Here is a 57,671-nt window from a genome sequence, read left to right as displayed (position 1 = left end):
TGGCGGCTGTCAGGGAGCAGCGGCCGAAAGAACACATATCGTGGATTGCGAGGACGCGTTTAGTTGCCATAGAAAAAACCTCCTAAAAGTAAACTGTACTATCATTTTATCCCATGATATGGGGCGTGTAAATAAGACAGATTGCGGCGATTCTGTCCTGCCTGCCGATTCTCGCAGGAACATAAATGCAGGGACATAAATATGGTATAATAAAATTTAACCTGATTCTGTAAGAAGTCTCCCGTCTCTTTAGACAGTGAGATGAATTGCAGGTTTTTCTGAGGGGCCGATGCCATCAGAAAAACAATGGCTTCACAAGTTGATTTACAGTATAATCAGTAGTAAGAGTGAAAGGATTTGGAAAGTCAAGGCAGGTGATGATAGTGAATAAGGCATACCGATACAGAATCTATCCGACAACGGAACAGAAAATGATATTTGCCAAGACCTTTGGCTGTGTCCGATTCATCTACAACAAGATGCTGAGTGACCGCATTGACTATTATAAGGAAACCGGCCAAAAACTGAATAACACGCCTGCGCAGTACAAGGAAGAATTCCCTTGGCTGAAAGAAGTAGATAGCTTAGCCCTTGCCAACGCTCAGATGAACCTGAACAAGGCTTATAATAACTTTTGGAAGGACAGCCAGCATTTCGGCAAGCCGCGCTTCAAGTCAAAGAAAAATTGTCGTGCTTCGTATTCTACGAACAACCAGAAGGGCTCTGTCCGAATCGAGGGCCATAAGGTGAAACTGCCGAAAGTCGGCTGGGTGAAACTATGCCAGCATCGTCCCTTGCCGGAGAACAGTATCATAAAGACCGTTACCATCAGCAAGACGCCATCAGGAAAGTACTATATCAGTATGCTAGTGGAGTATGAAAACCAAATACTCCCTGTCATACCGAAGACCTTCCTTGGCCTGGATTTTGCGATGCACGGTTTGTATGTGGCTTCCGATGAGGAGGATGCTAAGTATCCCAGTTTCCTGCGAAAGGCAGAGAAAAGATTGGCTAAGGCACAGCGAAAGCTATCCAACAAGCAAAAAGGAAGTCACAACAGAGAAAAACAAAGGCTGCGCGTAGCTATTCTCCATGAGAAAGTGGCTAATCAACGGCGGGATTTCCTGCATAAGAAGGCTCGCTATCTCGCAGACCGCTATGATGTCATTGGCATTGAGGATATTAGTGTCAAAGCGATGGCCAAGCGGAAAAAGGGTGGCAAGTTCAGCTTTGGCAAATCCGTAGCCGACAATGGCTGGAATATGTTCACGAACATGCTGGAGTATAAACTGGCTTGGCAAGGCAAACAGCTTATCAAGATAGACAAGTGGTATCCAAGCAGCCAGCTGTGCCATGTTTGCGGATATCAGAATCACGAAACCAGGGACTTATCTGTAAGGGAATGGGATTGCCCTAAATGTGGAAGTCACCATAATCGCGATAAAAACGCGGCCATAAATATTCGAGAAGAAGCCAGGCGGATATCTGCCTGACGTAATCCATAACATACCGTGGGGCGCACGGGAATCTACGCCTGTGGAGAGAGTGTAAGCCGCCGCAGCTCTTCGGAGTCCGTGGTGCTGTTCTCGTTGAAGCAGGAAGCTCCCGCCTCTATAGGCGGGAGTACGTTCACTATGTTTATTGCAATGAATTTGTATAGATAGGAGATTGGGGTTATGGCGCAAGAAGCAAATGTATTGATGGGGTTGAGTGTCAAAGCGATGATTTTTCATGAAGGGAAGCTGCTGCTGTTGCAGAAGAACGATGCCGAAGGGCTGCATCATTGGGAATTCCCTGGCGGCGGCCTGCGCTTTACAGAAGATTTTGAAGCCGGCCTGCGCCGGGAAGTCAGCGAAGAAACGGGCCTTTCCATCACCTTAGAGGCTCCGGCAGGTATCTGGAGTTACCAGAAGAAAGACGGCCAATTCCTGAATGGTGTCATCTTTACGGCCATAACCACGTCCGATAACGTTACATTATCAGAAGAACATCTGGCCTACCGCTGGGTCACGCCGGCCGAACTGCCGTCGTACCGCCTGCACGGCTCTCTGCAGCGCTCGCTGAAGCAGATGAAACAGTTCTCTTATGAAAAGAGCCACGCCTTGCTGCGCGGCTTCCTTTCGGCTATATGAGGTGGCCCATGGATAGAGAAAAGCAGCAAAAGGCGCCTTTCGTCGAAGCCCTGGAAGGGTATTGCCAGCAGCACATGAAGGCCTACCATACACCGGGTCATAAACTGGGACAGGGCATTTCTGCATACCAGGCCAATCTCTTTGGCGACGCCCTGCGGCGGGACCTGGGCGTCATGTATGCTTTGGATGACTTATTCCAGCCCGAAGGGGCGCTGAAGGAAGCCATGGAACTGGCCGCCGACCTCTATGGCGCCGGGAGGACTTTCTTTTCCATCAACGGCACGACGGCCTGCATCGAAGCCATGATCCTGGCTGTCTGCGGCGATGGCGATGAGCTCATCATCCCCCGCGAAGCCCACAAGAGCGTCATCAACGGCCTGGTCCTGAGCGGCGCCGTTCCGGTCTATATGGAAAGCCGCTTCGATGCGGCCCGTCAGGTATCATTGGGACCGGACCTGGACAGTCTGAAGCGGGCTGTCGCCGCCCATCCCCGGGCCAAGGCCGTCGTCTTCACCTATCCGACTTACGACGGCATTGCCGGTAACTTGAAGGCCCTCACGGCCTATGCCCATGAAAAAGGCCTCTATGTCCTCGTCGATGAAGCCCATGGGGCCCATCTGGGCTTCCATCGGGACCTGCCTGCCGAAGCCCTGGCCTGCGGTGCCGACTGTGTGGCCCAGAGTACCCATAAGATGGCCGGCTCCCTGACGCAGACGTCGATGCTGCACTGCCGCAAGGGCTTTCACCTGACGGACCGCGTCGCCGCCTCCATGGCCGTCGTCCAGTCGACGAGTCCTCATTACTGGTTCCTGGCCTCCTTGGACAGCGCCCGCCAGCAGCTGGCCCTGGAAGGACCGGAACTCATCGGCCGGGCCCTGGACCTGGCCCGGTCGGTGCGGGACGCCATCAACGCCATTCCCGGCTTGACCGTCTTTGGCCGGGACATCATCGACGGACAGGTCGTCAGCGGCTTTGATGAAACGAAAATCACTATCGACTTTTCCGGCGTCGGCCTCGACGGTGTGACGGCCGAACGGCTCCTGCGTCAGCAGGGCATCGAAGTCGAGCTCGTCGCCGGCAATCACGTCCTGGCCCTGATCACCTTAGGCGATACGGAAGAAACAGCCCAGGCTCTGGTACAGGCCTGCCGGACTATCGCCGAAGGGCGCAGCCTCTGCCAGGCCGGCCCGGTGGCCGAACAGGCCCTGCCCGTGCCCCGCGTCGTCATGGTGCCGCGTCAGGCCTGGAACTGCCCGGTAGAGACGGTGCCCTTTGAAAAGGCCTGTGGCCGCATTGCCGCAGAGAACGTGACTTTCTACCCGCCAGGCATTCCGGTCCTGACCTTGGGTGAAGGAATTACGGCGGCCTGCCAGGCCTATATCCGACGCAAGATGGCTGGCGGCTATAAGCCGAACGGCCCGGCTGACGGGACCTTGGCGACGATACGCGTCTTGAAGGAGGATTTCCATGAAAGGTAAATTATTCATCATCGAAGGCGGTGACGGCAGCGGCAAAGCGACGCAGACCCGCCTGCTGACGGAACACTTGCAGCGCGACGGCTATGACGTGAAGTCCGTCAGCTACCCCGACTATGACAGCGACTCCAGCGCCCTGGTCAAGATGTACCTGCGCGGCGACTTCGGCAGCGATGCCGATGCCGTCAATCCCTATGCGGCGTCGGCCTTCTTTGCCGTCGACCGCTTCGCGTCGTATCAGATGAAGTGGAAAGCCTTCTACGAACAGGGCGGCATCGTCATTGCCGACCGCTATACGACGAGCAACATGCTCTATCAGATGATCAAGATCGACGACCCGGCCCAGCGCCGGGCTTATCTGGCCTGGCTCGAGGACTTTGAATTCCGCAAGATGGGCCTGCCGGCACCGGACAAGGTCTTCCTCCTCGACGTCCCCCTGGCCGTCACGGAGCGGCTCATGGCGGACCGGACGGGCAAGACCGGCGGCCAGACTGGCGATATCCACGAAAAGAATGAAGGCTTCCTGGCCAAATGCCACGCCGCTTATGATGAGCTGGCCCAACGCTATCACTGGCAGCGCATTGCCTGCACGGAAGGCGGGGCCATGCGCACGCCTGAAGCCATCCATCAAGACTTATATGTCTGCCTATTTACTTTGTAGGGGATTTTTTCTATAATTAATTGTTAAGGTATTTTATTGGCGTAAGGGGGCGACATGATGGACAGGACACTGTTTGATTCGATTATCGGCCACAGCCGCCTGAAAGAACAGTTCGCCCGCCTCATCGACGAGGACCGCATCCCTCATGCCATGATTTTTGCCGGCCCGGCTGGTATCGGCAAGACCCTGATGGCCATCGCCGTCGCCTCGGCCCTGGTCGGACGCCGTGTCTTTCCCGACCTGGCCAGCCGCGAAGGCGAAGCCGTAGCCGGCGATAAAGACGATGCCTTCTATCTGGCGCCGATGGGGGCCATGCTGAAAGTGGACCAGTTCCGCCAGCTCCAGGGCGAACTGGCCCTGCAGGGCGAAGCCGGTCACCGCCGGGTCTGTATCATCGACCATGTGGAGACGATGAATACAGAATTTGCCAACCGCATGCTGAAGATTTTAGAAGAACCGCCGTCGGGCGTCTGCTTCATCTTGATTACGGACCAGCCCGATTTGCTGCTGCCGACCATCATTTCCCGATGTGCCCGCTTTACCTTCGACCCTGTCGGCGACGACGAGATGCGCCAGGGACTGCGGCGCCTGCGGGGCGACGGCGGGAATTGGGACGAAGCCATCCTCTGGGGTGGCGGCATCGTCCGGACCGTATTGTCCTATCTCGACGGCCAGGGGACGGATAAGGCCCATTTCGCCCTGGATTTTTTGACGACTACGGCGAAACATGCCTGTCCCTATGCCAAATGGCTGGCCCTGTCCGCGGCGCTGACGGATAAGGAAACGACGGAGATACTCGGCTGGATCAGCCTTTTTCTCCGCGACATGGCCGTCCTGCGCAGCGGTGCCGGCCGGGACTATATACGTTTAAAAGGATATATCCATGAAATGACAGAATTACTGCCGTATTGGACGGATGACGCCGTCTTCGGCCTTTCCCGGGTGCTCGATGAAGGGCTGGAAGCCGTCTCGCGTCACGTCAACGTCCGCCTGGTCTGGGACTATGTATGCCTCCAGGCCATACGGCTTAGAGGAGGAATTCAATGATCGTTGTAGGTGTACGCTTTAAACCTGCCGGAAAGATATATTATTTCGATCCCGCCACTATCGAACTCAAGCTGGATGACGGCGTCATCGTCGAAACGGCGCGGGGCATGGAATTCGGCCATGTCGTCATTGCGCCGCGCAGTGTCGATTCGTCGGAAGTCGTCCAGCCGCTGAAGCCGATCATCCGCAAGGCGACGGCCAAGGACATTCGCCAGGTGGAAAAGAACAAGGAACGGGAAAAGAAAGCTTTCGGCATCTGCCTGGCGAAGATCGCCAAGCACAAACTGCCCATGAAACTCATCGACGTCGACTATACCTTCGACATGGGCAAGATTATCTTCTTCTTTACGGCTGACGGCCGCATCGACTTCCGCGAACTCGTCCGCGACCTGGCGTCGGTCTTCCGCACGCGCATCGAACTGCGCCAGATCGGCCTGCGCGACGAAGCCAAGATGATCGGCGGCATCGGCTGCTGCGGCCGGCCCCTGTGCTGCTCTACGTTCCTGGGCGATTTCAAGCCCGTTTCCATCCGCATGGCCAAGGGCCAGGGCATGTCCCTCAATCCGACCAAGATTTCCGGGATCTGCGGCCGCCTCATGTGCTGCCTGCGCTATGAAAACCAGCTCTATACGTCGGGCGAGCTGAAGTGCTGCAACTGCCAGCAGAAGGGCTGTGAACAGCAGAAGCCGCCGGCTGTGGGCAAACGGGTCATGACCGACGAAGGCGTCGGCACGGTCCTGCGCGTCCACATGAAGGACCATACGGTCAAAGTCCAGCTCGAATCGGGACACAACATCAACGTGCCCTGGTCGGACGTAGGGGAAACGGAACATGAACATTGAGTTAGGCCCGCACGAACGGCTGGACGACCTGGTCCTGGACGGTATGAAAGTCATCCAGCGCGATGACCAGTTCTGCTTTTCCCTGGATACGGTCCTTCTGGCCCACTTCGGTGCCGTGCCTCACGGACCGGCTTTGGACCTGGGGACGGGGACGGCGGCTATCCCTCTCATCCTGACGGCCCGCGGTGCCAAGGCGCTGACGGCAGTGGAATTCAATCCCGTCATGGCCGACATTGCCCGCCGTAACGTCGCCCTCAATGGCCGGGACGACCGCATTACCATCGTCGAAGGCGACTACCGCCGCATCCGGGAGTGGGCGGCGAGCGGCGCTTTTGCCGCAGTCTATGCCAACCCGCCGTACCGGGAAAAGAGCCGCGGTGCCTATAGCGACGTCGACGGCATCCGCCGGGCCTGCCATGAAGAGACGGCGACCCTCGGCGACGTCCTCGATGCTGTAAAATACGCCTTGAAATATCACGGCCGCTTCCGCATGGTTCATATTACGGAACGACTGGCCGATATTTTAGAGGCCATGCGCACCCGAGATATCGAACCGAAAGTATTGCAGATGGTCCACGGCCGGCCTGACAAGAAGGCCAAGCTCTTCCTCGTCGAGGGCATCCGCGGCGGCAGCAAGGGCATGGACGTCCTGCCGCCGCTCATCGTCCACAACTCCGACGGCAGCTACAGCGATGCCGTCCTGCGATTATACGGGAAACGATAACCTAGGGAGGAACATGATGCCGGAAATCTTTCAGAAAGGGACGCTGTATCTTTGCCCGACGCCTATCGGCAATCTCGAAGACATTACGTACCGCACGGTCCGCTGCCTCCGCGAAGCCGACCTCATCGCGGCAGAAGATACGCGTCATACGAAACAGCTGCTCCTGGCGTATGATATCGATACGCCATTGACCAGCTATCATGAACACAATAAAGCTGAAAAAGGGCCGCAGCTCATTGAAAAATTGAAAGACGGCCTGATGATCGCCCTGGTCAGCGATGCCGGCATGCCGGCCATCTGCGACCCGGGCAGCGATATGGTCCGCCTGGCCCTGGAAGCCGATATCCCCATCGTACCCCTGCCCGGCGCCAATGCCGGCCTGACCGGGCTCATTGCCTCTGGCATGGATACGACGCGCTTTACCTTTGTCGGCTTCCTGCCGAAGACCCAGAAACACCGCCTGCCCGTCCTGGAATCGGTGAAAGCCTATGAAGGGACGCTCATCTTTTACGAAGCGCCTCACCGCATCCAGCAGGTCCTGGGCGAAATGCTCGAAGTCCTGGGCGACCGCCGGGCCGTCCTCTGCCGGGAACTGACCAAGCGGTATGAACAGTACCTGCGCGGCAGTCTCAGCCAGCTGCGGGCCGACCTGGCCGAACAGGGGACGCGCGGTGAATTCGTCATCCTCGTCGAAGGGGCGGCGCCTGCTGCCGAATCCGCTGCCTCAGGCGACGTCGATTACGCGTCCCTGGTCCGGGAACTGATGGAACAGGGCGTCGATAAGAAAGAGGCCATCCGGACCGTCGCCAGACGGTGCGGCGTGCCTAAACGTAGTGTATACCAGGCTGCGCTTAGTTTATAACATCCGGCTCATTTGCCGGTATAGGAGGAAAATCCCATGTCTGAAAAAAGAAAGTATTACATTACAACACCTATTTACTATCCAAGTGCCAAACTTCACATCGGGCACACGTACTGCACGACCATTGCCGACTCGCTGGCACGGTTCCACCGTCTGCGCGGCGACGACGTCTTTTTCCTGACCGGCTCGGATGAACACGGCCAGAAAATCCAGCGTGCAGCCGAAGCAAAAGGCGTCAAACCGATTGAATACGTCGACGAAATCGTCGCCCTCTTCCAGCAGCTCTGGAAAAAACTCAACATTTCCAATGATGACTTCATCCGCACGACAGAAAAACGCCATGAAAAAGTCGTCCAGGCTTTGATGCAGAAGTCCTACGACAACGGCGATATCTATAAAGGCGAATACAAAGGCTGGTACTGTACGCCGTGCGAAACGTTCTGGCCGGAAAACAAGCTGCCCGAAGGCAAACACGTCTGCCCGGACTGCGGCCGTCCGCTGGAACTCGTTTCGGAAGAAGCGTACTTCCTGAAGATGAACAAATACGCCGACCGCTGGCTGAAATTCATCGACGAAAACCCGGACTTCATCCAGCCGGAATCGCGGCGCAACGAAATGATTTCCTTCGTCAAGAGCGGCCTGGAAGACCTCTGCGTTTCCCGTACGTCCTTCGACTGGGGCATCAAGGTCCCCTGGGACCCGAAACACGTCGTCTACGTCTGGTTCGACGCCCTGGTCAACTACGTCACGGCCGCCGGCTATCTCGATGACCCGGAAAAATTCAAGAAATTCTGGCCTGCTGACCTGCATCTGGTCGGCAAGGAAATCGTCCGCTTCCACAGCATCATCTGGCCGATCATGCTCATGAGCTGCGGCCTGCCGCTGCCGAAGAAAGTCTTCGGTCATGGCTGGCTCATCGTCGACGGCACGAAGATGAGTAAATCTTTGGGCAACGTCGTCGATCCGATCCCCCTCATCGACCGCTATGGCGCCGATGCGCTCCGTTATTACCTCCTGAAGGAAATCCGCCTCGGCCAGGACGGCAACTTCTCCCTGCCGTCGTTCATCAACCGCATCAACTCCGATTTGGCCAACGACTTGGGCAACCTCTTGCAGCGTACCCTGGCTATGGTTGAAAAATACGAAGGCGGCATCGCTGCCGGCCCGACGGTCAAAGAACCGGTCGACGACGATTTGGCAACGTGCGCTGTGGAAACGGCAAAACGCTTTGAAACCTACATGGACGACATGAAGATCAATGACGCCATCAACGACGTCTGGGCCCTCATCCGCCGCAGCAATAAATACATCGACGAAACGACGCCGTGGGTCCTGGCCAAAGATGATGCCAAAGCCCAGCGCCTGCAGACGGTCTTGTACAATCTCCTCGAAGCCCAGCGCATCATCGCTACCCTGGTCAGCCCCTTCATCCCGGCCAGCGCAGCGGAAATGTGGAAACAGCTCGGCTTAGGTGACTTTGCCGAAGCCAATCTGCCGGCTGCCCAGGAATGGGGCCGTTATCCGGCTGATACGAAGGTCTGCAAAGGCCATGCCCTCTTCCCGCGCTACGATTTGAAGGAAGAAGTCGCCGAAGCGGAAGAAGAAAAGAAAGCCGCTCAGGCCTGCCCGGCTGCCCAGGAACCGACGAAGCCGGAAATCACTATCGACGATTTCGGCAAGATCGACCTCCGCGTCGGCAAAATCGTAGCCTGTGAAAAAGTACCTAAGGCCAAGAAACTGTTGAAACTGCAAGTCGACCTCGGTACGGAAACGCGCCAGATCGTCAGCGGTATTTCTCTGTACTATAAACCGGAAGACCTTATCGGTCACTGCGTCATCGTCGTCACCAACCTGAAACCGGTCAAGCTCTGCGGTGTTGAATCGAAAGGTATGCTCCTGGCTGCTTCCGATGGCAACGATAACCTGCAGGTCGCTTTCGTCGACGGCATGGCACCGGGAAGCCGGGTCCGCTGATGCTCTTCGATACCCATTGCCACGTCAATGACGGCGCTTACGCTGAAGACCGTCCGGCCGTATTCGACCGGGCGGCCGCAGCCGGCGTAGGCCTCATGATCTGCCCGGCGACGGATATGGAAACGTCAGCCCAGTGCATCGCCATGGCCAGGGAACACGACGGTCTTTATGCCGCCGTCGGCATCCATCCCGAAGAAGCGGCCAAGGTCCAGGATGGCGATGTCGACAAGCTGCGCCAATGGATACAGTCGGAAGAGAAAGTCGTCGCCGTCGGCGAAGTCGGCCTGGATTATCACTGGCCTGAACCGGCCCGGGATGTCCAGCAGGCCGTCTTCATCGACATGGTCAAACTGGCTGGGGAACTCGACGTACCCATCATCATCCATGACCGCGAAGCCCACGGTGACACGCTGGACATCCTGCGCCAGTACGGCAAGGGCATCCGCGGCGTCTTCCACTGCTATTCAGGCAGTCTGGAAATGACGGACGAACTGCTGCGCATGGGCTTCTATTTCGGCTTTGACGGGCCCTTGACCTATCCCAATTCCAAACGGGCCAAACGCGTCGCGTCCCATTTGCCGTTAGACCGCATGCTCATCGAAACGGACTGCCCGTACTTGACGCCCCAGGCCCACCGCGGCCAGCGCAATGAGCCGGCCTATGTCCACTACGTCGCCGAAGAAATCGCTGCCCTGCGGGGCATAGACGCCGCCGAAGTGGCCCGGGCGACCACAGAAAACGCCAAGCGGCTGTTTGCGATTCCGTAACCTGCAATCTTGTAGGGGCTTGCACGTGGCAAGCCCGCTCCGGAATATGAGCGATTTTCCAGCTTGGAGAGAGCGCCACCCAATGCCCAACGGGTCGCCCACGTGGCGACCCCTACAGTGTGAAACAGAGTTGCCGCACGAAAGCCGATAGCTTAATGCGACAATTTCTGCTTACTTATCCACAAAGGAGAACACCATGTCACGAGGAAAACGTCCCGCTATCCAGCTTACGATTACGGGGAAACTGGGGACTATGGGCTGCCATCGCGGCCATCACATCGGGGAAACCTTTGATTACGATACGGGCCGGGGAAAAATCTGTCCCATGGCCCTGCACTGTGCCTTTCCCTATGTCGATATCCTGCGCTATGGCGGCCAGCTTCCGGGACAGCCGGAAGGAGAAGCCGAATTCTGCTGTTCCGACGCCGACGTAGCCCTGGTCTTCAAGGCTAAAATCATTAGCGATTAGCAGGTAGGGGGCTAGGGACTAGCAGTCAGCTGTCAGCAGCTAGCAGGTCCGCCACGTGCGGGAAAGCCTTTAAATTTAAAACCATCCCCTAACCCCTAGCCACTAACCACTCAAAAAGGCACTGTCTTCGTGGGACAGCGCCTTTTTTTATTTTTTTCAAAAAATCCCTTGACAGAATCCTGCGGATTTGGTATTATAATCAAGTCTTCTGAAACAGACAACACACATGCGGAAGTAGCTCAGTGGTAGAGCATCACCTTGCCAAGGTGGGGGTCGCGAGTTCGAGTCTCGTTTTCCGCTCCATTTATTCCTCAATAGCTCAGTTGGTAGAGCAATCGGCTGTTAACCGATTTGTCGTAGGTTCGAGTCCTACTTGAGGAGCCATACAGGGGTGTCGCCAAGCGGTAAGGCAACGGACTCTGACTCCGTCATCCGTAGGTTCGAATCCTACTACCCCTGCCATTATGATCCACTAGCTCAGTTGGCAGAGCACCTGACTTTTAATCAGGGTGTCCCGAGTTCGAATCTCGGGTGGATCACCACATTCCACATTACGTGGCCCCTTGGTCAAGCGGTCTAAGACATCGCCCTTTCACGGCGAGAACATGGGTTCAAATCCCGTAGGGGTCACCACTTGGGCGATTAGCTCAGCTGGGAGAGCGCCTGCCTTACAAGCAGGATGTCAGCAGTTCGATCCTGTTATCGCCCACCAAGCTCTATTCAAGGAACTGGACATGAAGGTCTTCACCATCGTGCACGGTTCCTTTTTATTTTTGCATATAAACTGGTGTAACGGGCGTCCCACGCGGACGCCCCTACAGATGGATGGAGGAATAATCAGCCAGCCATGTAGGGGCGCGCACGTGGCGCGCCCGCCCGGATTTTGTGTGTTGCGAGCACAAGCCACGCAATCCCGTACCAATATCCATATTTTGTACTACCGTCCATTGTCGTGTTACGGAACCGAAAGGCCATAAAAGAGTTGTCTTTATGGTCTTTTTTCATTATCATGAGAATATAGATGTTTTTGCGTACAGACAGGAGGCCGACGATCATGGCAGATACGATAAAAAATTGGGAAAAAATGAGACAGGCATTGCAGTTATCCGGCGCAGAGCTGCGGGAACTGGCACAGCACTTCCGGAAGAGTGCCGAAGACGCTCTGGAAGGGAAGGAGAGCTCCCTTTCGGCGCTGCGCACCTATCTGGGCTTGCCGACGGGACGGGAAACGGGGACCTTCCTGGCCCTGGATTTCGGCGGCACGAACGTCCGGGCTTCGCGCATCCGCCTCATGGGCGAACAGGGCTTTGCCGTAGAAATCAAGGTGGCCAAACCCTTGAAATGCGCTGACTACGACTACACAGCTTCGGCGAAGACGGCAGACGAACTCTTCGACTTCATCGCCGCCATCGTCAAGGAAGCGGCTGACGGCAATCACGACTATAAACTGGGCTTTACCTTTTCCTTTGCCGTCGACCAGACGTCGGCCAAGGATGCCAGCCTCATCGCCTGGTCCAAGGAAATCGCCGTTCCCGGCGTGGCCGGCCAGTCCATCAATGGCCTGCTGAAAGAGGCCCTCGTCCGGGCCGGCCTGGACCGCATCGAACCGGTAGCCCTGCTCAACGATACGACGGCGACCCTCCTTTCTTCGGTCTATCAGCACAACCCGTCGCGCATCGGCATCGTCTGTGGCACGGGCTTTAACATGTGCTATTATGAACCGGCCCTGCAGATGATCGTCAACCTGGAAGCGGCCGGCTTCGACGGCGGCCCGGCTACGGTCTGGGACCGCCTCGTCGATGAAGCGTCTCAGCTGCCTGGCGACCATCCCTTTGAAAAGATGATCGGCGGCCGCTATTTGAGCGAAGTCTGCCGCGTCGTCTTTGGCGAATACCTCAAACGGGACATCCCGTATTTTACGACGCGCGACATGAACGAACTCATTTCCGGCCAGCAGACGGCAGAAGAACTGCTCGGTTTTGCCGTCAGCGAAGAAGAGCAAGAATGCCTCTGTGCCCTGGTCCGGGCCGTCTTTGCCCGGGCAGCCCAGCTCATCGGGGCGGCCAGCTTCGGCCTTCTCAGTCACTTGGCAGAGGATAAGGGCTTTACGGAACAGTCCATCGCCATCGAAGGCAGCCTGGTCGAAAAGATCAAAGGCGTTCCGTCGCTCATCGAAGATGCCATCTGCGTCTTCTGCATGGCTCCGACCGAAAATACGCGCATCCACGTCATCCCCAACAGCAACGGCGCCTCCGTCGGCGCTGCCATCGCTGCGGCACTTTGTAGATAATAGTCAGCCAGCGGAAGTGCTATTCTATACAGACAGCTTCTTATGGAGTTTTGAGTTTGTAGTTTGTAGTAAAATGGCAGCCTTTTTCTGTGCGGCACAGCGCCCACCAGCTTGACGTCCGTCCCTGGATTCCTTATAATGAAACTATGACCCGGCCCCTGCGGATTTTTCCGCCGGGGCCTGTTTCGTGAAGGGGGAACCAGCCATGCAACTTGCCGAACTCATCAACGCCCATCGTCAGCAGCTCAATAATACGGATATGGGGATATGGAAGTACATCTTGCAGCACCGCGCCGCTGTCCGCCACAGCTCAATCCATGAACTGGCCAAGGCCTGTCACGTCTCGACGACGACGATTGTCCGCTTTGCCCAGAAATTAGGCCTCGACGGCTTCGGTGAATTCAAGATGCTCCTCAAGCGGGAAGAACCGGAAATTTCCTGCTATGATACGAATGTCATGGACGAACTCCAGCGCTTCTATGAACAGACCGTGGACAAGCTCTGCAGCCGTAACTTCGATAGCGCCAGCGCCCTCGTCCATGAAGCCAACCGGATTTTCACCTATGCGTCGGGCTACGTCCAGAATAACGTCGTCCAGGAGCTGAAGCGTCTTTTTTTCTACGACAACGTCATGCTCTACGACGTACCGGCACGGGAAGAGTTCTGCAACCTCATCCGGACCATGACCAAAGACGACTTGTTCATCATCGTCTCCTTCTCTGGCGAATCGCCGGCCGTCAAGGAACTGGCCCAGGCCCTGAAACTGCGGGACATTCCCTTCATTTCCATTACCCGCCTGCACGACAATACCCTGGCGTCGCTGTCGACGGTCAATTTTTACGTCTCGCCGGCCCGCTTCCAGCTCTATGACAAGGAAGACGACCACGTCGCCTTTCAGTCCATGATGCCTTATTTTGTCCTGGCTGAGATATGGTATGTGAAATATTGTATGTATCTGCACCATTTGAAACAAGAACAAGAGGCTTCCCGATAGGCTGTACCAAAGTACAGGAAATGTACCAGGTTACAGGCCGGGGGCCGTGTGCCAGAACGCCGCGAATCTATTGTATTCGCGGCGTTTTTTTTATATCCTGTTACTAAAGAAAGCTTATGTACTTTGTTTCACAAACGGGAGGAATTGTCTATGTCATTCAACAAGGACCGCGTGATGCAGGAACTGCAGCGTTTTGGCGGCGCTATGTACACACCGGTCATCTTATTCGCCTTCTTCGGGCTGACTGTCGCCTTGTCGATCATCTTCAGCAATACGGGCCTCTTCGGCAGCCTGGCAGAAAAAGGGACCCTCTGGTATGATTTCTGGTACGTCGTCCAGCAGGGCGCCTGGACCGTCTTCAATCAGATGCCGATCCTCTTTGCCATCGCCGTTCCCATTGGCTTTGCCAAGAAAGAACAGGCCCGCTGTGCCATGGAAGGTTTCGTCATCTACATGGTATTCAACTATTTCATCGCCGGTATCCTGACCCTTCACGGCAGCTACTTCGGCGTCGACTATAGTCAGAACGCCGGTGCCGGCACGGGCCTGGCCATGATTGCCAACATCAAGACCCTGGACATGGGCATGCTCGGCGCTATCTTCATTGCCTGCATCTCGGCCTACCTGCACAACCATTTCTATGATACGGAAATCCCGGACTGGCTCGGCATCTTCAAGGGACCGGCCTTCGTCGTCGCCGTCGGCTTCCTGGTCATGCTGCCCATGGCGCTCCTCTTCTGCTACATCTGGCCGCCTATCCAGCACGGTATCGAACAGTTCCAGTTCTTCCTCAAGACCAGCGGCATCTTCGGCGTCTGGGCTTATACCTTCTCGGAACGTATCCTCTTGCCGGCCGGTCTGCATCATTTCATTTACCTGCCCTTCATTTACGGCCCGGCTGTCTGCGACGGCGGCATCCAGGCTTACTGGCTGCAGCACCTGAATGATTTCGCCACCAGCGCTCATTCCCTGCGGGACATGTTCCCGCAAGGCGGCTTTGCCCTTCACGGCAGTGCCAAAGTCTTCGGCCTGCCCGGCGCGGCTTTAGCCATGTACTATTGCGCTAAACCGGAAAAACGCAAGAAAGTTGCCACCCTGCTCATTCCGGCTACGATTACGGCCGTTCTCTGCGGTATTACCGAACCGATTGAATTTACCTTCTTGTTCGTCGCACCTATCCTCTATGTCGTTCATGCCGTCTTAGCGGCTATCCTGTCGGCGACGCTCTATTTCATCGGCCTGTCGGGCAACTTCGGCGGCGGCCTCATCGACTGCTTCGTCCAGAACTGGATCCCCTTGTTCCGCTATCATGCCTGGACCTACATTTTGCAGATTGCCATTGGCTTCGGCTTTACGGCCATTTACTTCGTCGTCTTCCGCTTCCTCATCCTTCACTTCGATTTGCCCACGCCGGGCCGTACCGATGATGGCGGCGAAGACAAACTGTTCACCAAAGCGGAATACAAAGCCAAGAAAGAAATGGAAAAGAAAGGCATTGCCGGCGGTGCCGATGCCCTGAAAGCCCAGGTCTTCCTCGATTGTCTCGGCGGTCCGGACAATATCCGCGAAGTCACCAACTGCGCAACCCGCCTGCGCGTCACGGTCAACGACCCGGATAAGGTCGCTGCGACCAGCAAGTTCACCAATGCCGGTGCCTTCGGCCTGGTCAAGAACGGTCACGCCATCCAGGTCATCGTCGGCCTGTCCGTGCCCAATGTCCGCGGCCATTTCGACGCCCTCATGAAAGGGGAAATGCCGGCAGCCGTAGAAAGCACGGTCCCGGAAACGAAAGAAGTCCCGGCAGAAACGCCGGCAGCTCCGGCTGCTGAATCCGTCGCTTCTGTCGATGAAGACGACCGTTCCATGAAGCTGAAAGCCTTTGTCTCCGGCGACCTCGTCGACATCAGCGAAGTACCGGACGATGCCTTCTCACAGAAGATGATGGGCGACGGCGTCGCCATCAAACCGTCGGGCGATACCATCGTCGCCCCGGCAGACGCGACCGTTTCCATGATCATGGAAAGCTCGCTCCATGCGATTGGCCTGGAACTGAGCAACGGAGCCGAAGTGCTCATCCACATCGGTTTGGATACAGTCAATATGAATGGCGACGGGTTCACGCTGCTGACCCAGCAGGACGCCCAGGTCAAAGCCGGTGACCCCTTGATCCGCTTCGACCGCGATGCCATCGCCAAAGCCGGCTATAACGACATCGTCATCATGGCCGTCACCAACTCGACGGAATACCCGCAGATGAAGAAGGAACCGGACCAGCCTGTCGTCGCTGGTGAAACACCGATTGTCATTTTCTAGGAGGGTTTTATGGATACTTTGAAATGGTGGCAGCAGACGGCTGTCTATCAGATTTATCCCCGCAGCTTCCAGGACACGACGGGCAGCGGCGAAGGCGATATTGCAGGCGTTACGCGCCACTTGGATTATCTCAAGAAGCTCGGTGTCGGGGGCATCTGGCTGACGCCGGTCTACCCGTCGCCCATGGTCGACAACGGCTACGATATCAGCGATTATACGGCCATCGACGGGCGCTACGGCACGATAGAAGATATGGATACCCTCATTGCCGAAGGGAAGAAGCGGGATATCCGCGTCGTCATGGACCTGGTGTACAACCACACGTCGGACCAGCACGCCTGGTTCCAGGAATCGAAGCGCAGCCGCACGAACGACAAAGCGGACTGGTACATCTGGCGTGATGCCAAAGAAGACGGCTCAGCGCCGACGAACTGGCGCTCCATCTTCGGCGGCCCGGCCTGGACGTGGTGCGAAGAACGGCAGCAGTATTACCTGCACACCTTCGCCGTCGAACAGCCCGATTTGAACTGGGAAAATCCGGCCGTCCGCCAGGCCCTCTATGATGCGGCCAATTTCTGGATAGCCAAAGGCGTCGGCGGCTTCCGCATCGATGCCATCGTCTACATCAAGAAACCGGCCGTCTTCACAGACGGCCCCGTCGACGGCGCCGACGGCCTGTCGTCCATCCACAAGATGATCGCTAATACGCCGGGCATCCTCGACTTTCTCCACGAATTCCGCCGGAAGGTCTTCGACGGCCACGACATCTTCACCGTCGCCGAAGCCAACGGCGTTACGCCGGCCGACCTGCCCCAGTGGGTCGGCAAGGACGGAGCTTTCAGCATGCTCTTCGAGTTCAGCCATGTGAACCTGGAATTTCCCGACGATGAAGTCTGGTACCGCGCCGAAAAATGGCCCCTGACCAAGCTCAAGAAGGCCCTGTCCGACAGCCAGCAGGCGACGGCAGCCAATGGCTGGTATCCCATCTTCTTTGAGAACCACGACCAGATACGCTGTGTCAACCGTTATTTCCCGGAAGGGACAGATAAGAAGAAGGCGGCCAAAGCCATGGCGACCATCTTGTTCAGCCTGCGCGGGACGCCCTTCATTTACGAAGGCCAGGAGTTAGGCATGGCCAATACGGCCTTTGCCCGTATCGAAGACTACAATGACATTTCGACGCACGGCCAGTATCAGCTGGCCCTGGATGAAGGCTTTGCACCGGCAGAGGCCCTGCACCTCGTCCAGGCCCACAGCCGAGATAATGCCCGGACGCCCATGCAGTGGACGACGGCAGCCCAGGCCGGCTTTACGACGGGGACGCCGTGGCTGCCCGTCCATGACGATTACCCGCAGTGCTGTGCTGAGAGTGAAGAACACGATGCTGATTCGGCCCTCTGGTACTACCGCCGCATCCAGGCCGAACGCTTCCAGGGGGAAGCGGCAGCCATCCTGCAGCGAGGGCGCTACGAAGAGCTGCTGGCTGATGATGAACGCATTTACGCTTTCAAGCGTATCTTAGACGACCAGGCGACATTGACGCTGGTCAATTTTACCAACGAAACCATCGATTATGACGCATCGCTGACGGAAGGCGCAACGGTCCTTCTGGGCAACTACGACGCCCAGGAAGCCGGAAGATTGCGCCCGGCCGAAGCCGTCATCTATCGTGTATGAGGAGGATTATTATGTTAAAAATTGCTGCCAGCGATTATGACGGAACCCTGTTCCGCGACGATATCATTACGGCCCGCGATGCCGAAGCTATCCGCAGATGGCGGGCTGCAGGCCATAAATTCGGCGTCGTGTCCGGACGGGACCACGGCATGCTCATGCCCCAGCTCAAACACTATGGCGTCGAATATGATTACCTGGCCTGCAATAACGGCGGCCTCATCAGCGATGACCAGGACCGCGTCCTCTGGGAAGCCCGCATCGAACCGGCCGTCCTCAAGGCCGTCAGCAAGCTGGAGCTGGTCCGCAAGTCCTTCCATTTCTCCTTCTCTTCGCAGGACCGGACCTATCTCTGCCATGATTTGCCGGGCACCTGGGTCTGGCGGGAAGCGAAAGAATGGGACTACCCCATCGTGTCGATAACGGAAGACGACATCGACCATCTGCCCCAGACGATTCACCAGTATTCCCTGGGCTTCACCGATCCCGACGATGCCCTGGCAGCGAGCGAACAGGTCAACGCCCATTTCGGCGATACCGTCCATGCCTATCCCAACCGCTGCGCCGTCGACATCATTCCCTCCTATATCAGTAAACAACAGGCAATTGCCCACACGCTCTCCCTCTTTGGCTGGGACGGTGCGGACATCCTGGCTATTGGCGATGAAATCAACGACCTGCCCATGATCCTGGGCTATAACGGCTATACCGTCGCCACGGCCCGTCCGGCTATCCAGGAACAGGCTCGTAAAGTCTATGACAGTGTAGGGGCCATGCTGGAAAATAATTTATAAGAAAAGAGGTCCTTACCATGGATTTGAATAAAAAAGCCCTGGTTGTCCTGGCTGCCGTGACTCTCGGCACTGCCGGCACGGCCCTGGCCGCATCGGCTGACAGCTTCTCCGATGTCCCCAAAGACCACTGGTCCTATGAAGCCCTGGATTACCTGGCAAAAGAAGGCGTCATCGAAGGCATGGGCAACAGCACCTTTGAAGGCGGCCGCACCATGACTCGCTACGAAGTCGCCAGTATCGTCGCTAAAGCCATGCAAAAAGGCGGCGGCAATTTCGGTGACAAGACGGTCCTGGAAAAACTGCACGCCGAATATGCCGACGAAATCAACGTCTTGCAGCAGCAAGTCGCCAAGAACACCAAGCAGATCGAGCAGAATACCAAGGACATCGATTCGCTGAAAAACGGTATTGCCGGCAAGATGGAACTGAGCGGCTTTATCCGCGTCCAGTATGACCACGACAAGTATAGCAATAACGTCCAGAACAACAGTGATTTATACAAAGATAATGACCGCTTCTATATGAGCTTGAATGGGTCCTATAAAGTCAACGATAACTGGAAAGCTAAATTCCAGTTAGAAAAGAATTCATTCTACAACGGCGGCCATGACCATGAAAACGAATCGGGTTCGTGGGCGACCGATGGCAGGGATAAAGGTCGGGCGAAACGCTGGTCTGGCCATGATGGCGATATCCAGCGCATCTGGGTCGAAGGGACAGACCCGAAAACGGGAGCCTGGATCAATATCGGCCGTGCCTGGCGCGGCTTAGGCCAGCAGAACGTCCTATTCGGCACAGAATCAGATGGTTTCCAGCTCGGCGTTCCCATCAAAGGGACCAGCCTGACCGCCAGCGGCTTCTGGTTTGCCTCGACGAATGGCGGGAATCATGAAAGCTGGTACGGCCTCGGCACGTGGGGGAATATCGGACCGCGGGCCGGTATCAACGTAGCCTATGCCTTGAATTCCAAGCATAAAGGCGATGTTTACGAAAAGAGCACGAGTCATCTGGAATCGTGGGGTGAAGAAACCGTCGATTACGATAAAGCCTACGTCCTCAGTGGCTGGCTGGACCTGTCCAAGAATACCCGTCTTTTGGCTGACTATGTCCAGACCAACGCTGATTACCAAAACAACAGTACGTTCTTGCGCTTAAACTATCGCAATACAGACCTTCAGAAACCGGGAACGTGGCAGGCCTATGCCCGCTGGTATCGTTATGGAACCAATGGCACCATCGCCGGTGACGATGAATGGAGCTCCTTGTTCTACAATGGCAGTGCCGGTAGTAAAGGCTGGATTTTGGGGTATAAATACGTTCCTTGGAAGAACATCGAATGGGAAACGCTCTACTCGAAGCAGGAACAGATTTCCAATTCAGATAATAAACGGACCCTCGTCCGCACTCAGATGGACTTCCATTTCTAAAATTTAAGGCCTTTCCTCGGACTCAGATGCGGCTGCGCCGCGACAGACTCAAACTGACAACGACGCTTCGGGAAACCCTCAGCGCGTAGCGGGCCGCCCGCAGCCACTGTCCGTCCAGGGAACTATCCTGCAATTGACAGACCGAAAAATCTGGGCGTCCCCTACGGAATCGCATACAGGCGATGAAAAATAAATGCAGGCCGCAGGTCACAGGTCGCAGGTCGCCCAAAAAACGGCCAATGGCCGCACGTAGGGGCTCGCACGTGGCGAGCCCGCTAGGGTGATTTCGCCACAGCCTGTTCTGGTGCAATGGCAGGCTTTTACGAGCCACGATTTGATAATCACTTAAAAGGGACTGTCGCACGTGCGACAGTCCCTTTTTTGACAAATTTTATATTTTTAATTATACTGAATTAAGGTGTTGCCAAACGGCAGGCGGTTAATTAAGCCCCAGAAATGGGGTGAAGCCCATGGATAATCTGAATTTGACGTTAGTTTTGTTCATTATCTTAGTGCTTGTAATAAAAAAATAATCGCCTTGTAGCTCCACAACTCTAGGCGATTACTTCGTTAAACAATGGGGCTGACCGTTTCCGGGCAACACCTTTTTCTATATGTAGCATAGCATAAATGACGATAATCGTCAATGTTTCCGTTTCTTTCGTTCCCGGAGAATCACCATTGAATGAAGCTGAAAATGCAACGAAAAATTTTTCGTTGCATTGTTGATTCGATAAAATAGGAAACGAAGTGAACGAAAAGAAAACGTACCATTTTATCGGATATCTATGTTATCAGTTTTCTGCTTTGTAGAGTCCTGAGGCTATTTCTTTGGCTACGGCACGGCCTTCGATAAGCGCACTGCCGATGGTTTTCGGTCCCGTCAAGGCGTCGCCGGCGATGTAGACTTTATTTTCGTTGGTATGGTGGTCATCTGTCATTTCCAGGGACGGGTCGAAGACGCTGAGGTCGACTTTCTGGCCGATGGCCATGACGATCAGGTCAGCAGGCATGAAGTATTCCGAGCCTTTGACGGGGACTGGGGAACGGCGGCCTGATTCGTCAGGTTCGCCTAATTCCATTTTGATGATCGTCGCGCCTTTGAAGTGACCCTGGTCATCGCGCTGCATGTCGATGACGTTGCGTAAAAGGTCGAATTTTACGCCTTCTTTGCGGGCGTCGCGGATTTCTGATTTGTTAGCCGTGATTTCCGCTTCGGAACGGCGATAGACGACGGTGACGTCATCGAGGATGCGGATGAGGGAATGGGCGCAGTCCATCGCGACATTGCCGCCGCCCCAGACGATGGCCTTTTTGTGTTTCTTATAGGCGTCGTGATTTTTGCGGATGTTCAGGTCATATAAGAGGCTGAGGCCTGCGAGGACGCCCTTACCCGTTTCGAAGTGAAAGGTATTTTCTACCTGTGCACCTGGAGCGAGCAGGATGGCGTCATAATCGCTGCGCAGTTTTGCAAAAGACTCTTTGTCGATGAAGGTGTTGAAATGGAAAGTGACGTGTTCGTCAGCTTTTAACTGCTGGTAGACTTTATCCAAAAAGACCTTGGACATACGGTATTCCGGGATACCGGTGTAAATCGCGCCGCCCAAGGCTGCTTCTTTATCGAAAATATCAATCTGGCAGCCGGCTTTGGAGAGTTCCTGAGCAGCTGTATAACCGGCCGGGCCGGCACCGATGATGGCGATTCGTTTTTCCATGTGGCAATTCCTTCTTTCTTGAATAATGTCATTCATTACATGTCTTTTTAGGGCAATGGCTGCGGTATAATGGCAGTGGTGCTGCTTCAGGGCATACTGATCCCTTCCTGGTGGTTCATGGAGAAGCCGCCTTTTTCTACGTCGTCGAAGTCGAGGGACGGGTCGTATTCTGGAAGTTTGGTCAAGCGTTTGACCAGGCCGAAGGGCTTTTTCAGGGAGAGTTTATCTCCTTTGCCCGAGAGGACCCAGAGGACTTTGTAGCCTTTGGGCGGCGTCTGGAGTTTTTCTTCGCCTTTGCCGTCGGTGAAGTAGACGACGAGGTCGACACGCTGTGTATTGGCGTAGGCGAAGACCGGGGAATAGGCCGTGCCGCCGCGGATGTCCAGGCGGCCGCGGACGTCGTCCATAGTGCGGATGCGGTAGGTACGGCGGATTTCATCGTCACATTCGGCGACGATGATTTCATGGTTGTAGCAGCGGACCAGGTGCAGGACTTCGCCGATGGCCTGGCGGAATTCGGCATCGGTGATGCTGCCGCTGATGTCCAGGCCGATGAGGATTTTGGCCGTATGGGAGCGCAGGCAGCCCGGCAGGTCCAGCCGTTCTGGCTGGCGGCGGTTGCGGCGCATGGTCGTCTTTTTCCAGGTGCTGGTGACGGAGCCGACGAGCTTCTTCAGGTACCAGTGCCAGGGCAGATCTTCCTGGGCATCTTTCAGGGCTGCAATCATGCTTTCCAGATAATTTGACAGTTCGCCCTTGCATGACGCGTCGATGTATTTTTCTGTGAATTTGCGCAGCGTCTCTTCGTCGATGTCATCGCCTTCGTCCCATAAATCATGGGTCTTGGCCGGGTCGTAGGACACGGCGATGGATTCGTCGGAATCGCTGTCCGATTCGGGCAGGTCCTTCTTGTCGGTCCGCAGGTCCAGGGCGCCTTGAATCTTATCGACGTAGTATTCCAGGCTTTCAAAGGGCTTTAATAGCAGGGCATAGTTCATGTTCACCCATTCCAGGGTCGTCGAGAAGGGCGGCAGGTGGTCGAGGTAGGTGTTGACGACGACGTCCATAGCCAGATTGACGGCCAGCTTGCTGTATTGCTGCCGCAGTTCTTTGGCCCGGATGAGGTGGAGCGATACGACGTGGAGGATTTCGTGCTTGATGGTGCTCTCCATCTGTTCCGGCGACAGGGGTAGGAAGAGCATAGGGTTGAAATAGAGGTGATACCGCGTCCCCTTGAAGTTGGTCCCCGTCGGTGAAGCCATGTCGAAGCGGATTTCCTTGACCATTTGGAAGAGGAAATAGCCGAAGAAATTGTCTTTGTCTTCCATCAAGTGGCCGGTGATGCGGTCCAGGAAGGCGTAGAATTTCTTTTGGAAATCGGCCGGCACGTTCGGGACGCTCCCTGTCCGGCGCTGTTCGGCGAGGACGGCGTCGGCTACGATAGATGCCTGCTGATAGAGTAGATTGGCCGCAATGGGCAGTGACTGTTCCATAAGCTGTTACCGCAGGGAGCGGAAGGCGGCGAAGTAGCTGTCGATGAAGTCGTCGTTATCCAAAGCGCAGGCATAGACTTTGGGGTTGGCGGCTTTCATGTCCTTCATGACGCCGAGGCGCAGGTCGACCGGGTAGAGGGCCAGGAAGGCTACGAAGCGGGATAGGAGCGCCTGGGCCTGGCTGTCGTCGAGGCGGAGTTCATGTTCCAGCTGTTTAAGGATATTCTTGGCAGCCAGATAGAGGCGGGTGTGGCTTTCGCTGGCAATCCGGCTGGACAGGGCCGGGTCCAGGGACGGTCCGCCGAAGACGTCGTCATAAGCGATGAGGGGCTGGGCGTCGGACGTGACGAAATGGACGAATTCCTGGGCGATGAGTTTGCCGACGTTGCCGCGGATGACATTGTAGAAGACGCCCTGCGGGATGGCCGACGGGTCCTGTTTATAAATGTGGTACAGCTTGGAAATGCGTTCGTAACTGCGCGGCGTCGCATTGATATCGTCTTCGTTGGTCTTGTCCAGGTATTCCGGGAAGGTGGAAATGAATTCCATGACTTTTTCTTCGATGCCCGCTGTCGAGGCCCAATCGAGCCACTGCAGGTAATCGGCTTCCATATACAGCCAGACGAAGCGGTTCTGCTGGGCCGCATCCATTTCGACGACTTCGTAGTCGTAGGAATCGGCCGGGTTCATGGCGGCGATGATGTGGACCGACGGTGATAAGACGTAACCGTTGATTTCACGGTTTAGGATGAGGTTCATCAGTTCCTGCTGGACGGCGTGGTCGCAGCGGTTGATTTCGTCGATGAACAAGAGGACCGTCTTGCCCTTGGCGATTTCTTCGTCGATTTTGCGGAGTTTATGGTGAACGGCGTAAATCGTCGTGCCCGCTTCGACCGTAGGCAGGCCGCCGATTTCCCCTTCTTTGAGGAGGTTGCCGTCGATGCCGACGAGGCTCCAGTCGTTCTTGGCAGCCAGTTCCCGGGCCAGGGAGGTCTTGCCGATACCCGTTTCGCCGACGAGCAGTGGGACTTCGCCGGCTTTGAGGACTAATTCTACGCTTTTGAAAGTATCTGTAAAGTTCATGATTTCGCTCCTATTTCAATGTCAATTTTTCATCTACTGTGATGCGGCGGGCCTTCTTGCTGCCGCAATCGTCGACGAGGAGGACTTTATCAGCCGGCGTCAGGTCGACGGCGCTGCAGGTAATGAAGTTGCGGACGTAGTCTTCCGGCACGTCATCCCGGGACAAGACGGCCTTGAAGGTGTTGCGCCAGTCATCGGGCGTCAGGGAAATGCCCTTGGGCATATATTTGCTGACCAGGACGTTGCGGCTGAGGAAGTGGAGGAATTCTTCTTTGCTGATGTCCGGGATGAGGCGGATGGCCTGTTCATTTTCGCTGATGGCCAGTTCTTTCGCTTCTTCTGTCGGTTTTTCGATGTAGCGCAGGGCTTCGTAATTGCCGCGGATGGCAGCCAGCTGGACGGCCGGTGTCGGATGCTGGATGTATTTGATGGCGTCGTAATTCTTTTCTACGGCCCGCAGCTGCAGGTCTTCGTCCGGGTCTTTGACGTATTTGATGGCCCAGCCGGACTGTTCCAGGGCGGCGTCGATGAGTTCCGGTGACGGATTTTTGATATAGCTCAAGTTGTTCCAGCCGGACTGGACGGCTTGCAGGAGCATGTCTTCCGAGGGATGGTCGATGAATTGGATGGCCCGCGCCGTGTTGGCGACGGCGGCTTTCTGGACGGCTTCGGAAGGATGCTTAATGTATTGCAGGGCCAGGCCGTTCATCTGGACAGCCAGGAGCTGCATTTCTTCCGACGGATTTTCGATGCGGTCGATTACATAGGGATTGTTGCGGATCATATTCATATATTTTTCGTTCGTCATGTCAGGTCCCCTTCATTTCATATAATAAAGATTCATTGCCTCTATTATACAATAGCTGCGGGCCGGAGGGAAATATTTTAAGTGGCTGGTGGTTAGCAGCTAGTGGCCAGGGGATGGTTTTAAATTTTTTACCATTTGCTGCAAACTTAAAACTCAAAAAGGGGCTGTCGCACATGCGACAGCCCCTTTTCTGTAAACTATGTTGATAGAGAAACCTCTCAGTCAGCTTCGCTGACAGCTCTCCTATAAGGAGAGCCACTGCGAGCCACTAGCCACGAACCACGAGCCACTAGCCACGAGCCACTAGCCACGAGCCACTAGCCACGAGCCACTAATCCTTCTGCGGCGTGAGGGCGGCGAAGTGATGCAGGGCCGTGTACATGTCGCGGACGTTTTTGAACTGGACCGTGTCGATCTTGACGGCATAGTCTGTTCCATCGGGCCGGTAGACCTTGGTCAGATCGGCTTTCAGGTCGTATGTCCCTTCGCGCTTGTTGGCGTGCAGGGCCGCTTTGTATTCGTTGATCTGGTGGATTTCCTGGCCCATCTGGAAGACCAGGTCGTCGCGGATGCCGGCGTATTTTTCGACGTACAGCGTCAGGCTCATGTTTTCGATGCTGTTGGGATAGTCCATGGTCTGCATGGCCCGGAGGGAATCCATATCGGCATAGACGATGCCGTCCGGGCTGGTGCTGATGACCCGGTAACGGCTGGGATTATTGACCAGGGTCTGGGAATCCATGGCATTGGCTGTCAGGCAGCCCAGGGCCAGGAGCAGGGACGCGCAGAGTGTCGTCATTTTTTTCATCATAATGATTCATCCTTTCTTGTATTTGATGAGTTAATCATTTATTCTTATTATACCATGAGGGCCTCGTCTACTACAAGCGTACGGAAACAGGCCGGCATCGAAATCGATGGGAGCGAAGTCGTCCCATGTGTATACATAAAATGCCCACTTTTTTCTTGATAAAAATTTTGAAATATCATAAAATTATCTTATGGAAAACGCAAAGAAAGGAAAGGGTGCTATGTTAGATTTTCGTATCCATACATTTTTGTGCGTTTGCCGTCACATGAACTATACCCGGGCTGCTGCGGAACTGCACATCACACAGCCTGCCGTTTCTCAGCATATTCGCTATTTAGAACGCGAATACGGGACCAAACTCTTTAGTTACAAGGGGAAACACCTGCAGCTGACCCAGGCTGGTCACATCCTTTGGAATGCCGTGACTGCCATCAGCCATGACGATGCTATCTTGAAAGAGCATCTCCGTGATTTGCAGCATAACCGCTCCTTGTCTTTTGGTGCGACGCCAACGGCTGGCGTGGGGATTCTCGATAAGTTGGCTGACCTGCTCAAGCATAACGACGATATGAATCTCCGCATGGAAATTGCCGATGCTGAAAAACTGCTCCAGTCCCTGGATGATGGTGCCATTGATTTCGCCATCGTCGAAAGCTCCTTTGACCAGGGGCGCTATGAATCGCTCTTATTTTCTAATGAACCGATTGTCGCTGTTTGCGGCACAGGCTATGAAGCGCCGGAGGAAATGACACTGTCTGAACTCATGCGCTATCGGGTCATCGTCCGCGAACGCCATGCCGGCGCCCGCCGGATTTTAGAACATAAGCTGGCAGAACAGGGGTACACACTGGAACATTTCCCGGCCCGCTATGAAGTGGGCAGCTTGTCGGCCGTCAAAGGGCTGGCCTGCCGCGACTGCGGTATTGCATTTTTATATGAAAAATCGGTTCAGAAAGAACTGGCTGACGGGACGCTGCGGCGCATTGTCGTCAAGGATTTTTCCGTCATGCACGCATTTTCATTCTTGTGGCGCAAAGGCAGCATGTATCGCGCTTTATTCACACAGATATACGACCAGTTGAAGGACTGAGTCCTATACGTGCTGCTTTTTATTTCTCATACATTTTGAAAGGGTGAAGAGAACATGTTATATTCAACAGAAGTTAAGAATATGTGTCCCGTCACGAAAGGCGCATATCACGGACCGGCACCGATTCCGGAAGAAGGCGAATGGGTACAGGTAAAGGAAATCAAAGATGTAAGCGGTCTGACCCACGGTGTAGGCTGGTGTGCTCCGCAGCAGGGCGCCTGCAAGCTGACCCTCAACGTCAAAGACGGCATCATCGAAGAAGCCCTCGTTGAAACTATCGGCTGTTCCGGCATGACTCATTCTGCTGCTATGGCTTCGGAAATCCTTCCGGGCAAAACGCTTCTTGAAGCCCTCAACACCGACCTGGTCTGCGATGCTATCAACGTCGCTATGCGCCAGCTCTTCCTCCAGATCGTCTATGGCCGTACCCAGACGGCATTCTCCGAAGGCGGTCTCCCCATCGGCGCCAGCCTGGACGACCTCGGCAAAGGCCTGCGCAGCCAGACCGGCACCATGTTCGGCACGAAAGCCAAAGGCACGCGTTATCTGGAAATGACCGAAGGCTATGTCACCCGCATGGCACTCGATGAAGACAACCAGGTCATCGGCTATGAATTCATCCACCTCGGCAAAATGATGGAAGCCATCAAGAAAGGCGTCGAACCGGCGAAAGCCATGGAAGACGCAAAAGGCCATTATGGCCGCTTTGAAGAAGCAGCTTCGTATATCGATCCGAGACAGCAATAGGAGGGCAAAACCATGGAATTATTTGAAAGCTACGACAGAAGAATTGATAAGATCCTCGGCGTACTGAAAGAATACGGTATCGGCAGCGTTGAAGAATGTCGCGATATCTGTGCAGCTGCCGGCCTGGATCCCTATAAAATCGTCAAAGACGTACAGCCTATCGCATTTGAAAATGCCGGCTGGGCATACACCGTTGGCGCCGCTATCGCCATCAAGACCAATGCACGCACGGCTGTAGCAGCTGCGAAAGCTATCGGCATCGGCCTCCAGTCCTTCTGCATCCCCGGTTCGGTTGCTGAAGACCGCAAAGTCGGCCGCGGCCACGGCAACCTGGCAGCTATGCTCTTGCAGGATGAAACGAAATGCTTCTGCTTCCTCGCAGGCCACGAATCCTTTGCAGCTGCTGAAGGTGCTATCGGCATCGTCCGCAATGCCAACAAGGCTCGTAAAGTGCCTCTCCGCGTCATCCTCAACGGCCTCGGCAAAGACGCTGCTCAGATCATTTCCCGTATCAACGGCTTCACCTATGTTCAGACCCAGTTCGATTACAAAACGGGTGAACTGAACATCGTCCGTGAAATCCCGTATTCCAAGAGCGAACGGGCCAATGTCCGCTGCTTCGGTGCCGACGATGTCCGCGAAGGCGTCGCTATCATGCACCACGAAGGCGTCGACGTCTCCATTACGGGCAACTCGACCAACCCGACCCGCTTCCAGCACCCCGTTGCCGGTACATATAAGAAAGAATGTATCGAAATGGGCAAGAAATACTTCTCCGTTGCATCCGGCGGCGGCACAGGCCGTACACTCCATCCGGACAACATGGCTGCCGGCCCGGCTTCTTACGGCATGACCGATACCATGGGCCGTATGCACAGCGATGCACAGTTCGCTGGCTCTTCGTCCGTACCGGCTCACGTAGAAATGATGGGCTTCCTCGGCATGGGCAACAACCCCATGGTTGGCGCATCCGTAGCTGTAGCCGTAGCCGTAGAAGGCGCTGCCAAAGCTGGCAAATTCTAATAAAATCCGTATGTAAAAAAGGGGCTTGTCGCACGACGACAAGCCCTTTAAAGTTGTTAGTGGCTAGTTGTTAGTTGTTAGCGGATGGGTTTAAATTTAAAGGTTTTCTCTGCAAACTACAAACTCTGTGCTACAAACTATAAAGTAAACGGGCCGCGCATGATGGTAGAAGACTTCGTGTGACAGCCCCCCCTTTTTTTTGCAGTCAGCGGCTAGCTGTTAGCCGTCAGCAGATGGCTTTAAATTTAAAGGTTTTCGCTACAAACTCCGTACTACAAGCTATAAGGTGAAAGGAATCTCGCATGATGGCATAAGCCTTCGTTCGACAATGGCCCCATACTATAAATGTGGCGAAAAAAATGGTATAATTAACTATCTATGTTACAAATTTGGGAAAGGGGTATTCCATGGATACGACAAAGAAGATAGCCGTTATGCTGGGGGTGTGTTTCATGACATCCCTGTCGGTGGCTGGTGCGACGTTCCATCCCGGTGACAAGGGACATCAGATTACTGAAATCCAGCAGGCTTTGACGGCGCATGGTTATGATACGGATGCGGATGGCGATTATGGCGATTCGACCCAGGCCGCAGTCCGTCAGTTCCAGGCAGACCACGGACTGGATTGTGATGGCATCATTGGCGCCGCTACGTATGAAGCCCTCATGGGGGAAGCCATGCCGGAAAACAGGACTTCGCAGGGAGGGGCGGCTTCGGACGCTTTGCCGGCTGTTACGGCAGAAAATGAAGTCCGCGTGATCCAGCAGGCACTGGCCAATAATGGCTATACCGTCGATGTCGATGGCGTTTTTGGCGTCGGGACGGAACAGGCCATCCGCCAGTTCCAGGCCGACCACGGGCTGGAAACGGACGGTATCGTCGGCCAGTCGACTTTTTATGCCCTTACCGGGCAGGGCCTGCCCAATGGCCCTATCCGCCGTTTCGGCAACGGCGGATATAATGGCCTGGCCCGCGTCGAAAGTCCGGCGGCTACGCATATCCTCGACATTGCCAACCAGTATATCGGCGTTCCCTATATCTTTGGCGGTTCGACGCCGTCCGGCTTCGACTGCTCTGGCTTCACGCGCTACGTCTATTCGGCAGCCGGCATCGACTTGCCGCGCAGTGCCGACGAACAGTATGGCGTAGGCTATTCCGTTTCCATGGCTAACCTGCAGCCTGGCGACCTGGTCTTCTTCTCGACATATGATTCGGGCATTTCCCACGTCGGCATCTATATCGGCAATCACCAGTTCATCAATGCCGCCAGCGATGGCGTCAGCATTTCCGATATGGACAGCAGTTATTGGGCTGCCCGCTACATCGGAGCCAAACGCGTCATGTAATGTCAGAAAAACTCCTACAGAAAAATCAGAATTTTTCGGCTACCGTCAGCAAAATCCGTTCCTTATAATAGAAACCGTAAATTGCGGAATTATGATTACGGATTTTTGCAACGGAAGGAGTTTTTCACTATGTTCAACCTGATTTGGAATTTTTTCAAGACCGCTCCGGATGCTCCGCAGATGACGGATGCCGCGGCGATTAAGAAGAAATTCAATGCCATGCGCTGGCGCGTCTTTGCGTCCATTACCATCGGCTATGCCTTTTACTACATCATCCGCCAGAGTTACTCGGTCATCAAGAAGCCGCTCCTGGCTTCGGGTATCGTCACGCCGACGGAAATCGGTATCATCGGTTCTATTTTCTTTGTGACCTACGGTCTTGGGAAGTTCACCAACAGCTTCCTGGCAGACCGGATGAACAATAAGCGGTTTTTCTCATTCGGCCTGTTCATTTCCTCGCTTACCATGGTCGGCATGGGGCTGGTCAATTCCTTTGTCCCCCTGGCCGTCTTGTGGGGCCTTAATGGCTGGTTCCAGTCGTATGGTGCCGGGCCGTCTATCGTTTCCCTTAACCAGTGGTTCAGCAATAAACAACGCGGGACCTTATATGGCATCTGGTTCACGAGCCACAATCTCGGCTCTTCTTTCGCTTACTTTGCCATTGCTGCCATCGTCTCCATGTATAACTGGTCTATGGGATTCATTTCGGCCGGCATCATTTCCCTGGTCGGTACGGTCTTCATCTACTTTGGCATGAGTGACCGCCCGGAAACGCAGGGCCTGCCGAATGGGGCTGTCTACTATGGGGAAAAGACACAGGAACAGATCGACGAAGAAAAGAAAAAATCCGTCGGTGCCATGCAGTGGAATGCTGTCGTCAAGAATCCGGCCGTCTGGATCCTCGGCTTGTCCTCGCTCTGCGTCTACATTGCCCGCTATGCCATCGAAAGCTGGGGCGTCGTCTATCTGACCTCGCAGAAAGGCTATGACATCATGGGTGCTGCCGGCGTCATGGCTTACATGCAGGTAGCCGGTATCTTCGGGGCTCTGTTGTGCGGCGTCATTTCTGACAAATTCTTTAACCACAAGCGCAACATGCCGGCCTTGCTGTACGGGATTTTCTACTCCCTGTCGATTGCCGGTTTCCTCTGGGCACCGCAGTCGTTCACCATGGATATGCTGTGCATGACCTTCTACGGCTTCACGATGGGCGCCCTGGTCTGCTACATGGGCGGCCTCATGGCTGTCGATATCGTACCGAAGCGCGTCACCGGGGCAGCCATGGGCATGATCGGCCTGCTCAGTTATGCCGGCGCCGCTATCCAGGAATTCATCACTGGGAAGCTCATGACGATTACCGTCGTCAACGGCGTCAAGACCTATGATTTCGGCATGGCTACGGAATTCTGGGTCGGTGCCGCCGTCGCTTCGACCGTATTGGCCCTCCTCGTATGGAACGCCAAACCGAAAGAAGATTGATTCGTTAACTTGAAAGAGGTTGTCTTAATGTGACAACCTCTTTTTGCGCATCTCCATCCTGTATGATATAGTAAACGTAATGATTTATGGAGGTAACAGATGAAACGGGTCCTTTCACTGATCGTGCTGGTCATGCTTTCTTTGTTCTGCGCAGCCTGTGCCCGTCCGCAGGGCTATATCGACTTCACCCAGCCGCAGGATACGCATCCGGCTGCAGAGGAACCGGATACGAAGCCGCTGCGCATCGCCTTTGCGTCGGTCATGTCGCCGAAGGAAACGCGGCAGGTATACCAGCAGATCGTCAATTATATTTCGCAGCAGGAAAACCGGCCGGCCATCCTCATCCAGCGCCGGACCTATGAAGAACTGAATACGCTGCTGACCAATGGCGATGCCGACGTGGCCTTTTCTTCGACTGGGGCCTATGCGGCTTATCAAGGTCATGAGCCCATTGAGCTGCTGGCCATGACCGAGACGAATGGCTCGTCGTATTATCAGACGTACATCATTACGGCCGCAGACAGCGACATCACCGATACACACCAGCTCCAGGGGCGGGTCTTTGCCTTTACGGACCCCTTGAGCTATTCTGGCTGCCTGGCCATTACTTTCCGCCTGGCCCAGCAGGGGACGACGCCGGAGCAGTTCTTTAAGCGCTTCTTCTTCACTCACGGCCATGACAAGTCCATCTGGGCCGTGGCCAATCACTTGGCCGACGCGGCTGGCGTGGACAGCCAGATTTATGAGCTCATAGAGCAGACGAATCCCCAGCTGGCCCGGCAGGTGCGGGTGCTGGCAAAGATGCCGGAAGCGCCGACAGGGCCTATCGTCGTGCGCAGCAGCTTGGACCCGGAAGAAAAGGCGTCCTTGCGGCGGATATTCTATACGATGCACGAAAACCCCGATTTATCGCGGTCCATGAAGACTATTGTCATCGACCGCTTCGTAGCTCCCGATACGGCGGCTTATGAGCAGTTCAAGCGGCAGTATGCGGAACAGAGACGATTGGCAGGGACTTGATATGAGAAACTATACACTCTATGTAAAATTTAACGCCCTCATCGTCGGCACGATCTTTGTCTGCGGCCTGCTGGCTGCTTCCCTGTTCCTTTACTCGACGAGCACCTATATGAATCACGAACTCGATACATCCGGGCGGGAGCTGGCAGCCTCAATCAGTCAGGTCATCAGTAACGATATCCTCGTCGATGACCGCTTTGCCATGACGGAACAGCTGCTCCATGCTCAGCAGACGAATGACCAGGTGCGGTATATCCTGGTGACTTATCCCGATGGCCGTATCCTGGCCAGCACGTTTACGGACGGCCTGCCAAAGGGCTTGCCGGAACGGCGCGACGTGCAGCACGACGGAGCCGATAAGACTGTGACCTTCGACAGTACGGAAGGATATATACGGGAAGTCATCTATCCCATTGATGGCGGCCTGGTCGGCTATTTCCGCATCGGCTTGTCGGAACGGCCGATGATGCAGCTCATGTGGAAGCGCTTCGTCCAGACCATGCTGGTCATCCTGGCCATCTGTCTGGCAGCTTCCGTACTGGCTACGCGCTATGCCCGGGCTTTTTTGCGGCCTGTCCAGACCCTGGCCCAGGCTATCCGCCAGATCGGCCGCGGGAATTATAGTGTCCGCGTGCCCGTCGAGACGAAAGATGAAGTCGGGCGCCTGGCGAAAGCCTTCAATGTCATGAGCAACCGCCTGGCTGTAAAAGACCGGGAGAACTCGAAATTGCTGACCGCCCTGCGGGAAAAGGAGAAGACCCGTATCTGGCTCATCGACCAGCTCTTTTCTGCCCGTGAAGACGAACGGCGCCGCATTTCGCGGGAACTTCACGATGAGACGAGCCAGTCCATGGTATCGATGCTGGCCTATTTGCGGCTCATCATGGACCAGACAGAAGAGCCGAAGGTCCGGGAACTCGTCGCCGGTGTCCGCGATTTGACCCGCGAGACTTTGGAAGGCCTGCGCCATCTCGCCGTCAATCTCCATCCGCCCCTGCTGGATGACCTGGGCCTGGTCGTAGCCATTGAAAAGTACCTGGACACGTATCGCCAGACACAGCCGGGGCTGACCGTGACCTTCCATCATGACGGCGACATATCGCGCGTGTCCCGGCCGGTGGCCTTGTTTTGCTATCGCATGGTCCAGGAGGGGCTGACCAACATTGCCCGTCACGCCCAGGCCCATACCGTGACCATCGGGCTCCACGTCCTGCCGTCGAAGCTCACCTTGTCTGTCCGCGACGATGGCATCGGCTTCAGTGCGGACCGGGCCGAACGGGCCCGCCTGGATAACCATTTAGGACTGGTCAGTATGCGCGAGCGGACAGATGTATTGAACGGGACCTTTGCCATCGACAGCCATCCTGGCAAAGGGACGACGCTGACCATTTCCCTGCCGTTGTATTTGAGTGAGGAGGAAGAACATGAACATTCTCTTGGCTGATGACCACCGCATCTTGCGGACGGGGTTGAAACTATTGCTGGCCTCTCAGGACGACTGCCATGTCGTCGCCGAAGCCTCGAACGGACAGGAAGTCCTGGAGCGGCTGGAAGACACGCCTGTCGACGTCGTCCTGCTGGACCTTTCCATGCCGGTCATGAATGGCATCGACTGTCTGCGGGAAATCCGGCGCCGCCATTATGATGTCAAAGTCCTGGTCCTGACCATGTACAGCGAGCAGCAGTACGTCACGGAACTCATGCAGCTCGGTGCAGACGGCTATCTCTGCAAGGATACGCTCGATGCGGAACTCTTCAAAGGGCTGCGCTCTGTCGTTTCCGGACACCGCTACCTGAGTGAACGCGAAGCCCGGAGCCTCCTCGATGGCGTCCTCGACGGTGCCGGCCAGCATCCGGCCCTGTCGGCGCGGGAACAAGAAGTCCTCGTGGCCCTGGTCCATGGCCATTCCCTGTCGGCCATTGGCGACACACTGCACCTCTCGGTCAAGACCGTGTCGACTTATAAGACGAGACTCATGCAGAAATTGAACTGCAAGACCAAAGCCGAACTCGTAGACTACGCCTTGAAACACCATTTAATGTAAATCGGAAAGTCGTACGGAGAATTTGGCCGGTATACATGATTTCTTTGGATTTATAGTTTGTAGTACAGAGTTTGTAGTTTGTAGCAGATGACTTTAAAATTTTTAGCCGTCCACTACAAACTGAAAACTGCAAACTTAAAAAGGCGCTGTCTTTATGTGACAGCGCCTTTTTCTAAAACGTTTTTTCAATACTTGCGATATCTTCGTCGCTGACGGTCAGGTCCGGTCCTTGGCGCAGAGCTTCGATGGCCTGGGTATCGACGACCCAGAGGGCCGGTGCCAGTTCGGCGGCGTGGTCTTTCATCCACGTTGCGATGGCCCGGGCGCCCTGGCTATAGGGCAGGGCGGCTTTGACGTAGCGGAAGTGGGAGCGGGGAACGGCTTTCATCGGCTGTTTCCATACTTCTTCGATTTCCAGGGTATAGTCACATTCGTGATAGCCGTTAGATACGGCTTCGCGGCCGATGTCTTCCGTGTTCTTCTGGCCCATGTCGAGGAGCAGGTAGTCGTAGAGCAGGACTTGTTCCCATTTTGCCTTAAAGATATCCCGTTCAGGGAGAATCTGGCACGGGTCTTCGCTGTACAGGCGCAGCAGGTCCAGGACGAAGCGGAAGCGGTGGCGCTTGAAGGTGAAGTTCACGGCGTCGACATAGATTTCCCGCATGCGGATATACTGTTTCGTCTGTTCGCGGAAATCGCTGTCAAAATAGCTGATCGGCGTCTCGTGGCGGATATACTCGAACAGTTTCTCTTCCAGGACCATCCCCTTTTTGAGGGCTGCCCGGCGGTCGGCCGGGGCTGCCAGGGGATTGCGGAAGGTACGGTTCAGCCGGTCCAGATAGTTCAGGCAGGCCGTTTCCAGGGCCAGGGCGCTGAAGGGGCCGTTATCATGCTGATGTGAAAAAATTTCGTCTTTTTCTGCTGCCGATAGCAATGATGTGGACATCGTGATCTACTCCTCTGAAAGGTAAGGATGTTCGGCTGCGGCACTCTGGATGGCCGCGTTGGCATCCTTGAAATAATCTTTAAACGACTGTACCCATGTCCGGGATGGGTGCGATAAATAGCCCTTGCTTTTCCAGATCAGGGCCAGGGTCCAATAGAGATGGGGCTGGACGAGGGGGACGGAGACGGCAAGGTCCGGTGAAATCCGCTGACAGATCGTGTGCGGCATCAGGGAAATCCCCAGGCGGCCGGCAACCATCTGGGCCAGGAAGTCCCAGTTGCTGGAACGGCAGACGATCTTCGGATGGGCCATGATTTCCTGGAAAGCCGAACGCAGGTAGGGATTCAGGGAGAATCCGCTTGGGTAGAAGACGAACGTTTCGTCTTTGATATCCGACAAGGTCAGCGATGGCTGGGAGGCCAGGGGGTGATCCGGCCAGAGAACGACGTCGAGAGGTTCTTCGTGGAAGATGAAAAATTCATAAGGAATTTCTGTCGTAATCGGCAGGGCGACGAACCCGACCTGGATGAGGCCGTCATCAATGGCGGATACGACGTCTTGGGAACCGACTTCCTTCATTTCCAGTTCGATTTTGGGATATTTGTTGATGAAATGGGCGATGAACGGCGCGATGACGGAAGAGCCGATCATAGGCGGTACGCCGACGGACAATTTACCGGCATTGAGCAGCTGTGGCGACTCCATTTCTTCATTTAGCTGGGTGAATCCCTTGATGAGTTCTTCGATTTTAGGGAGCAAATAGGAACCCGTTTCCGTAAGCTCTACATTTTTCCCCTTGCGGTCGAAGAGCTGGACACCCCAGTGTTCTTCCAGGGCTTTGATCCCCTTGCTGATCGACGGCTGGCTGATGTGCAGCGATTTTGAAGCTTTGGTAAAGCTTTTTTTGTGAGCGACTTCGATGAAGTATGTCAGTTGGAATAAATCCATGATATAATGTTTCACCTCTCTTTAGTATTCTTATAGTTTACCATATTACGGAATGAAAATCCAATGATGTATACTTCTTTATAAATGGCGGTACTAAGCCATTTTAAAGCAATCTGTGTTTCTGTAGGCTGTCTAATTGTTAACGATAATTTGTACGAATTAATGCGCCCCTCTATATTTAGGGCGGCCAATCGTTGTATAATATAAAATAGAATGGAGGAGGGATGGTTATGGCACGGCGATGGATCATGCATGTCGATATGGATGCGTTTTATGCTTCTGTAGAACAACGGGATAATCCGGCCCTGAAGGGCCTGCCGGTCATCGTTGGCGGCCTGATGGAGCGGGGCGTCGTCGCAACGGCGTCTTATGAAGCCAGGGCTTATGGCGTCCATTCAGCCATGAGCATGAAACTGGCCCGCAGGCTCTGTCCGAATGGCGTCTTCCTGCCTGTGCGCATGTCCCATTACCGGCGCATTTCCCATCAGATACGCCTGATCCTGTCCCATTACTCGCCCTTCATCGAACCGCTGGCCCTGGATGAGGCCTTCCTCGACGTCTCCGGCATGGAGCGCCATTATCCGGATATCGTCGACATGGGCAAAGCCGTAAAGGAAGAAATACGGCGGACGACGGGCCTCGTCGCATCGGCTGGGATAGCACCGAATAAGTTCCTGGCCAAACTGGCATCGGACCTTCGCAAACCGGATGGCCTGGTCTGGATTCCCTATGGGACTGAGCGGCAGATATTGGCACCCTTGCCGCTGAGCCGTCTGTGGGGCGTCGGTAAGGTGACCGAAGAGGCCCTGCAAAAAGCGGGCTATCATACTATCGGCGACATCGCCGCGGCCAGTCCCGAAACGCTCCAGCCCATCGTAGGCAATCAGGCCCAGCGGATTTACCGCTTGTCCCTGGGCCAGGATAACCGGCCGCTGGAAGTACGGCGGCGGCCCCAGTCTGTCGGCAATGAGCATACGTACAGCCATGACCTGACGCGCGACGCCGAAGTGGATGAACAGTTCCGCCTCCTGGCCAACGAAGTGTCGTGGCGGCTGCGGCAGAACCGGCTCATGGGACGGACCATCACCATCAAGATACGCTATGCCTCTTTCAAGACCATTACCCGCTCTTTGACGCTGCACAGCATAGGGACCTGTTCGGAAGAACAGTTATATTTTTCGGCAAAAAAATTGTATAATAAGAGCAGAGGTCATGAGCCCATCCGCCTCCTGGGCCTGACGGTCAGCCAGCTCCAGGCCTATCAGGTGCAGGGCGACTTGTTCTCGGAAGATGAAGAGACGAAGGCGAAAGTGACGGAAGCCATCGACAAGCTGCAGAAACGCTTTGGCCGCACGGCCATCATGAAAGGATTTCTTTGGGAAATGTCCCATGAAAAAGATACATAAGAACGATAAAGAAGGAGTTTTTGTTATGGCAATTTTTAAAGTAGCTGCCCACACGGGTGATAACAATAACGGGTACATCGAATACGATACAGAGACGAAAGAACTCGGCGTCCACTTGAACGACGACGTCATGAATGAACGGGCCCGCCAGTATTTGACGACAGAAAAAGTCTTGCACCAGTATACGGATTTAGCGCAATATAAGACCATCAGCACCGTCCCGACATCGAGCCTGGAAATGCTGAAACTGGCCTTGTGCTATATCTGGCGGGCTACGGGCATTCACATTGATTGGAGCCGCCCTGTCGATTAAGGGATAAGCCTCCACCATAATCTATAAACAATTTATCCACATTTCCTGTGCACAAGGGTGACAGAAATGTGGATATTTTTTTGTGAAGCGCACGGTTATGCTGATTTTTTCAGGTGCATACTTTTTGGGGATTCGCAGGGAAAATGTGGATAACTTTCGTGGATAAATGTGTACCTCCGGTGAAAACGGCCTGAAAACGGGATGATTACGCGATTTTTGACGGGCGAACAAATGGCGCAGATAATGTGCATAATTCTTGAAAAAATGTGGATAAATGCTCTCGGCAAGTTATGCACAATATGTGGATATATTGTGGAAAGGTATGCACAGGTGAACAAAGCATAAAATAGCCATTCTGACAGTGTGTGCACAACTTATCCACTTCATTTATCCACAATTTCCACAGCCTTGCCGTTTGTGGTATACTGGAGGCAATGAACACATTAGGAGGAAATCAACATGAAAGCTATCATCGACGGACTCATTGTCCTGCCGAACGAAATCATTAACGGTCACGTCATTATGTATGAAAAGGATATCTGGCGCATCGTACCGCGCAAGCAGTTCCGGGCCGGCATGTGCTCGGAATTCATCGATGCCAATGGCGGCTTCGTCGTACCGGGATTCATCAATGAACACATCCACGGCTGTGCCGGTGCCGACACTATGGATGACGATAACCAGGCCCTGAAGACCATGCAGCAGGCCCTGCCGGCGACGGGCGTTACGTCCTTCGTACCGACGACGATGACTATGGAACAGGGACGCATCGAGAAAGCCCTCAGCCGGATCCGCCAGGCCCGGGATGACTATCAGGGCGGCGCCCAGGTATTGGGCGCTCATATGGAAGGGCCTTTCATCAGCCCGGCCTACAAAGGCTCCCAGGCGGAAGAAAATATCCAGACTGCCGATTTTTCCTGGCTCGAACCATATGCCGACGTCATCAAGATCATCACCCTGGCACCGGAAACATTGAAGAACAAGAAATTCCTGAAGGACTGCCAGGACCACGGTATTATCGTGTCCATCGGTCACACGGCGGCCGATTTCGACCAGGCCATGGACTGCATGGACGCCCTCGGCAGCTGCCATGTTACGCATTTATATAATGCTATGACGCCGTTCCACCATCGCAGACCCGGTGTCGTCGGCGCAGCCCTGCTCCATAAGGGCGCCTGCTGTGAATTGATCTGCGACGATTTGCACGTCCATCCGGCAGCGCAGAAACTGGCCTATCAGATGAAGGGCCGCGACGGCCTCATCCTGGTCACCGACTCGTTGCGGGCCTGCCTGCAGGGCGATGGCGAATCCAGCTTGGGTGGCCAGCAAGTCTTCGTCAAGAATGGTGAAGCCCGCTTGGCTGACGGGACCCTGGCTGCCAGTATTGTCCCCATGAACGAAGTGGTCCTCCATTTCCTCATTAATTCCGGCGCCTCCATTCCCGATGTCGTCGCCATGGCTACGGTCAACCCGGCCAAAGCCCTCGGTGTCTACGACCGCATCGGTTCCCTGGAAGAAGGGAAGCAGGCGGACATTACCATCCTGGACAGCAACGATTTCCATGTAAAACAGACGGTCATCGCCGGGGAGCTGGCATATAATGAAGAAGCCTAATACGAAGAGCGGCATTTTCCTGGCCCTGGCTATCCTGGTGCTGGCAGCCATCGGCGCCTGGTTCTTCTGGGACCGTTCGCCGTCGCCAGCGGGCCCGGCAGGGCCCTCTAAAGGCGCTGTTCAGGAAGATGAAGCATCGCAGCTCGTCGCCAAGATGTCACCGGAAGTAAAGATCGGCCAGCTCATGATGATCGGCCTGGCCGGGACGACCAGGGCCAGCGCCAGCTGGAATACTGCCATGCCGGGAATGTTATCTTATTCGACCGCAATATGGATACACCCGAACAGGTCCAGCATTTGACAAAAAAAATAGACACGACGATCCGCAAGAAGAGCGGCGTCATGCCTTTCATTGCCCTCGATCAGGAAGGAGGCCAGGTCTTGCGCATGCGCAAGGCCTTCCCGCCCGTACCGTCTGAACAGTCCATCGGCCAGAGCGGCCAGCCGGCCCAGGCGAAACAGTGGGCCGTCACGACAGGCGATGCCCTGAAAAAGCTGGGCATCAACGTCAACTTTGCGCCTGTCGTCGACCTCGGTTCTCAGGCTGAACGGTCGTACAGCCTCGACCCTGGCGTCGTGACCCAATTCGCCCATGAAGCCATTGCCGGCTACGAACAGACGGGAATCTGGTGTTCCCTCAAGCATTTCCCGGGCATCGGCAAAGTCAAGACGGATCCCCATATCGACGGCGACAGCGTCAACAGTTCCAAGGATGACTTGATGAAGCAGGATTTGAAGCCTTTTGAAAACCTCATCAAGAGCGAAGACAATCAGAAAATGTTCATCATGGTTTCGAACGTCACCTTCCCGGCGCTGGACCCCAATCTTCCGGCCTGTGTCTCCAAGCCGATCATGACCGATTTATTGCGCAACACTTTCGGCTACCAGGGACTCATCGTTTCCGACGATATGGAAATGGGCGCCATGGCCAAGCACTATGCCTTTGCCGACATGAGCGTCATGGCCATCAAGGCCGGTGCCGATATGGTCCTGGTCTGCCATGAATATGCCCACGAACGGGAAACATATGACGGTCTCTTGAAGGAATATAAGAGCAACGCGGAATTCCGGGCCTTAGTCGATGAAAAAGTAACCCGCATCGTCCGCACGAAACTGAATCATCAATAGCTGCCGTTTCGATGCAGCAATAGATACAACGCGCCCAGCATACCGGCGTCGTTCTGCCGTTTGGCGAAGGCCAGTCCCTTAGGCGGCAGCATCATGGCTGGCAATCGCGCCGCCAGGGCTGTTTCCAGCTTCGGCCTCAGGATATCCTCTTGGGCCATGATGCCGCCGCCGAGGACGATGCCATCGGGATTGCACAGGCAGGCGATATTGGCCAGGCCATCGGCCAGATTCTGGCAGAATGTATCGAGGACCGCTGCTGCCGTGGCATCTCCCTGACGGACCCAGGCAAAGCAAGTACGGCCGTCGACCTTTTCCGGGTCGGCGGCTTTTTTGCATGCCATTTCCCGGCAGAGGTATGTTGCCGAAGCGACGTCGTGGAGGCGGCCGGCAGGGACGCGCATATAGGCGATTTCCCCGGCAGACCGGCAGGCTCCGTGGAGGATATGGCCCTTTTCGATGAAGGCCCCGCCGATACTGGTGCCGACGGTCACGGCGAAGAGGGAGTCCATGTCCCGGCCGGCGCCGAGCCACCATTCTCCCAGGGCGGCGCAGTTCGTGTCGTTTTCGACGATACAGGGGAGCTGGAATTCATTTTCCAAGAGCGATTTCCAGGCCGTCCCCGTATAGTCCGGGATGGACAGGGCGTAGTCGACGGCCCCTCTTTCCGTGTCGATGATGCCGGCTGTCGAGATGCCGATGCCCGCTAAGGGATGGTCGGCCAGCTGGCGCTGGATGAGCGAGCGGACTTTGTGGACAATGCCCGGACCGCCGCCCGTCGCCGCTTCTGTTGGCAGGCTGCCTTTCTTATGGAACCGGCCCGTTTCGTCGATGAGGCCGAATTTGATGGCTGTACCACCGATATCGATGCAGCTGTAAATCATGAGTATACACTCCTTCCTGAGATTATACATAAATTATACATAGATTTGACCTTTTCTATGTATAGGGGCTTTATACTTATCGTGTCGAATATGTTACAAAATTCAGGAGGTCACGATATGAAACGACAATGGTTAAAACGAGTAATTCTTTCCATGGTAGCCTGCGGCTCATTAGCAGGATTCATTCCCGGAGTACAGGCGGCAGATGTCCGCATCCTTCCCGTCGATAATGCGAAATTCCTGGCTGGTGCCAAATTCGATTTCGACGTCGAAGTATCGAAAGCAAAGAATCTGAAGAATGTCGACATCACGGTCAATGGACAGAAAGCTGATAAATTCTTTGGTCAGAAATTAGATGCCAAAGATTTAGGCAACGGCGTCATTTCATATCGTGCCAATCAGGTCGATTTCCCCAAAGCCGGTGCCTATACGGTAAAAGCGACGGCTACCGATGCCGATGGCGCTAACTCGGCCGATGCCCGCTATACCGTCGTTCAGGACAAAGCTCAGCGCCAGGCCAAGAACGTCATCCTCTTCGTCGGCGACGGCATGTCCCTGCAGGCCCGCGAAATGGCCCGTATTATTTCTAAAGGCATGACCAACGGCAAGTATAATGATTTACTGGCCATGGAAAAAATGCCCCATAACTGCCTGATTACGACCAGCGGTTACGATTCCCTGACGACAGACAGTGCCAACTCGGCGTCCGCCTATGCAACAGGTCATAAATCCGTCGTCAACGCCTTGGGCGTCTATGAAGACTCCACGAAAGACCCCTTCGATGATCCGCGCGTCGAAAATATTTCGGAAATCGTAAAACGCAGCCGCGGCATGTCTGTCGGCATCATCACCCAGGCCGAATCGACAGACGCCACGCCGGCAGCTATGGTCGGTCATACGCGCCGCCGTGCCAACCAGGATTACCTCGCTTCGGAATACCTCGAAGATTATCATCGCCCGGACGTCATCATGGGTGGCGGTTCGCGCCGTTACATCCCGCAGTCCGAACAGGGCTCGAAGCGCCATGACAACCAGAACGTCATCCAGGAATTCAAGGATAAAGGCTATACCTTCGTCAGCAATTCTAAGGAAATGATGGCCGCTCCGGATAATAAACCGCTCCTGGGCCTGTTCCATCCGAGCACGATGAATGTCTATGTCGACCGTGAAATGCTCAAGAACCCGGAAGTCCTCGGCAAATATACGGACCAGCCGAACCTCATTAACATGACCAAGAAATCCCTGGATATCCTCAGCAAGAACCCGAAAGGCTTCTTTGCCATGATTGAAGGCGCATCCATCGACAAACAGCTCCACGCCATGGATTGGCAGCGCGCAACGTATGACACCATCGAATTCGACAAGGCCATCGAATACGCCCAGAAATGGAATAAAGAACACGGGGACAACACGCTGATCATCGTCGTCGCCGACCATGCTCACGGCGCTTCCATTACCGGGACCTACCATGAACGGGATGGCAAGAAGGGCCTGGCAGCTGTCCGCACTTATGCCGACTCCATCTTCCCGACCTTCAAAGATGCCAACCACGATGGCTTCCCGGATAATCCGGATCCCGATGTCACCCTGGCCATCCAGTATGCCAACCATCCGGAATATTACGAAAACTTCCACTTCCAGCAGAAACCGACACTGCCGACTGTTTCTCAGACCGTTACCAAACAGGAAGCTCAGCAGGCTGGCGATAAGACCGAATACCATCAGGTATCGACAGTCGTCGAAAAAGCCAATCCGGCCCGCCATCACGACGGCGATCCCTGGGAACTCGTACCGGCCAACATCCCCGATACCATCGGTGACGAATGCCATGCTGCCGACGACGTACCGCTCAACGCAGAAGGTCCTGGCTCGGAGTACTTCCAGGGCGTCATGGACAACACCGAAGTATTCTTTGGCATCATGAGAGCCCTCGGCATCGATGCCACGAAAAATGTGAAATAATTAGTGGTTCGTGGCTAGTGACTCGTAGGCGGCCCGCAGTGGCTCTCTTCATAGGAGAGCTGTCAGCGAAGCTGACTGAGAGGTTGCTCTTTTATAGTTTGTAATTCGGAGTATGTAGGGGGCGCCACGTGGGCGACCCGTTAGGGATTTGGATGATTCTTCTAGCAAACAGGGCAGGAAATCGTACATATCCCAGAGCGGGCGCCCCACGTGGCGCCCCTACAAGAAAAGGCGCTGTCTTCGTGCGACAGCGCCTTTTTATTATTTCCCTAACACGCCTTCCAGGAAGGAAGCGGTATCTGCCATATAGCTGGCTTCATAGCCTTCGATATCGCCTTTATCGCAGTGGGCTGCGAATTCCGGGTCGATCGGCAGTTTGGCCGTATGGGGGATATCATATTTCTGTGCCGATTCTTCGACGTGGCTCTTGCCGAAGATGGACAGTTTTTCATGACAATGAGGACATTCAAAATAGCTCATGTTTTCGATGAGACCCAGGACTGGGACGTGCATCATTTCCGACATGTTCAGTGCTTTTTCGACGATCATGGAAACGAGTTCCTGCGGCGATGTGACGACCAGGATGCCGTCCATGGGCAGGGACTGGAAGACCGTCAGCGGGACGTCGCCCGTTCCCGGCGGCATGTCGACGAACATGTAGTCGATATCGCCCCAGATGACATCGGTCCAGAACTGCTTTACCGCACCGGAAATGACCGGGCCGCGCCATACGACAGGAGCCGCTGCGTCTTCGAGCAGGAGGTTCATGGACATGACCTTGATGCCCGTCTTGGTCGTTACCGGATAGATACCGTTTTCATCGCCCGTAGCGTGGTCGGTCAGGCCGAAGACTTTCGGAATCGACGGGCCCGTGATATCGGCATCGAGGATAGCCGTCTTGAAGCCGCGGCGCTGCATTTCAACAGCCATGAGGGACGTTACCAGGGATTTACCGACGCCGCCTTTACCGCTGACGACAGCGATGACATGCTTGATGTGCGAGCCGGCATGAGGAGCAGCCTGCAGGCTCTGGGGCTGTGTGCGTTCAGCGCAGGAGCTGCCGCAGCTGGAACAGTCGTGTGTGCAATTTTCACTCATTGGGATCATTCTCCTTTGTGTTATTTTTTCCGGCGCGGCAACAGGTATGGCAACACGTGCCGGAACGTTCACAAACTTGGATATGGCCGCCTTCGATGACGAGGCGTTTGCCATGGATGAGGGCGTCGGCCAACTTGTGTCGGGCCGAATCGTAAATACCGGTTACCGTCGTGCGCGCCACATTGATCTGAGCGGCACACTGTTCCTGCGTCAGGCCGACCCAGTCGATGAGGCGGATGACTTCATATTCGTCAATGCCCATGACAATCACATCGTCTGACTGTGCGCCATCTATAGGCTCGAAAGCCGCCGAAACAGGCAACGAACAGACCCGTCGGCACCGCGGTGGTCTCGGCATAGTACCCCCTCCTTTACGCTTTTTATTATAGATTTATAGATGACATATGTCAACATTGTAAGGGGGCTATGACGCATTTTCGGATAAAAAATGTCGAAATAACGCTTGCAAATCAATTATTATCGTGATAATATTTTATTAGTAAAAAATAAAGCTATCTTACAGGAGGTATTTCCATGAACGTAATTGTTTCCCCTAATGCACCGAAAGCCATCGGTCCTTATTCGCAGGCTATGGTATCGAATGGTATGTTGTATATTTCCGGGACGGCTGGTGTCGATCCGCAGACGGGTAAACTCCAGGAAGGTATTGAAGCCCAGACGGAACAGGCTGTCAAAAATATTGCCGCTATCCTCGAAGCAGCCGGTTCGGACTTCTCGAAAGTCGTCAAGACGACGTGCTTCCTCTATGACATGAAAGACTTTGCCGCTTTCAACGCCATTTACGAAAAAACTTTCATCAGCAAACCGGCCCGCAGCTGCGTAGCCGTCAAAGAACTGCCGGCTCATTTCCTCTGCGAAATCGAAGTCATTGCAGAAGTGTAAGTATTAGTTTGGAGTTCGGAGTTTGTAGTTTGTAGAAAATGGCTTTAAATTTAAAACCAGCGGCTAACCACTAACTGCTAGCCGCTTAAACGTTTTGCGTTCGTAGTTCATCGGTCATCGCGATGGGGTGATATTTTTAATCCCGTACGACAAACGATGAACAACCTACGATCAACGTAAAAAGAGGCTGTCTTTATGGGGTGGCCTCTTTTTTCTTGCCCTATACATTCTCATTGTGATAAAATTTTCTTATACTACATAGGGGAAGTGACGTCATGACTATTTTAGAGATGTATAAACGTATCGTGCCTTTTTTGGGAGCGGCCCTGGGGAAGGATTGTGAAGTCGTCCTTCATGATCTGCGCTATCCCGATGAATCGGTCATCGCCATTGCCAATGGCGACATCAGCAGCCGCAAACTGGGAGCTCCGGCGACGGATTTTATTTTGAAACTCATGCAGGTCGGTAAGAAAAGGGATCAGGAATATATGACCAATTACTACGGGAAGAGCGTCAACGGCCATACCCTGCGGTCTTCGACTTTTTTTATTCATGATGAGGAGGATAATATCATTGGGGCCCTTTGCCTGAATTATGATGTCCAGCGCTATCTGGACGTGCGGAAACAACTGGATGCCCTCATCTTGATGGACCCTGGGAAACACATTGACGGCATGCCTCAGGATAACACTAAGAAGGAAGATGACCATTTCCTGAGCGTCGAAATCTCAGAAAGCATGTATCCGACCGTAGACGATGCCATCCAGCACCTCATCCAGCGGACCCTGGCCCCTTACGGGACCGAGGCCAAACGCCTATCCCAGGCAGAACGCCTGACTGTCGTCGAAGACCTTTACAAGAACGGCCTCTTCGTCCTCAAAGGCAGCGTCTATGCCCTGGCCCAGATATTGGGCGTTTCGGAACCGACGATTTACCGCTACTTGAACCGTATCAAGAAAGAAAATCACAACGCACAGGGGTGAGCAAAATGGATTTAGGGAATTGGAGAGACTTCTTTTCATCTAAAATTTACAAGCGTGGCGAACGCTATTACGAAGAAGGCGACGTCTCCAATCTGAAGTGCACGGAGAAGCAGATAACGGCCGACGTCTATGGCAGTGATATATATGAAGTCACTATCGATTTGGAAGACGGCCAGGTCGAAGGGATGGACTGCACCTGTCCCTATGCCGAACAGGGAGAATATTGCAAGCACATGGTCGCCGTACTGCTGGCCGCTGAAGACGAAGAACTGGATGAAGCGGCTGATGCTGGACAGAAAAAAGCATCGTGGTAGGATATCTTGCAGCGCCTGTCTGAATCAGATTTGCGTAACTTTTTCTTTCAATTAGCCGAAGATAATCGGGCTTTGCAGAAGAAAATCGTACTAGATTTTTCCAGGGGCAAACCGTCTGCTAAGGAAATGCATCGATATGAACGCGAAATAGACCGGGTATTGGCTTCTTACGACCTCTTGGGATATATTGAATATAATGCCAGTAAGGCTTTCGCTGACAAGGTCCTTGATTATTTGAGCAGCACCATACCGCCGCTGATTAAGCGCTCTTGTACGATGGAAGCATTGGAACTGGTCAATATCATGGCGTCCAATGTGGCGGATATATCTTTTGAAGATGAAGATGACCAGCAGCTCTGTCTGGATGAATGTCGAGCTTACTGGGCCGATATCATTGGCCATGCCAAAACGGAAGACGTGCCGAAGCTGCATCGATGGTTTATACAGCAGATGGATGCAATCAAAAACAAGGGCAATGAGCTATACGGCTATTACGAAGAGGTGCTGTATAATGACTTCGATGACCCGGCGTCCTTGAAATGGAAACTTGAACGGATTGATGCGGAAATCGAGCACTATGAATCGACAAAATCCGACCAAAACGATTCTGTATTGTTTATTTGAAAAAACTCAGCACCTATCCTGAAGGCCTGGAATTGGCCCGCAAAATCGCTCAAGAATGGTGTGAAACCTACCGGAACCGCCGGGCCATGAAAGACGAACTGTCCAAAGCGGGCTTCTAAAAAGGCTCGCCTCATAGGAGAACTGACCGCCTGAGGCGGTCTGAGAGGTTGATTTTCTTGATAACATATAAAATTCCCTGATGCTAGCTATTATTTAGATGGCATCGGGGAATTTTTTTATGCAAGAATGAAAAGTCGCGCAGAAAAATGTAGAGATAGACGCAAAAGTTGCGCGAAAAAATGTTATAATAAGGAAAAGACTTTCTGTTTAGGGGGTGGAATCTTGGAAAGAGAATTAATGAAATCATTGGTAAAGTGGAAAACGGCGCCTCGTCGGAAACCGTTGATTTTGAAAGGAGCTCGCCAAGTTGGCAAGACTTGGCTCATGAAAGAGTTCGGACGCCGATATTTTCAGAATGTAGTGTACATCAACTTCGATAATAATCCACGGATGCAGCAGATTTTTGAACAAGACTATGATATCCGCCGCATTTTATTAGCTTTTCAGGTAGAAACTGGTGAAAGTATCCGGCCTCAAGAAACTTTGATTATCTTAGATGAAGTCCAGGAAGCGCCACAAGCGATTTCTGCGTTAAAGTATTTTTGTGAAAATGCACCGGAGTACCCTGTAATAGCTGCCGGCTCTTTATTAGGGATTGCTCTGCATAAAGGTATTTCATTCCCTGTTGGAAAAGTGACGACAATGCAATTGTATCCGCTATCTTTTTATGAATTTTTACGGGCTGTCCATGAAGAGCGCTTAGCGGATTTATTGGACCAGCGCGATCCGGCTATGCTGAAAGTATTTCATGACCGTTTTGTCACCTGGCTCAAGAATTATTATTATATCGGGGGTATGCCGGAAGCGGTAGCCGCTTTTGCAGAAACGGCTGATTATAGTGTTGTGCGGCAGATTCAAAATGACTTGATTACCCTATATGAAGCGGATTTTAGTAAGCATATCATCACAGCGGAGATTCCTCGTGTCCGAATGGTATGGAACGCCATCCCGCTTCAATTAGCAAAGGAAAATAAGAAATTTTTCTTTGGACAGGTAAAAAAAGGGGCACGGTCTAAAGATTTTGAAATTGCCATAGAATGGCTTGTCGATTGTGGATTGATTGCTAAGGTGAATCGTGTTTCCAAACCAGCCATGCCACTTAAAGCCTATGCCGAACAGAACGCATATAAACTTTTTTTCTTAGATGTGGGCTTATTAGCGGCCATTAGTGAATTGGACGTGCGTTCCCTTCTGGATGGAAACGATATTTTTGTAGAGTTTAAAGGGGCTTTGACAGAACAGTACGTTTGCCAGCAACTACTTTCTGAAACATCGTATAATCCTTATTACTTTACGTCTCCCAGTAATCGGTATGAAATCAATTTCATGATTCAGAAAGGGAGAGAGGTCATTCCACTGGAAGTTAAAGCGGAACAGAATTTACAATCCAAGAGCTTAAAGGTCTATGTTGAAAAATACCATCCAGCAAAAGCTATCCGATTTTCCATGAGTGATTATCAGGAACAGGAATGGGTAACGAATATTCCCTTATTTGCGATTCGCTGGATTACCTAACGACTAGCCACTAATTAGCCTGTTTTCCCCTTTACTGCTATTTGAACCGTATCAAGAAAGAAAATCATAACATACAGGGGTGAAAAACATGAAAATTTATAAGAAGCGGTTAATGGACGAAAGGCTCGCCTCATAGGAGAGCTGGCCGCCCAAGGCGGTCTGAGAGGTTGATATTTATTTGAGATTGTCCTTTTACAGAAAACTAAATATAACGAAAATATAAATATCCTGCTAAAATATTTTGTTTTTGGCAGGATATTTTTTTGACTTTGTAAGTGCATTACAAAAGAACAACCATCAATATATATTTATTACAAAAAGACATATCAATAAATATTGCAAAATAATTATTACTATGATAATATTTTATTAACAATAAAGAGGGGCATACAAGCCATACGTAATAACTGTATCTTGTGTGGAATGAAGGGATTACACTATAAAAGGAGATTGATAGAATGGAACAGACAGTACAGTGTCCTGATAAAGGACACGTTTTGGGAAAGGAAAAGCTGACCCGATGGGAAAAAGCGGGTATGACCAAAGCACAGTGGAAAGAAGCTGTAAAGTTTGATAGTACCGACTGGGGCTGGGTCATTATGAGTATCGGCATGGCTATCGGTGCTGGCATCGTATTTTTACCGGTACAGGTAGGCTTGGCAGGGATTTGGATTTATCTCCTATCTTCTATTATCGGTTATCCGGCTATGTATCTTTTCCAGCGATTATTCATTAATACATTGGCAAAATCTGAACGATGCGAAGATTATCCCAGTGTCATTGGCAATTACCTGGGCAAGAACTGGGGCTTGTTTTTAGGCCTTCTCTACTTCCTGATGCTCATTATCTGGGTCTTTGTCTATTCGACAGCCATCAATAATGACAGTGCGTCTTTCTTAGTCACCTTTGGTGTGACAGATCATTCGCTGGCTAAAAATCCGTTATACGGGCTGGCCATTATTTGTGCTCTTGTCGCCATTGCATCTCGTGGTGAAAAAGTACTCTTCAAAATTTCGACGCTGATGGTCTTGACGAAGTTGTGTGTCGTAGCTGTATTGGGCATCATTATGGTTCAGCATTGGAATTTAGCGAATGTAGGCAGCTTTCCCGATTTTGGCTATCTCATCAAGCAGACCATCATCATGTTGCCCTTCACGCTGACATCTATTTTGTTCTTGCAGAGTTTGAGCCCGATGGTTATTTCTTATCGTTCCCATAATAAGTCGATTGAAGTCGCCCGGTACAAGGCTTTGCGGGCTATGAATATCGCTTTTGGCGTGCTCTTTGTCACCGTATTTTTCTATGCTATTTCGTTCAATTTGGCTATGGGCCATGACCAGGCTGTTATGGCTTATGAAAACAATATTTCTGCTTTAGCATTGGCTGCCCAGGGGATTCCCGGCACTTCCATTAAGATCATGAGTTTGATTTTAAATATTTTTGCTGTCGTTACGGCCTTCTTCGGTGTCTTTCTGGGCTTCCGTGAAGCTTGCCGTGGCATTGCCATGAACTGTTTGAAACGTATCATGCCGGAAGATAAGATTAATGTCCGTGCCGTTTCGTTGGGCATCTTGGTCTTTGCGGTTCTCGTGTCGTGGGGCGCCATTATTCTCAATGCTCCCGTTTTGAGCTTTACTTCCATCTGCAGTCCTGTTTTTGGCATGATCGGTTGCTTGATTCCGGCTTATCTCGTCTATCGGGTGCCGCGGCTGCATGACCTGAAAGGTGTTTCGCTGTATCTCATCATTGCAACGGGCATCTTGCTGATTATCTCGCCGTTCCTGGCTTTTTCGTAAGCTTGTAACGGATTTCATAGATTGATTTTTTAGGAGTGATAATAATGGAAACCTGTACTATGTGGAATAAAATGATTGAAATCATGAAGCAAGATATCAAACCGGCTACGGGATGTACGGAACCGATTTCCCTGGCTTTTGCAGCGGCTACGGCGGCGAAAGAATTGGGAGAACCCGTACAATCTGTCAAAGCCTTTGTTTCCGCTAATTTGATGAAAAATGGGATGGGCGTCATGGTTCCTGGAACCGGCATGCCAGGATTGGCTATTGCCGCTGCTGTCGGGGCTCTGGGCGGTGATGCTGATGCAGGCCTCCAGGTCCTGAAATCCTTGACGCCTGATGTGGTAGCCCAAGGGAAACAAATGGTAGCCGATGGCAAGGTCACCGTTGGTGTCAATGAAACGACAAAACATATCCTTTATTCGGAGGCCAACGTCTATGGAGAAAGCCGCCATGTCCGCGCCGTCATCGTCGATAGCCATACGAACGTCGTCTTAATCGAAAAAGATGGGCAGGTCATTTTTGAAAAACAAGCGAGCTGTGATAATGGCGAAGCCGATAAAATTGCTTTTTTGCAGTCCCTCTCGATCAAAGATATTTTGGAATTTGCTGAAAACATTCCCCTTGCCAATATCCAGTTCATCAAAAATGCAGAAAATTTGAATGATGCCTTGTCTAAAGAAGGTTTGACCGGGAAATATGGCCTGCGCATTGGCTGCACCATGGAAAAACACATTAAAGAAGGCTTGCTGGCAGGCGATTTGGCCCGTGAAATCCAAGTCCGCACGGTAGCTGCTTCGGATGCCCGCATGGGTGGCGCTGCTTGTCCGGCTATGACCAATTCCGGTTCTGGCAACCAAGGGATTACCGTGTCCGAGCCGGTAACGGTTGTCGCTGACCATATCAAAGCCTCTGGTGAAGAACGCGTCCGGGCCCTGGCTTTGGCCAGTATGGTAGCTATCTATGCTCACAGCTATTTGCCCAAGCTATCTGCTTTCTGCGCGACCGTTACGGCTGCCATGGGGGCAACGGCCGGCATGGCCTGGCTCCTTGACCGCAAGACGCCCTATCAGACTATTTGCAAAGCCATTTCGTCCATGAATGGTGGCATCGTCGGCATGGTCTGCGATGGCGCTGCCGATAGCTGTGCCATGAAAGTTGCTTCGGCAGCAGAAATCGCTTATCGTTCAGTCCTTATGGCCTTAGCCGGTATCCGCGTAGAAGGTACGGATGGACTCGTCGCCGATACGGCTGATGAATGTATCCGCAACGTAGGTCTTTTAGCCTCCAATGGGATGCAGCAGACCGATTGTGAAGTCTTGCACATCATGTTGAACAAAAATAAAGAAGTTGCCGGGGCATAATTTCCCTGACAAAATAAAAAATCCCCTGATACTATCATGCTGTAGGGATAGCATCAGGGGATTTTTTATTTTCTGCGCAGATGAATGGAGAAACCGCCTACTGTTTCTTTTAAGAAGGCGACTTTAATATTTCCTTTTTCGTCGCGATAGCAATGGTCTTCATCCAAAGCGATTCCCTGCCGTTGATAGAAGGCTAAGGCGCGGGGCATATCTCGGGTATCAATGCAGATGTGTCCGTTCGTACCTGGCATTTCATGGTCGCAGATTTCGGCGATAGGTCCTGCAAAGAAATTGTCGGCACCGGGAATTTTGTCCTGAGCCATTAATCGGCACAGACCGTCGGTTACGGCTTCAGCTTCCGCTCTGCCAGGTACATGCAGACCTACGTGACCGAGTGTGAAATCCAGCATGTGACGGACGATTTTTTGGCAGTGTGCTGCGATGGCATCCCAATCTTTGGCCTTGACTAAATCAGAAGGGGTAATGAAACTGCCGCCGACAGCTGCGACATTCGGTAAATCCAGATATTCATTCATGTTGTCGTAATTTACGCCGCCTGTTGGAATGAATTTCATGGCAGCAAAAGGACCGGCAAGGGCTTTAAAGTTTTCGGACCGCCATAGGCTCCGGCTGGGGAGAATTTGCAAACTTCCAGTCCTAACCCATTGGCCGCTTCGATGTCGGCTGGAGATACGGTTCCCGGCATGATATCGATATGGTTTTCGATACACCATTGAGTGACCTGAGGATTATAGGCCGGCGTAATGATGAATTCAGCACCTGCTTCTACAGCGGTTTGCGCTTGTGCTACATTATGTACCGTGCCAGCTCCGACAATGAGTCCGGGAATGGTCTTCATAGCGCGGATGATGTCCAGGCAGGCATCCGTACGGAAGGTAACTTCAGCAATCGGGATTCCCCCACGGGCTAAAGCTTGACCAAAGGGGACTGCGTCTTGTGCATCTTCTAAGACGATGAGTGGAACCAGTCCGATTTCAAATATTTTCTTCATATTATCGCTAATCATGGCTGCCTCCTATTTTTCCATAAACGCTTTTAACTGATCCGGATAGGGGAGACCTTCGTTGTCTCCCCGGCTGGTAACCTGGATGGCTCCGATGGCATTGCCGCGGCGTACAGCTTCTTTCAAGGGAAGGCCTTCCATCAATGCCGTAATGACCCCGGCTGCGAAACCATCGCCGGCACCGACTGTATCGATGACTTTATCGACTTTAAAGCCGGGAACGAGATACTCTTCGGTAGCTGTCGTTACGTAAGCGCCTTGGCTGCCGACTTTCGTAATAACGGCTTTGGCTCCCAGGTTACGATAGAAAGCGTTGATTTTTTTCGGATCATCACTGCCCATGAGGATTTTGCCTTCGGCTGTCCCAGGGAGAACGATGTCAGCTTTGGATGCCATGTCATTAATAGACTGAATCATGACATCCTGACTGGGCCAGAGCTGAGGCCGTAAATTGGGATCGAAGGTAATCAGTAAACCTGCCTGACGAGCCTTATCGAACATTAAGTTGACAGCAGCCCGCGTCGATTCACTGAGGGCCGGTAAAATCCCTGTCAAATGGATGTGGCTGTATTCATCGAAGCGGATTTTTTCAACATCTTCGACGGATAACGTAGAGGCAGCCGAGCCAGCACGGAAATAAAAAATATCCGGATCGCCTTGGCTGACACGGCCTTTCAGCATGAACCCTGTCTTTTTCGTATCACTCCAGGCGACGAATTCATTGCCGATTTTGTTTTCGTTCAGTACATGGATAATTCGCTGACCAAAAGGATCTTTGCCCAGTTTCGTCATGTAAGTAACGCGGTGACCCAGACGGGCTACCCCGACAGCGACGTTGAATTCTGCGCCAGCAACGGCCAAATCATAACCACTTACACTGTCAAGGGAACCTTCACTTTAAGTAATCAAGAGGCCCATGGGTTCACCTGCAAGAATTAATCCAGATTTCATAGTTCTTCATCCTTTCAAAATGGAATAGGAGCTGCCTTATGTGACAGCTCCTTATTTTTGTTTAAGGTTGTTTGTCGATATAGGCAAGAATACCGCCGTCGACATATAAGATATGGCCATTGACGAAGTCCGACGCATGGGAAGCTAAGAATACAGCAGGCCCTTCGAGGTCTTCTGTTGTGCCCCAGCGGCCAGCTGGCGTCTTGGAGACGATGAACTGGTCAAAAGGATGGCGGGAGCCATCAGGCTGTTTTTCACGCAGCGGAGCTGTCTGAGGCGTTGCGATGTAGCCAGGGCCAATGCCGTTGCACTGGATATTGGTGCCGCCAAATTCAGCGCAGATATTGCGGGTTAACATTTTCAGACCGCCTTTGGCTGCGGCATAAGCCGATACGGTTTCACGGCCTAATTCGCTCATCATAGAGCAGATATTGATTATTTTGCCGTGGCCTTTTTTAATCATACCGGGAATGACCGCTTTGGATACGATGAACGGGCCGACTAAGTCGATATCGACGACCTGGCGGAACTCTTCCGTCGTCATGTCGCACATGGGGATGCGCTTGATGATACCCGCGTTGTTGACGAGGATGTCACTGGTTCCTAACGTCTTTTCTATTTCTCTAACTAATTGCTGCACATGAATTTCATCAGTGACATCGCAAATATAGCCGTGCGCGTCGATGCCCTCTCTTTTATAATCCTTCATAGCCTGGTCCAAGTGTTCCTGGCTGCGGCAGTTGAAGGCAATGACGGCACCGGCACGGGCTAAGGCTTTTGCGATGGCAAACCCGATGCCGTAAGAACCGCCCGTAACAAGGGCGACATTGCCTTTCAAAGAAAACATACTATTTAAATAATCCATGCTGATCCTCCTGAAAATAAGAATGGTACATCCAATAATAGGGAAGAGTCGATTGAGTTAGAATTACAGATTGATTCTATTGTAGTAAAACCCGCTAGATTTGTATATTTGGAGAAAATGGGGCTTGTCGCACGTAATCTTGTACAGTCCTTGTTCTATATGCAAAAATATAAAATTTAAACTTTTTACGTTGCCTTGGAAATTGATGAAGCCAGTTTATCCAAGTCTGCACTAAGTCTATTAAAAATTCTGCACTCACAATTCCAATGGTTTATGAGTGCAGGATTTTTTGATTGTATGTAAGTGATGATTTCTTAATTGTTATGGAAGAATGTGTCAAGTCCTTTGCTGAACCAGCGACCACTGAGAACGTGCTTGATGAGTTCTTCTTTTGCATTCTCGGTTATAGACGTATCCCTGACTATTTCGTCAAGGATAGACTGATAGGTCGTGCGGCCGTATTCTTGATGGATATCTACTTTTGTCCCATCGGAATTGACATATAACTGGCTCGGTCCCTCTGTTGCGCTGGTCCATTTCTTCCATGTTACAAGGCCCTTGCCATTGGGATTCCCTGTACGCATGAAATTACCCAGATAATCCTGTATTTGCGCTGTCAGTGCTAGCGCGCCGGGATTGTCGAAAGAACCTGCTGGATAGCCTGCTGTCGTAGCTGTTGGGATGCCGGTAGCAAAAGGAATCCATATGCCGTGGATAGAGCCGGACGTAAAGGCCGTTTTTTCACCGACGAGCTTCGGATTATTTCCATAGGCAATTTTCATCGTATAAATAGGTGCTTTGCCATAGTGGTTGAACATGGTGACAGCTGATTCTTCGGCATTGAATAGCTCATACAGACGGCTGCCATATGTCTTAGCAAAAGCGAATTCTTTATGCTTTTCTGGATCCGTAAAGATTGAGCCGTCTTTAACGGATGGAGAAAAGTAACTATCAGTCCGCGTATATAGGGAGAATTCATCTGTACCAGTCGTCATGATGAGAGGTACTTGATTGTAATTTTTCGTAGCAAAAGCATCTTTTTCTAATACGATACCATCATTATAGAGATGAGGGAAGGCACTCATGCGGATACCAGCATGACCAAACGCAGCGGCAATACGGTCGGCGGATAGATTCTGTAAATAATCACGGACCTCCGGTGTATCCTGCAACAGCCATTTGGCGGCATCTATGTCGCTCTTTTTGATGCCGTCTGCAACGACGAGAGAAGCAAAATGCTGAGCGAAAATCTGCTGAGCCCAGGCCGTATCAGAAGTAGTCATACCGCCACTGAAGGAAATCGCTTTCTGGAATTTCCCTTTTGCTATAGGAGAAATAAGCAATGCCATGACGTCACGTCCACCGGAAGAAAAGCCTGCAATCGTAATATTGTTAGCATTTCCGCCGAAGCTGGCAATATTTTCTTTCGTCCAGTCCAGGCCTCTCACAAAATCCAATACAGCAAAGTTACCAGAATTTTCTTCAACCGTACCATGCTTTAATGCTGGTAGGGGATTAAAGCCCAGTGCACCCAGACGGTGATTGATACTGATGGCGATGACGTGTTCCCTTTCAGCAAACTTCTGCCAGTTCACCTGGTCAGCAGCACCGCTCTGATTATTACCACCATGGATAAAGAACAGGACGGGCAGATTTTTTTCTTTTGTATTAGGACGCAGCACTTTACAACTTTTACGCTGCCTCGGAAGTTGATGAAGCTAGTTTACACAAGGCCTGAACTAAGTCCGTTGGATTTTTTGCGGTTTGGGCCTTAGCGACCAAAGTGCCAAAAAATATTTCACGCTGTATTT

At 53.1% G+C, this 57,671-nt stretch carries 51 protein-coding genes, 6 tRNA genes and 3 pseudogenes (1 of these 60 running past the window's edge); 45 read left to right on the top strand and 15 right to left on the bottom strand.

Annotated features, from left to right (window positions below):
- Positions 1 to 70, bottom strand: partial view of a pyridoxamine kinase gene (locus tag ACFCTO_RS06665; protein ID WP_292301019.1) — the start only. 758 nt of this gene lie to the left of the window's left edge; the window shows 70 of its 828 coding nt (coding positions 1-70); the start codon lies at positions 68 to 70; the stop codon falls past the left edge of the window.
- Positions 71 to 377: 307 nt separating this feature from the next.
- On the opposite strand from ACFCTO_RS06665, the gene ACFCTO_RS06660 reads away from it, so the two are divergent.
- From ACFCTO_RS06660 to ACFCTO_RS06550, 23 genes are all read left to right on the top strand, one after another.
- Positions 378 to 1,493, top strand: coding sequence for an RNA-guided endonuclease TnpB family protein (locus ACFCTO_RS06660; protein WP_499876595.1), 1,116 nt, complete (start codon positions 378 to 380; stop codon positions 1,491 to 1,493).
- Between the two features lie 183 nt (positions 1,494 to 1,676).
- On the top strand, positions 1,677 to 2,132 hold the full coding sequence (locus ACFCTO_RS06655; protein ID WP_337465533.1) for an NUDIX hydrolase: 456 nt from the start codon (positions 1,677 to 1,679) through the stop codon (positions 2,130 to 2,132).
- 8 nt (positions 2,133 to 2,140) lie between these two features.
- Positions 2,141 to 3,610 carry an aminotransferase class I/II-fold pyridoxal phosphate-dependent enzyme gene (locus tag ACFCTO_RS06650; protein ID WP_499876594.1) on the top strand — a complete coding sequence of 490 codons (1,470 nt, stop codon included), beginning with the start codon at positions 2,141 to 2,143 and terminating at the stop codon, positions 3,608 to 3,610.
- The gene (locus ACFCTO_RS06645) at positions 3,600 to 4,268 is read left to right on the top strand and encodes a dTMP kinase (protein WP_492001158.1); all 669 of its coding nucleotides are present in this window, start codon (positions 3,600 to 3,602) and stop codon (positions 4,266 to 4,268) included. Before ACFCTO_RS06650 ends, ACFCTO_RS06645 begins: the two co-directional genes overlap by 11 nt.
- Before the next feature lie 54 nt (positions 4,269 to 4,322).
- Positions 4,323 to 5,315, top strand: a complete 993-nt coding sequence (locus ACFCTO_RS06640) for a DNA polymerase III subunit (RefSeq protein WP_499876593.1) — start codon at positions 4,323 to 4,325, stop codon at positions 5,313 to 5,315.
- Complete coding sequence (locus ACFCTO_RS06635; protein WP_292261602.1) at positions 5,312 to 6,157, top strand: PSP1 domain-containing protein; 846 nt, start codon at positions 5,312 to 5,314, stop codon at positions 6,155 to 6,157. The genes ACFCTO_RS06640 and ACFCTO_RS06635 overlap by 4 nt, the downstream gene beginning before the upstream one ends.
- Positions 6,147 to 6,881, top strand: coding sequence for a tRNA1(Val) (adenine(37)-N6)-methyltransferase (locus ACFCTO_RS06630; RefSeq protein WP_492001155.1), 735 nt, complete (start codon positions 6,147 to 6,149; stop codon positions 6,879 to 6,881). The genes ACFCTO_RS06635 and ACFCTO_RS06630 overlap by 11 nt, the downstream gene beginning before the upstream one ends.
- 16 nt (positions 6,882 to 6,897) lie before the next feature.
- Positions 6,898 to 7,743, top strand: a complete 846-nt coding sequence (gene rsmI, locus ACFCTO_RS06625; protein WP_036243873.1) for a 16S rRNA (cytidine(1402)-2'-O)-methyltransferase — start codon at positions 6,898 to 6,900, stop codon at positions 7,741 to 7,743.
- Positions 7,744 to 7,779: 36 nt separating this feature from the next.
- A complete protein-coding gene (gene metG / locus ACFCTO_RS06620) occupies positions 7,780 to 9,717 on the top strand; it encodes a methionine--tRNA ligase (protein ID WP_499876592.1) in 1,938 nt (645 codons plus the stop codon).
- Entirely contained in the window at positions 9,717 to 10,484 is a 768-nt protein-coding gene (locus ACFCTO_RS06615; protein ID WP_299723246.1) for a TatD family hydrolase, read from the top strand. The genes metG and ACFCTO_RS06615 overlap by 1 nt, the downstream gene beginning before the upstream one ends.
- 196 nt (positions 10,485 to 10,680) lie before the next feature.
- The gene (locus ACFCTO_RS06610; protein WP_299723249.1) at positions 10,681 to 10,953 is read left to right on the top strand and encodes a TIGR04076 family protein; all 273 of its coding nucleotides are present in this window, start codon (positions 10,681 to 10,683) and stop codon (positions 10,951 to 10,953) included.
- Positions 10,954 to 11,181: 228 nt separating this feature from the next.
- Positions 11,182 to 11,256 (top strand) — tRNA-Gly (locus tag ACFCTO_RS06605).
- A gap of 5 nt (positions 11,257 to 11,261) precedes the next feature.
- Positions 11,262 to 11,337 (top strand) — tRNA-Asn (locus ACFCTO_RS06600).
- 3 nt (positions 11,338 to 11,340) lie between these two features.
- Positions 11,341 to 11,415 (top strand) — tRNA-Gln (locus ACFCTO_RS06595).
- A 4-nt stretch (positions 11,416 to 11,419) separates the two neighbouring features.
- Positions 11,420 to 11,495, top strand: a tRNA-Lys gene (locus tag ACFCTO_RS06590).
- A gap of 15 nt (positions 11,496 to 11,510) precedes the next feature.
- Positions 11,511 to 11,586: transfer RNA gene (locus ACFCTO_RS06585), tRNA-Glu, on the top strand.
- A 3-nt stretch (positions 11,587 to 11,589) separates the two neighbouring features.
- Positions 11,590 to 11,665 (top strand) — tRNA-Val (locus ACFCTO_RS06580).
- Between the two features lie 342 nt (positions 11,666 to 12,007).
- Positions 12,008 to 13,243: a hexokinase family protein gene (locus ACFCTO_RS06575; protein WP_499876591.1), complete on the top strand. Its 1,236-nt coding sequence runs from the start codon at positions 12,008 to 12,010 to the stop codon at positions 13,241 to 13,243.
- 205 nt (positions 13,244 to 13,448) lie between these two features.
- Positions 13,449 to 14,237, top strand: coding sequence for a MurR/RpiR family transcriptional regulator (locus ACFCTO_RS06570; protein WP_499876590.1), 789 nt, complete (start codon positions 13,449 to 13,451; stop codon positions 14,235 to 14,237).
- Between the two features lie 150 nt (positions 14,238 to 14,387).
- A complete protein-coding gene (locus tag ACFCTO_RS06565; RefSeq protein ID WP_499876589.1) occupies positions 14,388 to 16,550 on the top strand; it encodes an alpha-glucoside-specific PTS transporter subunit IIBC in 2,163 nt (720 codons plus the stop codon).
- Between the two features lie 9 nt (positions 16,551 to 16,559).
- A complete protein-coding gene (locus ACFCTO_RS06560; RefSeq protein WP_499876588.1) occupies positions 16,560 to 18,227 on the top strand; it encodes a glycoside hydrolase family 13 protein in 1,668 nt (555 codons plus the stop codon).
- 11 nt (positions 18,228 to 18,238) lie between these two features.
- A complete protein-coding gene (locus ACFCTO_RS06555; protein ID WP_292300239.1) occupies positions 18,239 to 19,018 on the top strand; it encodes an HAD-IIB family hydrolase in 780 nt (259 codons plus the stop codon).
- A 17-nt stretch (positions 19,019 to 19,035) separates the two neighbouring features.
- Positions 19,036 to 20,445, top strand: coding sequence for an S-layer homology domain-containing protein (locus ACFCTO_RS06550; protein ID WP_292262291.1), 1,410 nt, complete (start codon positions 19,036 to 19,038; stop codon positions 20,443 to 20,445).
- Between the two features lie 794 nt (positions 20,446 to 21,239).
- Here the strand turns inward: ACFCTO_RS06550 and ACFCTO_RS06545 are convergent.
- The 5 genes from ACFCTO_RS06545 to ACFCTO_RS06525 form a co-directional block, all read right to left on the bottom strand.
- On the bottom strand, positions 21,240 to 22,160 hold the full coding sequence (locus ACFCTO_RS06545) for an FAD-dependent oxidoreductase (RefSeq protein WP_499876587.1): 921 nt from the start codon (positions 22,158 to 22,160) through the stop codon (positions 21,240 to 21,242).
- Between the two features lie 86 nt (positions 22,161 to 22,246).
- Positions 22,247 to 23,653: a vWA domain-containing protein gene (locus tag ACFCTO_RS06540; RefSeq protein WP_492001221.1), complete on the bottom strand. Its 1,407-nt coding sequence runs from the start codon at positions 23,651 to 23,653 to the stop codon at positions 22,247 to 22,249.
- 6 nt (positions 23,654 to 23,659) lie between these two features.
- The gene (locus ACFCTO_RS06535) at positions 23,660 to 24,736 is read right to left on the bottom strand and encodes an AAA family ATPase (protein ID WP_292105738.1); all 1,077 of its coding nucleotides are present in this window, start codon (positions 24,734 to 24,736) and stop codon (positions 23,660 to 23,662) included.
- 10 nt (positions 24,737 to 24,746) lie between these two features.
- Entirely contained in the window at positions 24,747 to 25,544 is a 798-nt protein-coding gene (locus tag ACFCTO_RS06530) for a DUF4116 domain-containing protein (protein WP_020309604.1), read from the bottom strand.
- A 331-nt stretch (positions 25,545 to 25,875) separates the two neighbouring features.
- A complete protein-coding gene (locus ACFCTO_RS06525) occupies positions 25,876 to 26,355 on the bottom strand; it encodes a hypothetical protein (protein WP_226885733.1) in 480 nt (159 codons plus the stop codon).
- Positions 26,356 to 26,575: 220 nt separating this feature from the next.
- Here ACFCTO_RS06525 and ACFCTO_RS06520 point away from each other — a divergent pair, with 220 nt between their 5' ends.
- From ACFCTO_RS06520 to ACFCTO_RS06485, 8 genes are all read left to right on the top strand, one after another.
- A complete protein-coding gene (locus tag ACFCTO_RS06520; protein WP_288641526.1) occupies positions 26,576 to 27,445 on the top strand; it encodes a LysR family transcriptional regulator in 870 nt (289 codons plus the stop codon).
- A gap of 54 nt (positions 27,446 to 27,499) precedes the next feature.
- Positions 27,500 to 28,192 carry an iron-sulfur cluster assembly scaffold protein gene (locus ACFCTO_RS06515; RefSeq protein WP_014015341.1) on the top strand — a complete coding sequence of 231 codons (693 nt, stop codon included), beginning with the start codon at positions 27,500 to 27,502 and terminating at the stop codon, positions 28,190 to 28,192.
- A 12-nt stretch (positions 28,193 to 28,204) separates the two neighbouring features.
- Positions 28,205 to 29,215, top strand: coding sequence for a GGGtGRT protein (locus ACFCTO_RS06510; RefSeq protein ID WP_288641528.1), 1,011 nt, complete (start codon positions 28,205 to 28,207; stop codon positions 29,213 to 29,215).
- Between the two features lie 407 nt (positions 29,216 to 29,622).
- Complete coding sequence (locus ACFCTO_RS06505) at positions 29,623 to 30,561, top strand: C40 family peptidase (protein ID WP_288641530.1); 939 nt, start codon at positions 29,623 to 29,625, stop codon at positions 30,559 to 30,561.
- Between the two features lie 129 nt (positions 30,562 to 30,690).
- Entirely contained in the window at positions 30,691 to 32,040 is a 1,350-nt protein-coding gene (locus ACFCTO_RS06500) for an MFS transporter (protein ID WP_292299940.1), read from the top strand.
- 99 nt (positions 32,041 to 32,139) lie between these two features.
- Positions 32,140 to 33,060 carry a substrate-binding domain-containing protein gene (locus ACFCTO_RS06495; RefSeq protein WP_288641534.1) on the top strand — a complete coding sequence of 307 codons (921 nt, stop codon included), beginning with the start codon at positions 32,140 to 32,142 and terminating at the stop codon, positions 33,058 to 33,060.
- Position 33,061: 1 nt separating this feature from the next.
- Entirely contained in the window at positions 33,062 to 34,504 is a 1,443-nt protein-coding gene (locus tag ACFCTO_RS06490; protein WP_288641536.1) for a sensor histidine kinase, read from the top strand.
- Positions 34,485 to 35,105: a response regulator transcription factor gene (locus tag ACFCTO_RS06485; RefSeq protein WP_020309612.1), complete on the top strand. Its 621-nt coding sequence runs from the start codon at positions 34,485 to 34,487 to the stop codon at positions 35,103 to 35,105. Before ACFCTO_RS06490 ends, ACFCTO_RS06485 begins: the two co-directional genes overlap by 20 nt.
- 172 nt (positions 35,106 to 35,277) lie before the next feature.
- On the opposite strand, the gene ACFCTO_RS06480 is transcribed toward ACFCTO_RS06485, so the two are convergent.
- The gene (locus tag ACFCTO_RS06480) at positions 35,278 to 36,051 is read right to left on the bottom strand and encodes a hypothetical protein (RefSeq protein ID WP_288641539.1); all 774 of its coding nucleotides are present in this window, start codon (positions 36,049 to 36,051) and stop codon (positions 35,278 to 35,280) included.
- 6 nt (positions 36,052 to 36,057) lie between these two features.
- Positions 36,058 to 36,999, bottom strand: coding sequence for a LysR substrate-binding domain-containing protein (locus ACFCTO_RS06475; RefSeq protein WP_288641541.1), 942 nt, complete (start codon positions 36,997 to 36,999; stop codon positions 36,058 to 36,060).
- A 230-nt stretch (positions 37,000 to 37,229) separates the two neighbouring features.
- On the opposite strand from ACFCTO_RS06475, the gene ACFCTO_RS06470 reads away from it, so the two are divergent.
- The 5 genes from ACFCTO_RS06470 to ACFCTO_RS06450 all read left to right on the top strand — a co-directional run bounded on the left by ACFCTO_RS06470 (position 37,230) and on the right by ACFCTO_RS06450 (position 41,460).
- Positions 37,230 to 38,405: a DNA polymerase IV gene (locus tag ACFCTO_RS06470; protein ID WP_288641544.1), complete on the top strand. Its 1,176-nt coding sequence runs from the start codon at positions 37,230 to 37,232 to the stop codon at positions 38,403 to 38,405.
- A 25-nt stretch (positions 38,406 to 38,430) separates the two neighbouring features.
- The gene (locus ACFCTO_RS06465) at positions 38,431 to 38,718 is read left to right on the top strand and encodes a hypothetical protein (protein ID WP_020309616.1); all 288 of its coding nucleotides are present in this window, start codon (positions 38,431 to 38,433) and stop codon (positions 38,716 to 38,718) included.
- A 459-nt stretch (positions 38,719 to 39,177) separates the two neighbouring features.
- Positions 39,178 to 40,332: an N-acetylglucosamine-6-phosphate deacetylase gene (gene nagA / locus ACFCTO_RS06460; RefSeq protein WP_288641547.1), complete on the top strand. Its 1,155-nt coding sequence runs from the start codon at positions 39,178 to 39,180 to the stop codon at positions 40,330 to 40,332.
- On the top strand, positions 40,319 to 40,633 hold the full coding sequence (locus ACFCTO_RS06455; protein WP_499876586.1) for a hypothetical protein: 315 nt from the start codon (positions 40,319 to 40,321) through the stop codon (positions 40,631 to 40,633). The genes nagA and ACFCTO_RS06455 overlap by 14 nt, the downstream gene beginning before the upstream one ends.
- The gene (locus tag ACFCTO_RS06450; protein WP_499876585.1) at positions 40,603 to 41,460 is read left to right on the top strand and encodes a glycoside hydrolase family 3 N-terminal domain-containing protein; all 858 of its coding nucleotides are present in this window, start codon (positions 40,603 to 40,605) and stop codon (positions 41,458 to 41,460) included. The genes ACFCTO_RS06455 and ACFCTO_RS06450 overlap by 31 nt, the downstream gene beginning before the upstream one ends.
- Here ACFCTO_RS06450 and ACFCTO_RS06445 read toward each other — a convergent pair.
- Complete coding sequence (locus ACFCTO_RS06445; RefSeq protein ID WP_492001242.1) at positions 41,454 to 42,341, bottom strand: ROK family protein; 888 nt, start codon at positions 42,339 to 42,341, stop codon at positions 41,454 to 41,456. The two genes, ACFCTO_RS06450 and ACFCTO_RS06445, sit on opposite strands and share 7 nt — an antisense overlap.
- 117 nt (positions 42,342 to 42,458) lie before the next feature.
- Between ACFCTO_RS06445 and ACFCTO_RS06440 the strand changes: the two genes are divergently transcribed.
- Positions 42,459 to 44,303 (top strand): alkaline phosphatase, encoded by a 1,845-nt coding sequence (locus tag ACFCTO_RS06440; protein WP_492001241.1) that lies wholly within the window; start codon positions 42,459 to 42,461, stop codon positions 44,301 to 44,303.
- Between the two features lie 261 nt (positions 44,304 to 44,564).
- Here ACFCTO_RS06440 and ACFCTO_RS06435 read toward each other — a convergent pair whose 3' ends face one another.
- Together ACFCTO_RS06435 and ACFCTO_RS06430 are read right to left on the bottom strand one after the other, a co-directional pair.
- Positions 44,565 to 45,401, bottom strand: coding sequence for an Mrp/NBP35 family ATP-binding protein (locus ACFCTO_RS06435; protein ID WP_020724034.1), 837 nt, complete (start codon positions 45,399 to 45,401; stop codon positions 44,565 to 44,567).
- Complete coding sequence (locus ACFCTO_RS06430) at positions 45,394 to 45,759, bottom strand: DUF134 domain-containing protein (protein ID WP_288641559.1); 366 nt, start codon at positions 45,757 to 45,759, stop codon at positions 45,394 to 45,396. Before ACFCTO_RS06430 ends, ACFCTO_RS06435 begins: the two co-directional genes overlap by 8 nt.
- 176 nt (positions 45,760 to 45,935) lie before the next feature.
- Between ACFCTO_RS06430 and ACFCTO_RS06425 the strand changes: the two genes are divergently transcribed.
- The 8 genes from ACFCTO_RS06425 to ACFCTO_RS06390 all read left to right on the top strand — a co-directional run bounded on the left by ACFCTO_RS06425 (position 45,936) and on the right by ACFCTO_RS06390 (position 53,020).
- On the top strand, positions 45,936 to 46,304 hold the full coding sequence (locus ACFCTO_RS06425) for a RidA family protein (protein ID WP_292299946.1): 369 nt from the start codon (positions 45,936 to 45,938) through the stop codon (positions 46,302 to 46,304).
- Between the two features lie 275 nt (positions 46,305 to 46,579).
- Complete coding sequence (locus ACFCTO_RS06420) at positions 46,580 to 47,287, top strand: helix-turn-helix transcriptional regulator (protein ID WP_299723331.1); 708 nt, start codon at positions 46,580 to 46,582, stop codon at positions 47,285 to 47,287.
- 5 nt (positions 47,288 to 47,292) lie between these two features.
- Positions 47,293 to 47,601, top strand: coding sequence for an SWIM zinc finger family protein (locus tag ACFCTO_RS06415; protein WP_299723334.1), 309 nt, complete (start codon positions 47,293 to 47,295; stop codon positions 47,599 to 47,601).
- 72 nt (positions 47,602 to 47,673) lie between these two features.
- The gene (locus ACFCTO_RS06410) at positions 47,674 to 48,225 is read left to right on the top strand and encodes a hypothetical protein (RefSeq protein ID WP_302420511.1); all 552 of its coding nucleotides are present in this window, start codon (positions 47,674 to 47,676) and stop codon (positions 48,223 to 48,225) included.
- Positions 48,222 to 48,344: a hypothetical protein gene (locus ACFCTO_RS06405; protein ID WP_298675434.1), complete on the top strand. Its 123-nt coding sequence runs from the start codon at positions 48,222 to 48,224 to the stop codon at positions 48,342 to 48,344. The genes ACFCTO_RS06410 and ACFCTO_RS06405 overlap by 4 nt, the downstream gene beginning before the upstream one ends.
- Positions 48,345 to 48,567: 223 nt before the next feature.
- A complete protein-coding gene (locus tag ACFCTO_RS06400) occupies positions 48,568 to 49,860 on the top strand; it encodes an ATP-binding protein (RefSeq protein WP_499876584.1) in 1,293 nt (430 codons plus the stop codon).
- A gap of 536 nt (positions 49,861 to 50,396) precedes the next feature.
- The gene (locus ACFCTO_RS06395; protein WP_020311771.1) at positions 50,397 to 51,656 is read left to right on the top strand and encodes an SLC5/6 family protein; all 1,260 of its coding nucleotides are present in this window, start codon (positions 50,397 to 50,399) and stop codon (positions 51,654 to 51,656) included.
- Positions 51,657 to 51,700: 44 nt separating this feature from the next.
- Complete coding sequence (locus ACFCTO_RS06390; protein ID WP_499876583.1) at positions 51,701 to 53,020, top strand: L-cysteine desulfidase family protein; 1,320 nt, start codon at positions 51,701 to 51,703, stop codon at positions 53,018 to 53,020.
- A 65-nt stretch (positions 53,021 to 53,085) separates the two neighbouring features.
- On the opposite strand, the pseudogene ACFCTO_RS06385 reads toward ACFCTO_RS06390, so the two are convergent.
- The 4 genes and pseudogenes from ACFCTO_RS06385 to ACFCTO_RS06370 form a co-directional block, all read right to left on the bottom strand.
- Positions 53,086 to 54,032: pseudogene (locus ACFCTO_RS06385) on the bottom strand (bifunctional 4-hydroxy-2-oxoglutarate aldolase/2-dehydro-3-deoxy-phosphogluconate aldolase).
- Between the two features lie 24 nt (positions 54,033 to 54,056).
- A pseudogene (locus ACFCTO_RS06380) lies at positions 54,057 to 54,911 on the bottom strand (sugar kinase); the annotation flags it as partial.
- Positions 54,912 to 55,056: 145 nt separating this feature from the next.
- Entirely contained in the window at positions 55,057 to 55,860 is an 804-nt protein-coding gene (locus ACFCTO_RS06375) for a gluconate 5-dehydrogenase (RefSeq protein ID WP_499876582.1), read from the bottom strand.
- Between the two features lie 968 nt (positions 55,861 to 56,828).
- Positions 56,829 to 57,542: pseudogene (locus tag ACFCTO_RS06370) on the bottom strand (carboxylesterase family protein); the annotation flags it as partial.
- Positions 57,543 to 57,671: the final 129 nt, after the last annotated feature.

Source organism: Megasphaera indica, assembly GCF_046614755.1.
Lineage (GTDB): Bacteria > Bacillota > Negativicutes > Veillonellales > Megasphaeraceae > Megasphaera > Megasphaera intestinihominis.
This window is presented reverse-complemented; position numbering and strand designations above follow the sequence as displayed.

Coding starts and splice junctions, on each gene's coding strand:
- ACFCTO_RS06390 (WP_499876583.1), top strand. CDS start 51,701: ATGGAAACCTGTACTATGTGGAATAAAATGATTGAAATCATGAAGCAA.
- ACFCTO_RS06560 (WP_499876588.1), top strand. CDS start 16,560: ATGGATACTTTGAAATGGTGGCAGCAGACGGCTGTCTATCAGATTTAT.
- ACFCTO_RS06655 (WP_337465533.1), top strand. CDS start 1,677: ATGGCGCAAGAAGCAAATGTATTGATGGGGTTGAGTGTCAAAGCGATG.
- ACFCTO_RS06500 (WP_292299940.1), top strand. CDS start 30,691: ATGTTCAACCTGATTTGGAATTTTTTCAAGACCGCTCCGGATGCTCCG.
- nagA (WP_288641547.1), top strand. CDS start 39,178: ATGAAAGCTATCATCGACGGACTCATTGTCCTGCCGAACGAAATCATT.
- ACFCTO_RS06630 (WP_492001155.1), top strand. CDS start 6,147: ATGAACATTGAGTTAGGCCCGCACGAACGGCTGGACGACCTGGTCCTG.
- ACFCTO_RS06485 (WP_020309612.1), top strand. CDS start 34,485: ATGAACATTCTCTTGGCTGATGACCACCGCATCTTGCGGACGGGGTTG.
- ACFCTO_RS06425 (WP_292299946.1), top strand. CDS start 45,936: ATGAACGTAATTGTTTCCCCTAATGCACCGAAAGCCATCGGTCCTTAT.
- ACFCTO_RS06635 (WP_292261602.1), top strand. CDS start 5,312: ATGATCGTTGTAGGTGTACGCTTTAAACCTGCCGGAAAGATATATTAT.
- ACFCTO_RS06535 (WP_292105738.1), bottom strand. CDS start 24,736: ATGAACTTTACAGATACTTTCAAAAGCGTAGAATTAGTCCTCAAAGCC.
- ACFCTO_RS06440 (WP_492001241.1), top strand. CDS start 42,459: ATGAAACGACAATGGTTAAAACGAGTAATTCTTTCCATGGTAGCCTGC.
- ACFCTO_RS06375 (WP_499876582.1), bottom strand. CDS start 55,860: ATGGATTATTTAAATAGTATGTTTTCTTTGAAAGGCAATGTCGCCCTT.
- ACFCTO_RS06480 (WP_288641539.1), bottom strand. CDS start 36,051: ATGTCCACATCATTGCTATCGGCAGCAGAAAAAGACGAAATTTTTTCA.
- ACFCTO_RS06505 (WP_288641530.1), top strand. CDS start 29,623: ATGGATACGACAAAGAAGATAGCCGTTATGCTGGGGGTGTGTTTCATG.
- ACFCTO_RS06550 (WP_292262291.1), top strand. CDS start 19,036: ATGGATTTGAATAAAAAAGCCCTGGTTGTCCTGGCTGCCGTGACTCTC.
- ACFCTO_RS06645 (WP_492001158.1), top strand. CDS start 3,600: ATGAAAGGTAAATTATTCATCATCGAAGGCGGTGACGGCAGCGGCAAA.
- ACFCTO_RS06465 (WP_020309616.1), top strand. CDS start 38,431: ATGGCAATTTTTAAAGTAGCTGCCCACACGGGTGATAACAATAACGGG.
- ACFCTO_RS06540 (WP_492001221.1), bottom strand. CDS start 23,653: ATGGAACAGTCACTGCCCATTGCGGCCAATCTACTCTATCAGCAGGCA.
- rsmI (WP_036243873.1), top strand. CDS start 6,898: ATGCCGGAAATCTTTCAGAAAGGGACGCTGTATCTTTGCCCGACGCCT.
- ACFCTO_RS06530 (WP_020309604.1), bottom strand. CDS start 25,544: ATGACGAACGAAAAATATATGAATATGATCCGCAACAATCCCTATGTA.
- ACFCTO_RS06615 (WP_299723246.1), top strand. CDS start 9,717: ATGCTCTTCGATACCCATTGCCACGTCAATGACGGCGCTTACGCTGAA.
- ACFCTO_RS06495 (WP_288641534.1), top strand. CDS start 32,140: ATGAAACGGGTCCTTTCACTGATCGTGCTGGTCATGCTTTCTTTGTTC.
- ACFCTO_RS06640 (WP_499876593.1), top strand. CDS start 4,323: ATGATGGACAGGACACTGTTTGATTCGATTATCGGCCACAGCCGCCTG.
- ACFCTO_RS06555 (WP_292300239.1), top strand. CDS start 18,239: ATGTTAAAAATTGCTGCCAGCGATTATGACGGAACCCTGTTCCGCGAC.
- ACFCTO_RS06650 (WP_499876594.1), top strand. CDS start 2,141: ATGGATAGAGAAAAGCAGCAAAAGGCGCCTTTCGTCGAAGCCCTGGAA.
- ACFCTO_RS06525 (WP_226885733.1), bottom strand. CDS start 26,355: ATGATGAAAAAAATGACGACACTCTGCGCGTCCCTGCTCCTGGCCCTG.
- ACFCTO_RS06520 (WP_288641526.1), top strand. CDS start 26,576: ATGTTAGATTTTCGTATCCATACATTTTTGTGCGTTTGCCGTCACATG.
- ACFCTO_RS06455 (WP_499876586.1), top strand. CDS start 40,319: ATGAAGAAGCCTAATACGAAGAGCGGCATTTTCCTGGCCCTGGCTATC.
- ACFCTO_RS06470 (WP_288641544.1), top strand. CDS start 37,230: ATGGCACGGCGATGGATCATGCATGTCGATATGGATGCGTTTTATGCT.
- ACFCTO_RS06565 (WP_499876589.1), top strand. CDS start 14,388: ATGTCATTCAACAAGGACCGCGTGATGCAGGAACTGCAGCGTTTTGGC.
- ACFCTO_RS06515 (WP_014015341.1), top strand. CDS start 27,500: ATGTTATATTCAACAGAAGTTAAGAATATGTGTCCCGTCACGAAAGGC.
- ACFCTO_RS06570 (WP_499876590.1), top strand. CDS start 13,449: ATGCAACTTGCCGAACTCATCAACGCCCATCGTCAGCAGCTCAATAAT.
- ACFCTO_RS06660 (WP_499876595.1), top strand. CDS start 378: ATGATAGTGAATAAGGCATACCGATACAGAATCTATCCGACAACGGAA.
- ACFCTO_RS06510 (WP_288641528.1), top strand. CDS start 28,205: ATGGAATTATTTGAAAGCTACGACAGAAGAATTGATAAGATCCTCGGC.
- ACFCTO_RS06490 (WP_288641536.1), top strand. CDS start 33,062: ATGAGAAACTATACACTCTATGTAAAATTTAACGCCCTCATCGTCGGC.
- ACFCTO_RS06420 (WP_299723331.1), top strand. CDS start 46,580: ATGACTATTTTAGAGATGTATAAACGTATCGTGCCTTTTTTGGGAGCG.
- metG (WP_499876592.1), top strand. CDS start 7,780: ATGTCTGAAAAAAGAAAGTATTACATTACAACACCTATTTACTATCCA.
- ACFCTO_RS06575 (WP_499876591.1), top strand. CDS start 12,008: ATGGCAGATACGATAAAAAATTGGGAAAAAATGAGACAGGCATTGCAG.
- ACFCTO_RS06430 (WP_288641559.1), bottom strand. CDS start 45,759: ATGCCGAGACCACCGCGGTGCCGACGGGTCTGTTCGTTGCCTGTTTCG.
- ACFCTO_RS06545 (WP_499876587.1), bottom strand. CDS start 22,160: ATGGAAAAACGAATCGCCATCATCGGTGCCGGCCCGGCCGGTTATACA.
- ACFCTO_RS06415 (WP_299723334.1), top strand. CDS start 47,293: ATGGATTTAGGGAATTGGAGAGACTTCTTTTCATCTAAAATTTACAAG.
- ACFCTO_RS06475 (WP_288641541.1), bottom strand. CDS start 36,999: ATGGATTTATTCCAACTGACATACTTCATCGAAGTCGCTCACAAAAAA.
- ACFCTO_RS06450 (WP_499876585.1), top strand. CDS start 40,603: ATGGATACACCCGAACAGGTCCAGCATTTGACAAAAAAAATAGACACG.
- ACFCTO_RS06435 (WP_020724034.1), bottom strand. CDS start 45,401: ATGAGTGAAAATTGCACACACGACTGTTCCAGCTGCGGCAGCTCCTGC.
- ACFCTO_RS06610 (WP_299723249.1), top strand. CDS start 10,681: ATGTCACGAGGAAAACGTCCCGCTATCCAGCTTACGATTACGGGGAAA.
- ACFCTO_RS06445 (WP_492001242.1), bottom strand. CDS start 42,341: ATGATTTACAGCTGCATCGATATCGGTGGTACAGCCATCAAATTCGGC.
- ACFCTO_RS06395 (WP_020311771.1), top strand. CDS start 50,397: ATGACCAAAGCACAGTGGAAAGAAGCTGTAAAGTTTGATAGTACCGAC.